Source organism: Brevibacillus panacihumi W25, assembly GCF_000503775.1.
GTDB classification, from domain to species: Bacteria; Bacillota; Bacilli; order Brevibacillales; family Brevibacillaceae; genus Brevibacillus; species Brevibacillus panacihumi_A.
This window is the reverse complement of the sequence record NZ_KI629782.1, coordinates 288,357-346,027: the sequence shown is the minus strand read 5'-3', so window position 1 is coordinate 346,027 and position 57,671 is coordinate 288,357. Positions and strand designations below refer to the sequence as shown.

Here is a 57,671-nt window from a genome sequence, read left to right as displayed (position 1 = left end):
GATTTTCCTCTGCCGGGAAAAGAGAGTGAGCAGGCGTATCTGGACGCGATCGTACAAGGCTGTCTGGACGTCGTTTTGGCAGCGCAGGGGAGGACGATGCTGCTCTTTACCTCCCATTCGATGCTTCGCTACGTGTACCAGGCAATGAAAGAGCGCTTGGCCCACGAGGAAGCCCCGTATTTGCTGCATGGACAGGGGATTGACAGCAATAATCGCAGCAAGCTGATCCACCTTTTTCAGACGATGGAGCGCAGCGTGCTCTTCGGAACCAGCAGCTTCTGGGAAGGTGTGGATATACCAGGAGAAGCTTTGAGCTGCCTGGTGATTGTCCGCTTGCCGTTTACGCCTCCGCATCATCCGGTATACCAGGGCAGGGCTGAATTGTTGAAAGCCGCGGGAAAAAATGCGTTCATGTCGATTGCGCTTCCCCAGGCGGTCATTCAGTTCAAGCAAGGTGTAGGGAGATTGATTCGGCACCATCTCGATCGGGGAGTTGTGGTGGTATTCGATACACGCATTGTCGAGTCTCGTTACGGCCGCACTTTTTTGCAATCCTTGCCGCCTTTTCAAATTGAAAGCGGACCTTGGCCAGCGCTTCGCCAGCAAATTCCCGCCTTTTTGGGTATGCTACCCTTGTCAGACTCATAAAATGAATCGATAGTCTCGCAAGGATTTAGGTGATAAAATACATGGTAGGGAAAACGGGATGGACGTGCTTGTGCCTCGTTTTAAGCGCGATGTTGATGTTCGGTTGTTCATCCATTGACAGCCATCTGCAAGAAGCGATCAAAGTCGATGATCCGTTCGCAAGTGAAGACGAACGGGATTTTACCGGCATGGTGGTTACTTATTTCGCTCTTCCGCATGGGGAGAGCACATTGGTTCGCTTACCGCACCCGGAAGCCAAGACCGTTCTGATCGATACGGGCAGCGAAGAAGACTGGCCGGTATTGCAGGAAAAATTGCTCGAACGCAAAGTGACCCGATTGGATTACGTGGTTCTCACCAATGACCAACCGGAGCAATCAGGGGGTTATCCGCTTCTAGCCAATGACTTGCAGGTGGATACCTTGGTCATGCCGAAGCTGATCGAGAACGTGATTCGTCACGCCATTTCCCTCAGACCGGACCAGAAGCGGCTGGTATTGGCAGAAAATGAAGTTCTTTCGCTCGATGAGACTGTTTCCATGAAGGCATTATCGCCCAATGAGCCGTTGTTTTTGTCGCCCCAAAACAATTCGCTTGTTTTTTCACTGCAGCAGGACCAACTGCGTTTTTTGTTTACGAGCGGAATCAATGAACAGGCAGAAGAACGGCTTCTGGAGCGCCATCCAGAAGATTTGCAGGCTGCTGTACTGAAAGTGGGAGATCAAGGGAGCAATCAGGGTTCTTCCCACCCTTTTTTGACAAAGGTGGATCCCCAGATTGCGATCATCCAGACAGGAAAATCGCGTGACCAGATGAAGGACTCTCAAACTGAAGTGCTGGAGAGGTTGGGCGAATCATGGGCAGAGACCTATGTGACCGGCCAGGACGGCACGATTACCATCTTGTCAAATGGCAAGAATTATCGTGTCTTGAAGCAGCAGTAAAGAAGGGGGATAGACCGTACGTGGCAAAACATGAAAAGATTTCGGAAGCGGTCGTTCGTCGCTTGCCGATCTATCTTCGGTACCTCTCCTATTTGCAGCAAGTGAATGTTACGACCGTATCTTCCCAGCAAATGGGGATGAATTTGGACGTAAATCCGGCGCAAATACGAAAAGACTTGGCCGCGTTCGGAGATTTCGGCAAAAAAGGGATCGGCTATGATGTCAATTATCTGGTGGAGAATATTCGCCAAATTTTGAAGCTCACGGAAGAGGTCCGAGTGGTTCTTGTCGGAGCGGGCCACCTGGGACATGCTATCAGCAATTACAATGCGTATATGAAAGACAATATGCGGATCGCCGCCATCTTTGACAGCGATCCACAGAAATGGGGCAAGGAGGTAGCGGGACTCCAGATCCAACCGATGGAAGAGATGGCTGAAACGATCCAGGCCAAGAACATCAAGCTGGCCATCATGACCATCCCGGCGACGGCTGCCCAGACGGTATGCGATCAATTGATCCAGGCGGGGATCAAGGGAATCCTGAATTTTGCCCCGACTACCATTCGCGTCCCCAAGGATGTGCGGGTCCATTATGCGGATGTGACGTCCAACCTGCAAAGCTTGGCCTATTACCTGACATAGAGAACGGAGTGTACGTATGAAGAAAACAATTTTAGTTCATGCAACGGTTATCACAGTGAATGAGCAAAATGAAGTCATTCTGGATGGCGCGGTTGCGTTTGAAGATGGAAAAATCACATATGTCGGCCCCACGCCAGAGGATTTGTCAGGCTATGATGAGGTATTGGACCAAAAGGGAGACTACGTGCTGCCAGGTCTGATCAATACCCATGGACACGCTGGCATGTCTTTGCTCCGCGGATATGCGGATGATTTGCCTTTGCAGCAATGGCTGGAAGAAAAAATGTGGCCGCTGGAAGCCCAGTTTACGGCAGACCACGTCAAATGGGGTACTCATCTGTCCCTGATTGAGATGATCCGCACGGGGACAACCACTTTTGTCGATATGTACGATCACATGGATGAAGTGGCAAAAGCTGTTGATGCTTCCGGCATGAGAGCCAGACTTTGCCGCGGCATGATCGGGTTGTGCTCGGAAGAAGAGCGCCAAGCTAAGCTTGAGGATGCCACAAGATTTGCAAAAGAGTGGAACAACCAGGCAAATGGGCGGATTACCACCATGATGGCACCTCATGCTCCGTATACCTGCTCGCCGGAGTTTATTACACAAATTATAGAAAAAGCAGACGAACTGTCGGTGCCGCTTCATATCCATATGTCAGAGACCGCCTTTGAAGTCGCACAAAATGAACGGGATTACGGCCTGCGCCCTGTAGCGCATCTGGAAAAGCTGGGCATGTTTTCGCGCCCGACGCTGTTGGCCCACGCCGTACATTTGACGGATGAAGAGATCGATGTATTGGCAAAATACCAAGTAAAAGTTTCGCACAATGTGATCAGCAACCTGAAGCTGGCAAGCGGTGTCGCACCCGTTCCGAAAATGCTTGCAAAAGGGGTCAGCGTCTCCTTGGGGACTGACAGCTCGGCGAGCAACAACAACCTGAACTTGTTTGAGGAGTTGAGGCTTGCGGCGATTCTTCATAAGGGAGTAAACAACGACCCTGTCGCAGTGCCAGCTGATACGGCTTTGCGCATGGCAACCATTCTTGGTGCAGACGGTGTTTTCCAAGCGGATACACTTGGCTCCATCGAAGTTGGAAAGCAGGCGGATCTAATTGTGCTTGACAGTCATCAAGCGCATTTTCATCCTGCACACGAACCAGTCTCCCACGTTGTGTACGCCGCAAATGGCCGCGATGTGAAGGACACCATCGTTGCGGGTACTTTCCTGATGCGCAACGGCGAGCTGTTGACCATCGACGAGGAAAAAGCGATCTTTGAAGCAAACCGCTTGTTCCAGCAATTGAAACGATAAAGAGAAAGAATACTCCTGCCAGGTGTGGGGCAGGAGTGCCAAGAAGTAGGTGTAGGTAGGGGAATTTGTTGAAGCTGTTGTGCCGTGCTCATTTTCGCCACAGTTCTGTCAGGGATCGGTGGCGAAAATGCAGTGTGGGTGTGTGAGTCAGGTTGCGCAGCGGCGAGGATAATGCTGCCCAGGAGACGCGGTATTCCTGTAACAGAAACCCTAATACATCAGGAGATGTGGTTCGTTGCGACCATTTCACGCGCTCACCTCCTTCGGGTGTAAACCTAGTATGACCGCAGCCCCTCATGCTATGAGTAGCAAGATTTCCGTCCCGTTCTAAAACCTTCCCGTATAGCATAGGCTTACACAAAAAACGGGACAGGGGGGAAGGGGATATGTACATCCGACCCAAACTGTTGTGGTGGGGGTTACCCGCCTTTTTGATTCTTTTCTTGGTCGGCATGGCGTTTGGGGCTGCAGGAAACCGGCATGATATTGAACTAGCGCCCGACATCCTAACACCGGCAGAAAAAGGCTACACCGAGCAGATGGCCTTGAAGGCTCTGCTGGATCAATTGACAGATGCGAAAGAACGTTCGTTTATTGTGTACATGAAGGAGAGCGCTTTGAATGGCCGCTACGAGCAGGAACGCTTTCAATTGACAGGTGAAATCGGGGGTCATAAGCTGGAGATATCACGTGATCTGAACCAGCCTGTCACGGTCCAGATCGATGGTGAAAAGCAAGACGATGCTGCACTGCCATATGCACTTTTCACCCCGCATGAGCATGCAGAGCTTCTGAAGAGCGTCTTGTCGTCCGTCAAGGCTGCGCCAGTTTCTGACCCCAGTGGAGAAGGCTGGAAGGGGTATCGAATCACTGTGCCGTCACAGGAAGTCACCAGCCTTCTGGATATGTGGCTGGGACCATCTTTTCCCGTCAAAGACCTTTCTCCTGAGCTGGCAAAACAAATCGGGGTGGAATATCAGCTCTGGTACGATGAGCAGTCCGGGCTTGTACGTCAGTTGGAGATCGATCTGCAGCTTCAAACCCCGGCAGGAGAAAAGCGAGACCAGCTTCGTTTTCGATTGTAGCGGTATTTCACTAAAGGAGTTTATGGCTTGTGGTAGTTCGATGGATAACAGGAATCATCGCTGCTCTTCTTCTCTTCGTAGCGGGGTGGGCATATCACTTGGCTTCCTCAGTGGTTCAGGGCAGGCATGACTTTGAATCTCAGGTTCGCCAGTGGGTTTCAGAACGGACCACCATACAGGAAATTGAGGAGATCGATGAGTACCGAGGCAAACAAAGCTATGCTGTCGTGACAGGAAAAAACCAGGCAGGAACACCCGTCATTGCCTGGTTGACCGAAGAACACGCTATCATGGACCGGCTTGACCTGGCTGTTCCCAAGAAGAACGTAGAGGAAGCGGTGAAAAGAAGCTATCCTCAGTCCCACATTACCCGCATCGTTCCGGGAATGGATGGAGAACAGCGTTTTTGGGAGGTTACCATGGAGGATCAGGATGGCCGCTTCCATTACTTGCATTTTAACCTGTATACGGGTGAATTGTTGACGAGTTATGTCCTATCACCGACCTAAATGAAGAAAAACCAGAACTAGGAGCAGTCGAGCAGGGTTGAAACCTGAACGGCTGCTCTTTTTTCCTTGGCATGCTATCCAACATCTACATGGAAAAATGGATATATTCGTATGATATACTTAAAAGCGTCATAAGAGAGATGAATCGTAGGGGGGAGTAAGCATTGCAATGGCGGAAATCGACAATTGGTTTATCTTTGCTGGCGACGCTGACTCTTCTTTTTGGAGTATGGTTTCTGTATCAAAAACTCGAAGTGGAGTCGCCACTCCGTGGGGAAATCGGGCAGTTGCAGTCCGCAACGCTGAACAACCTGGAGATTGGCAGAGATAAGATCCAAATTGATCTCAGCGTTACAAAACCGGAGATATTCCCGCAAGAATATCGGGAATTGATGGATACAGCCAGCAAATTGGCAGGAGACAAGCAAGTGGTCATTCGCGTCGGCAACAAATCAGAGTCGATGAAAGACATCTGGCAAAGCGGCCAGTTTGTTTTCACGGAAGCGATGGATCTGCATCAGTACAGCCGCATTCCGGAACTGGTGAATGAGTGGAAGGACACTCATCAGCTTGATCAGGTGTCAGCCTTGATGGATGATGCGAACATTTATATTTACCTGAAAAAAGGGACGGAGGATTTCTATGCGATCGTCCCCCGCTCCGAGGAAAAAGAGGTGACGGCACATGCTTAAGGAATGGGTGATCGGTGTCATTGCAGGGGGCCTGATCTTCCTGCTGTTCCTCGGTATCAATATCACCCCGTTCTTGCTCTTGGCCATCGTGTTGGGGGTTATCTACTTTATGCTGCAGCGCCATCAAGGCGGTAAGGGCGGCAACGTGGCTCTTGGCGGCAAAGGCAAGCAGAAAAAGCATGTGATTCCCCGGTCAAACGTGCAGTTCGCCGACATTGGCGGACAGGAGCGGGCTAAAAAAGAATTGAAGGAAGCGCTCGACTTTCTGGTCTACAAGGACAAGATTGAGCAGTATGGCATTCGTCCGATTAAGGGTGTACTTTTGACCGGTCCACCGGGAACCGGGAAAACGCTGATGGCAAAAGCGGCGGCCAATTACACGAATTCCGCTTTTGTTGCTGCTTCAGGTTCCCAATTCGTGGAGATGTACGTCGGTGTCGGTGCTCAGCGTGTGCGTGAGTTGTTTCGTGACGTCAAAGCGATGGCGGAGAAGAACGGCCAGGATAGCGCCATTATTTTCATCGATGAAATTGACGTCATCGGGGGAAAACGCGATGGTCAGCAGCAGCGCGAATACGATCAGACTCTCAACCAGCTGTTGACAGAGATGGACGGAGTAGCGACCAGCGACAAGCCGCGTGTACTCGTTATGGCTGCGACGAACCGGAAGGACATGCTGGATGCAGCCTTGCTCAGACCTGGCCGTTTCGACCGGCACATCAGTGTGGACTTGCCGGACAAGCCTGCGCGTGAGCAGATTTTGACGATTCATACGGCGAACAAGCCGCTTGGTTCGGACGTGGTGCTGGAGAAAATTGCCCAAGAAACCTTTGGCTTTTCTGGCGCTCAATTGGAGAGCGTCGCCAACGAAGCTGCCATCTACGCCATGCGTGAAGGCAATGAGATGATCGAGGCCCGCCACTTTGGCTATGCGGTGGACAAGGTGATGATGGGGGAAAAAGTGGACCGGGAAGCATCGCTTGAAGAGAAGAAAAGGGTCGCCCTGCATGAGCTGGGTCATGCTATCGTCAGTGAAATCGTACGCCCAGGTTCGGTCTCCCAAGTCACACTGAGTCCGCGCGGAAAGGCATTGGGGTACGTACGGCAAAATCCGATGGAAGATCGATATCTGTACACCAAGGATGCGATGGAAAAACAGATCATGGTAAGCTTGGGTGGCGCCGTAGCCGAGGAAATCTACTATGGCGGCCGCAGCACAGGCTCCAGGAATGACTTTGAACAAGCCCTGAACATGGCCCAGGAGATCGTACAGAGCGGGATGTCCCGTCTGGGTATTGTACATCTCCAATACGTCGATAAAAATCGGGTACATGAAGAAGTCGAGCATCTTTTGGAAAACCTGCTGGTCAAAACCCGCCAGCTATTGGGTCAGTATGATCCCGTCTTCATCAACAGCTTGCAGACCTTGATGGACGCAGAAGTGTTGCAGGGTGACGAATTCCGCGCCTTGCTCACTCGGTATACGCCTGAAAACAAGCATGTCGCGGTCTGACGAAACACCGCTAAAGGAAACTGCTTTCCAGTGTGGATGCTGGAAAAGCAGTTTTTTTGCATGAAAATTTTCGTACACAAGTACCCACCACCCAGATAGGTGAATACGCTACACAATAGCTATGTTGTCACTGGACGGGAGGAGAGCCGCATGGCAAATGTAAATCGCCGAAAGCTAAATAAAAATCTAGGCAAAACCTATCGAAACAACGTTCATGACATACCCCTGATCAAGACGGGTGGGGATCTTGCAGAAGTGTACGAACTCGAGGCAGAACTGTTAGGTACCCATACAGAGCCGTTCCTGAAGCCCCCATTTCAAAAGAAGTCAAAGAATGGAGTATCTTCTAATCAGACAACCTTTTCCAAATTGATAAAAGAACGCACGGGAGACCGGCCGCAATCCTTCGTCTATACGGATGATTTGACCGATCAGGCGGTAACGACGGAAAAAATTGCCAATCGCGCCGTCGATGCAGCCAAAATTAAACCCGGAACTGTGGACACTCTTCTTTTGAAAGATTATGCCGTTGATGCCACGAAATTGGCAGACCAAAGTGTAACCTCCAGCAAAATTGCACCGCATGCGATCGCACGCGAGCATCTAAGTGCAGGAATCATCAGCAATGAGATGATTCAAAACAGGGCGATCTCCGGAGAAAAGCTGATGAACAACAGCATCACCTCGGAGAAGCTTGCAGACAATACGATTGACTCCATCAAGTTTAGAGATGGTTCTATCCAGACCAGACACATCGCGGAGCAGGCGATCACACGAGAATGTATTCAGGACCAGGCGATTACTGCAGACAAAATTAAAATGGGCGGGATTCAAAAAGGGAATTTGGCAAATGAGATCATCAATTCCGCCAAGCTGGAAGACGGTGCCGTAACCAGCAGCAAGCTTCGCGACGGAGTAGTCACTGCTTCGAAAATCGATGAAGAGGCCATAGAATCACGCCACCTTAGAGAAGGCAGCATCCAGCACCATCATCTTGCAGAAATGGCGGTGGACAGTGTCAATCTGACTGCGGGGTGTGTGCTTCACCAACATCTGGCGTTTGACGCCGTATATCCTCAGAACCTCGTAAATAACGCAATTACAAGCGAGAAAATCAGTCCTTACGCCATCCTGACCGAGCATTTGGATCATGCCAGTGTCACGACAGAAAAAATAGCCAGAGAATCGATTACCAGCAATCATCTTCAGTCATCCAGTGTACAGACGGTTCACCTGCAGGATCAAGCGATCACCACTGGTAAAATTGGAGAGTCGCAGGTCACGACCAGCAAGCTCGCTGACAAGGCCGTCACGGTTGACAAACTGGCTCCCCGTAGTGTCGGGAGTGAACAGCTGAAAAAGGAAAGCATCCAGCGAATCCACCTGGCAGATGGTGTGGTCGACAGTGACAAGATCGCAGCGAGATCCATTGAAGAACAACACTTGACCAATCGCCTGATCAACTCTTCGCATCTGAATGAAGCAGTCGTACAAACACATCATTTGGCTGATCGGGCTATCACGACCTCGAAGCTCGCCTCGGAATCCGTCTCTACCGATAAAATTACGGAACAAAGCGTCACTACCGCCAAATTGGCAGAACATGCCGTTACTACATCCAAGCTGGCGACGGATGCCGTCAAAAGCCGTCATGTGGCAAGGGCTTCGATTACCAGCGAAAAGATAGCCGACCAGGCGATTTTGGCTCAACATCTTACTCCACAGGTGATCCAGCAAAAGCATATCGCCGCATCAGCCATCGGGCATCATCAACTCCAAGACGAAAGCATAACGACAGATAAATTGGCTGACGGCGTCGTTACTCCTGAAAAGCTCTCGTTCCGTCCGGTAGAAACACATGCTGTACAAGGGGAAACCCTGCAGCAGTTTGGCTTTGTACCTTTCCGTTTCACAGCCAATAAAAAGATGGTGGATGTAACCATCCGTTTACCGCAGCCCTATGCAAACCAGCATTATTGCGTGGTTGCGATGACGAATCAGCCGGGGTGCCACGCTTCGCTGAAATACAGTACCAAAACCAATTCGGTGATTACGGTATTCCGTCCGCGGATCGGACAGGAAATCAATGGATTGGTGCACTGGATTGCGCTGGGAGAAAAGGGATTGCCAGTTGAAGAATACGACCCTGAAGCCTATTCGACTTGGCAGGAGGAGGAAGAAGAGCCCGCAGACGAATTGATAGATGAAGAAGATGACTTGCTGTTGGATCTGGACCAGGAAGTTTCATCAGAGGACAACGACCCGGATGTAAGAGAAGAATCATAAGCATGCAGAGCCTTTCTGGTAGTTAGCAGATCAGAAGGGCTCTTTAGGTACATAGAAAAACCATGCACAAAAGCTACATAATAATATTATGGTCAACTAAGTGCTGCCCATTCGTTGTTCTCGTTGTATTTACCACATGCCGATAGTATAATTGTTAGGTATACCAAGCATCTCATGTTAGGTAATGGCAAATGGAGGGAAAGTGAACCGATGTTGACGACCATTGCTCAAGTTGGGCAGCATGTGGGACAAGAAGTTAGAATAGGTTGCTGGCTGTATAACAAGCGCAGCAGCGGTAAAATACAGTTTCTTCAGCTTCGTGACGGTTCCGGATTTATTCAAGGTGTTGTCGTGAAGGCTGAAGTAGGGGAAGACGTCTGGGAGAAGGCTTCCCAATTGACACAAGAAAGCTCTTTGTACATAACAGGTACCGTACGCGCGGATGACCGTGCTCCAAGCGGTTATGAACTGACTGTGACAGGTGTGGAAATCATTCAAATTGCACAAGACTATCCGATCTCTTTGAAAGAACATGGAGTCGACTTTTTGATGGACCACCGCCATCTCTGGCTCCGTTCTCCACGCCAGCGAGCAGTCATGGCTGTCCGTTCTGAAGTCATTCGCGCTATGTACGAATTTTTCCAGGAAAACGGCTTTTACAAGGTAGATCCGCCGATCCTGACGCCTACTTCTGCAGAAGGTACGACCAATCTGTTCCATACCAAATACTTTGACGAAGATGCCTATCTGTCCCAATCCGGTCAGTTGTATATGGAAGCTGCCGCGATGGCTCTGGGACGGGTTTATTCGTTTGGTCCTACCTTCCGTGCAGAAAAATCCAAGACCCGTCGCCATCTGATTGAATTCTGGATGATCGAACCGGAGATGGCGTTCGTGGATCATGAAGAAAATCTCCGCATCCAGGAAGCATTCGTATCCCATGTCGTGCAGTCTGTGCTGAAGAACTGCCAACGCGAGTTGAAAACACTTGAACGCGACACCAGCAAATTGGAAAATGTGGTCGGTACATTCCCACGCATCACGTATGATGACGCCATCAAGCTGCTCCAGGAGAAAGGCAGTGACATCAAGTGGGGCGATGACTTCGGAGCGCCTGATGAGACGCTGATTGCCGAGCATTATGACAAACCGGTTTTCATCACGCACTATCCGACTGAGATCAAGGCTTTCTATATGAAGCCGCACCCGGATCGACCTGAGGTGGTCCTCTGCGCGGATTTGATCGCTCCTGAAGGATACGGCGAGATCATTGGCGGAAGTCAACGGATTGATGATCCAGAGCTTTTGGAAAAGCGATTCGCAGAACATGAGTTATCGGAAGAAGCGTATCGCTGGTATCTGGATCTGCGCAAATACGGAACGGTTCCTCACTCCGGCTTCGGCTTGGGTCTGGAGCGAACCATTGCCTGGATTTGCGGATTGGATCATGTGCGCGAGACGATTCCATTCCCGCGCATGTTGTACCGCCTCTATCCGTAAACGGGTACACGTCCTTTTATCGATACACCCTGTTGCTGGATGGCAGCAGGGTGTTTCTGTCAGAGAAAAGGTGGTGCCAGAGCGTGGTATCCGAGTCAATCCAACCCAGAGGAGACGTTGCTTCATGGATTCCCATATTTTACAATTATTGCAAGAGGGTGCAACTTCTGTATCCAATTTGCTGCTCAAAATGTATAAACGCATGTCTCTGGCAGATGAAGAGATGATGCTGCTCATTCACTTGTTGTCCTTTCAACAGGAAGGAAATCGTTTTCCCACATTGGCTGAGCTGGAGGAGCGGATGTCGATCGGAAATGCCCGGTTGATACAAGCTCTGCAGAAACTGCTGAAGGAAGAATGGATCGCCATCGACGAGTATCGGGATGAACAGACTGGCATGCGACATGAGCAGTACAATCTGACCCCTTTATACCGCAAACTGTACAATGCTTGGCGAGAGCAGCAAGGCACCGTACTCAGCGGTGGGTATAGCGAGGTTGCTGTCTCCCAAGAGATGGAGTCAGTAGGACTCTACACCCGGTTTGAACAGGCTTTTGGCCGTCCCCTGTCTCCGATCGAGGTCGAGAATATTCACATGTGGACGCAGCAGGATGGCTATCAGGAGGACTTGATTTTAACTGCCCTGCGGGAAGCCGCGACCGTAGGGAAATTGCATATTCGTTACATTGACCGCATTCTACTGGAGTGGCAAAAACAGCAGATTACGAGTGTAGAGCAAGCCCGTCACTACAGCCTGCAGTTCCGCCGCCAACAGACAACCAAAGATCATCGGCAACCGCTTTGATTGGAAACAGTCAAAGCGGTTTTCTTGTTTTCTGTACACGTACCCATTCTAAGCCTGTGTCATAGCATATTACGTAGATGCTCGTTGCCGCGCCCGCTTTCATCGCGACAAGGGCCGGAAGAAAGACCTGAAGCGGGAGGCAGAATCTTGGAGGTATGGAAGATGGAGAAACGAAAAAAATGGGATTTGCCGCATTGGGTAACTCCGGGTGTATTTTCGGGAAATTATGTCGTGGACGAAGCTGTAGAGCGGATTACCAGCTTCAAACCGATGGAATTCACCTTGCAAAAGCCGTCGGGCATGGAGAAGCAATCGGACGAAAACCTCAAGGATGCGGTCAAACAAGTAGAGGAAAGATTGACGGAACGAATTCGGGAGCTGGAACAAAAGCTAATCGAAGTGAATGAGCAAGCAGCAGCGATGGAAAAGCACTGGAAGGCAGCTGAAGAAGCACAGGCCAAGGAAAGACAACATCTTTATCAAGTGGTCCTGTCCTTAAAAAAGGAGTGGGAGAACGAGCGAAATGCACATCGCGATCATTAGTCCCGGCCCGTTCTCGGTCCCACCAGTCAAGGGAAGCTCCGTCGAGCATGATATTGATGAAGTGACGAAAATGATGGATCCTGAGCATCAAGTGACCATTTATACGCGAAAATGCGCAACCTATCCGAAATCAAGCGTAGAGGAGAATCGGCGCTTCGTCCGCTATCGCTACAACGGACCAAAGCCGTACTTGCAAAAGATCATGAATCATTTGCGCAGGCACAAGCCAGACGTCATTATGGTGGAAAATCGGCCGCAGTATGTATTGGCTTTGAAGCGCCGGTTTCCCAAAATCCCTGTGTTCGTCAACATGCACTCGCATGTCTACGCGTCTCCTGCGATGATCAGCCCCCAAAAAATGCGGCGAGTGGTACGGATTGCAGACGGTTTTATTACCAACAGCGAGTATTTGCGCCGCTATTTCATGACCAAGTGCAAGATCCCGGCTGCGAAGATTCAGGCCGTCCATCTCGGGGTAGATGTCTCGCCTTATCAGCAGGCCAAACTTCACTACACCGTGAAGAAGCTGCGCAAACAACTTGATTTGCTGCCTGAGCATCGGGTGCTATTCTACGCCGGGCGTTTGATCCGGGCAAAAGGCGTTCACGTATTGCTGCGGGCATTTCGGAAGGTAAGCGAACAAGACCCCTTGGCCCGATTAGTCATAGTAGGCGGGACAGGATATGGCAGCAATCGCCTGAATCCGTATGTTCGGGAGTTGAAGAAGCTGGCGAAACCACTTGGGGACAAGGTAAAGTTCGTCAAATTTGTCCCGAGCGCGCAAATGCCGCTTTATTACCAGATTGGAGATGTAGTAGCAACACCTTCCGTATGGCAGGAAGCCTTTTGCCGCGTCAATCTCGAAGCGATGGCATCTGGAAAGCCAGTCATTACGACCCCCCGCGGGGGAATCGGGGAAGTTGTGACCCATCAGGGCAGCGGCTTTCTGATTCCGCCCAAGGCGTGGAAAAAAGAGCTTCCCTCCATTTGGGAGGGGCTTTGGAAGCATCCGCAGATCAAGAACGAGATGGGAAAACACGCATTGAGCAGAGCCAAGCAGTTTTCCTGGTATGCGACGGCTCAAGGCTATCTCCGCGTATTTGAGCAATCTGTACAAAAACGCAATGCCGGCCGTACACAACCAAACGAACTCCTGCGTGCAGGATAGGTCAGAGCCTTTTCTTTCACACAGTTGGACATTTGCCCTGTCCAGATGTGTAACTGTGCATACGTTAAAAGTATCACAGAGCACATCTGGGGAGTGATATTTGTGAAAGGATTAATCTTATGTGCTGGGCGTGGCACACGACTGCACCCTTTTTCCTATTCGCAACCCAAAACCCTCCTCCCAGTGGCCAACCATCCAGTTTTACACTCTTGCATCCGCAAGTTGCGTGAAGTGGGTGTTCATGACATCGGGATCGTCATTCACCCTTCCCAGGTACAAATTCCTCCGTTGGTTGGTGATGGTAGTCAATTCGGGGCTACCATCACCTTTATTGAACAAAAAATTCCCTTGGGCATCGCACATGCCGTCAAACTGGCTCAGCCATTCCTGCTTGACGAACCGTTTATCCTGCTGCTAGGTGATAATTTATTAATGGATTCGCTGCATGGACTGACAAGTACGTTTGCACATGCGCAATCCGATGGCGCCGTGATGGTAAGTGAAGTAGAGAGACCTCAGGATTATGGGATTGCTGAAGTGAAGAACGGTCGACTTATCGGCGTGGAAGAAAAGCCGAAGCAGCCGAAAAGCAATCTGGCCGTCATTGGTGCGTATCTGTTCACCAAACCAATCTTTGAGTCGATCGCTTCCCTGCAGCCATCAGCACGCGGCGAATATGAGATTACGGATGCGATTCAATCCATGATCGATCGCGGTTATCATATTGCCCATGTCACCACGAATGGCAAATACTCTGACGTGGGCACGATCGATCGCTGGCTGGAGGCAAATCGCTGGATGTTGGAAAGAGAGCTAGGGGAGACGTATCATGTCGGTGCGACCAGTACCCTGGAAAACTGTAACATTGTTGGTCCGGTATTGATTGGCGAGGGGTGTCACATCAAGAATTGCAGAATCGGGCCTTATGTCTCCATACAGGATGGCGTCCGCCTGGAGAATTGCGCCCACATCGAAAACAGTATCTTGCTGGAACACAGCACCATTCAAGACATGGCTTGGAAAGTGACCGACAGCGTGTTTGGTCGGTCCTCTCATCTGACAGGTCAATCTGCTGACAGCATTGGCGTTTTCATTTTAAGCGACAAATCTTCAATGAGACTACCTGCTGTCAAGAGGGAGGAGCTATGAGTCCGACCTTCACTGTTGTCATACCGACGTATAATCGGGCGAAATTCATTCGCAAAGCCATTTCCAGTGTCATGAAGCAGAAGTCTAAAGACTGGAAACTTTTGATTATGGACGATGCGTCTACGGATAAAACCAGAAAAAAAGTAGAGAAATATCTGTACCACCCCAATGTGATTTATTACCGTATGGAAAAAAACTCAGGGATTTCCAAGGTGATGAATAAAGCTCTTTCCATGACCGATACCCCGTATCTGCTGCAACTAGATTCCGATGATTGGCTTCCCAAGCGAACCTTGTCCACGATCAAGAAATACATCTATAAAAGCAAACCCAAAACAGCTCTTTTTTATGGAAACGTAAAAATCTGGCGGGTCAAACGAGGGAAATATTACAACCCATTCCTCGTGAAACACAAGCACTTTCGCAATAAATACCAGTTCTTGAAATACAACCGCTGGATGGTGGCACCTCGCTGCTATCGGGTCGCTGCCCTGAACGAGGTAGGAGGCTGGGATACCTCTGACAAGTACGAAGGACGTATTATGGAGGATCGCCGCATGATCCTGAGACTGATGGAGAAATATCCCGTCCGATATATCAATCAAAAGTTGTATAACCGCACCAAACACAAGGGACAGCTCACAGATCGGAAAATGAAAAGAAGACGGAATTATCTGCGCAGAAAAACCTTTTCCCACTATCTGAAACGTTGGGGGAACCACTATCGGGCTGTGTACGGTTATCGAGACGGATATCTGGTCATTAAACGGTTGAAGAAAGTGAGGAGGCGGCGTCGATGACGAAAGCACTTGTCACAGGATGTGCCGGGTTTATCGGTTCTCATTTGACGCAGCGTCTGCTCAAGGACGGCGTTTCCGTGATCGGGATAGACGGTTTTCTTGACAACTACGACGTAGCTGCCAAACTGCGCAACCTCGCGGAAATTGGTACGCATCCCGCCTTTACCTTTCATTCCGTCATGCTCCAGACTCAGAGATGGGAGCAGTGGTTGGATGGGGTTGATGTCGTCTATCATTTGGCTGCCCTTCCCGGGGTACGCAGCAGTTGGGGGGCAGCCTTCTCCGATTATGTCAGTCACAATATTTTGGTGACGCAATCACTGCTGGAGGCTTGTCTGAAACTCCCCAAGCCGCCTGTTATCGTAGCTTCTTCCTCATCCTCGGTCTACGGTACGATGGAAGGGAGCCGGACCGATGAACAAACCCCACTTAGGCCGATCTCTCCCTATGGTGTCACCAAGGCGTCGATGGAGCAGATCTGCCAGGTGTACGTAAAAGCCTTTGGTCTGCCGGTCACTATGCTTCGGTACTTTACGGTGTATGGGCCAAGACAGCGTACAGATATGGCTTTCCACCGTTTTTTCAGCCAGATGCTGAAAGGCGAGTCAGTCTCTATTTACGGCGATGGACAGCAAAGCAGAGATTTCACCTTTGTGTCGGATGCCGTTGAAGCCAACTTGTTAGCTGCGCGACATGCATCACCCGGTGATATTTTCAATATTGGCGGGGACCGGGAAATCAAGCTGATTGATGTACTCAACATCATGGGCCAATTGCTGCAAATCACGCCCAAGATTCAATTTGCGACAGGCTCCGCAGGAGATTCTCTAAGAACCTGCGCGGACATCAGCTTCGCTCAAACCAAGCTGGGCTACCGGCCTCGTGTTGGACTGGAGGACGGACTCCGGATGCAGTTGGCCAATCTGCGCGCCCAAAACAAAGGATAAGAACGAATGACAGGAGGCCGGGTCATGCAACGTGTCCTCGTATACCGCAGAAAGTTTCTACCTAAGAGCGAAACCTTTATTTACGAGCAATTACTTGGTCACCGCCAGGTCAAACCGATCGTGCTGACACGTGAACGCCAACGGAATAAAAAGCTGTTTCCCTACTCGCCGGTCTACGTTCGCAAGCGTATGACCGGCCTCTCTTCATGGCTGCGCAAAAAGAAAGTCAAGTGTCTGCACGCCCGATTCGGCCCGGCAGGCTTGGAACTTCTCCCCTATGCGCGACGTACCAAGCTTCCTTTGATTACGTCGTTTCACGGCTTTGATGCGACGAAGAGAGTACGGGAGAACCCCGGATATCGTCGTTCGCTGAAACGTCTATTTCGGCAAGGAAAAGCTTTTACCGTGGTAAGCAAGCACATGAAGAAGCGTCTTGTCCGTTTAGGGTGCCCGGAGAAAAAAATAACGCTGATCCGTTCTGGCATCGATTTGCGCAAATTCCCGATGCAGCCGCCTCAAGAGGTTACTAACGGCGAGTATCGGTTATTAAGCGTAGGCCGATTGACAGAAAAAAAAGGGATGGATACGTTAATCAAGGCTTTCAAGCGAGTGAGGGAGCGTTTCCCGCGCGCCAAGCTCGTCATCGTGGGAGATGGAGAAGAACGGAAAAAGCTTCGCAAGCTGGTAAAGAAATACCAAATCGAAAAACAGGTTGTATTTAAAGGGGCTCTGCCTCATATACGGGTCCAAAAGGAGCTCGCACGCTGCCATCTCTTTGTCATAGCTTGCAAAACGGCACGCAACGGCAATCAGGAGGGGATACCCAACGTGCTTATGGAAGCCATGGCTACCGGAAGGCCCGTGATATCTACCTACCATGCAGGAATTCCCGAGTTGATCGAACACAAGGAAAGCGGCTATCTGGTGCCGGAGCGTTCCCCGACCAAGCTGGCGCGCATGATGGAGTATGTCATGGCGTCCAGGGGCGAATGGCCGCAGATTGTCACACGAGCGAGGGAAAAAGTGGAGAAAAACCACGATATAGAAAAGCAGCGAGCCAAGCTGGAAGAGCTCTACCTGCGCGTGATGAAAAAATGACGGGGTGAAGGAATGAAGGTTGCCGTAATCGGTACCGGGTATGTAGGATTGACTACAGCAGTATCCCTTGCAGTAAAGGGGCATGAGGTACTGGGAATCGATGTCGATGCAGCGAAGATCGAACAATTGTCCAACGGGCGATCCCCGATTTATGAACCAGGCTTGGATCAGGTTTTACTGGAGACGCTTGGTCAAGGCAAAATTCGCTTTTCCACCAATCTAGTCGAAGCAAAGGAAGCACAAGTAGTTTTTGTTTGCGTGGGAACACCCGAAACAGAAGATGGCGAAGCGGATCTGCGTTATTTGCACGCAGCCTTGCAGGATATTGCCACGTTGCATAACCATTCTCCCAAAGAGCGGACCTTGGTGATTAAAAGCACTGTACCAGTCGGGACGGGGGACCAGGCGGCCGTTTCATTACGTCACTGCAAGGAACTGCAGGTCGTGTCGAATCCGGAATTTTTACGCGAAGGATGTGCGCTGGAGGATGCCCTGAACCCGTCCCGCATCATTGTGGGGGCAGACAGTGAGGAAGCGATTGCGGTCATGCAAACGCTCTACAGCGGATTGTCGGCTCCATGGGTCATTACGACGCGAGCCAATGCGGAATTGATCAAATACGCCTCGAATGCGTTCCTTGCTGCGCGCATTTCCTTCATGAACGAACTTGCGCGCCTGAGTGCGGTACTCGGAACAGATGTAACCGTCGTCTCCCACGGCATGGGCCTGGACAGCAGGATCGGTTCGCAATTTCTGCGTGCGGGGGTCGGTTTTGGCGGCTCCTGTTTTCCAAAGGATACCATCGCTTTGCTTAAACTGGCGAATCAGCACGGCGTTACACTTTCTCTTCTCGAGAAGGTAAGGGAGGTAAACGCCTCTCAGCCTGTTTGGTTTTTTAATCAGTTGGTAAGTAAAATACCGGATCTGGCAGGGAAACGCATCGCGGTCTTGGGACTCGCATTCAAACCGGACACTGACGATATTCGCGAAGCGCCCGCGCTTCGAATTCTTGCAGAGCTGCAAGCTGCTGGGGCTGTGGTCACGGCATACGATCCCATCGCTGCGAAGGCTGTAGAAGCGTTGTTTCCAGATGTAGAATACGTTACGACGCCTGAGGCAGCATTTGCCGGTGCGCATGCGGCTGTTTTGGTGACCGAGTGGCAAGCGTGTGTCAAGTTGGATTGGAAGCTCATCAAGGAACAGATGGAGCAACCCTTGCTCTTTGATGGCAGAAATGCCTGGCCTCATGATGAGTTGAAGAAAGCGGGCTTCGAATATCTAGGCGTGGGCAAAAGCTGACTCCTCCATTGTGGAAGAGTTGGCTTTTTCGATTTTTCGGTAGGCGATTTTTCATGTCAATTTGAACCAAGAGGGAGAATAGGATACGATACAAGTAGTGAACATCAGTTGAAGCGAAGAGGAGTGATCGACTTGAATAAAAGCAAAACACTGCCGAAACGAAGTGAAGTTCCAGCCGAGCATAAATGGCGATTGGAGGATATTTATCCGACCGACGCAGCTTGGGAAGAGGATCTGCAGAAAGCCAAGAAGCTCGCGGAGGAAATTGCTACCAAGAAAGGTACGCTGGGTCAATCCTCCAAGCATTTGCACGAGGCTCTTACCCTGCAGGACGAATTGCTTCAGACGCTTGATCAGGTATACGTCTATGCCCGCATGAGACGTGATGAAGACAACGCCAACAGCAAGTATCAGGGACTGACAGACCGTGCCACCGCACTCAGTACGCAGGCTTATGGCGCTATTTCTTACATACAGCCAGAGATCCTGGCGATTCCGACGGACACTTTGAAGCAATGGATCCAGCAGGATGAGGGCTTGGCTCATTACCGCATTATGCTGGACGAAATTACGCGCTTCAAGCCTCACACGCTATCCGCAGAGGAAGAAGCTCTGCTGGCCAATATGAGTGAAGTGGCATCTGCTCCCTCCAAGATTTTCGGAATGCTGAACAATGCCGACCTCAAGTTCCCGATGATTACCGATGAGAACGGGGAAGAAGTGGAGCTGACCAAGGGACGTTATACCCATTTTATGGAAAGCAAAGATCGCCGCGTGCGCAAGGAAGCGTTCGAAGCGTTGTACAGCACGTACGGCAAGTTCCGCAACACGATTGCTGCCTCCCTGACTTCCTCGGTCAAAGCGGATGTCTTCTACGCTCGTACGCGCAAGTATCCGTCTGCGCTCTATTCCGCCTTGTTCGCCGACAATGTGGACATCTCGGTATACGACAATCTGATCGCAACCATCCGCGAGCATTTGCCCTTGATGCACCGGTATATCTCGCTGCGCAAAAAGGCTCTTGGCGTTGACGAATTGCATATGTACGATCTCTATGTCCCGATTGTTCCGGAAGTGGACATGAAGATCCCGTATGACCAAGCTGTGCAAACCATCAAAGAAGCCCTGCATCCTCTCGGGGAAGACTATGGAAAAGTGCTGGAAGAAGGCTTTACGGGGGGCTGGATTGACGTCCACGAGAATGAAGGCAAAACAAGCGGGGCTTATTCCTGGGGAGCTTATACGACTCATCCGTTCGTCCTGATGAACTACCAGGACAACGTGAACAATATGTTTACGCTGGCCCATGAGATGGGGCATGCGCTGCACAGCTATTACTCGAACAAAAATCAGCCCTACACTTATGCAGACTATAAAATATTTGTTGCGGAAGTAGCCTCTACCGTGAATGAGGCCCTCCTGATGAATCATTTGCTGGAGACGACAAATGATAAGCACCAGCGGATGTACCTGATCAACTACTATCTGGAGCAATTCCGGGGGACCGTATTCCGTCAGACGATGTTTGCGGAGTTTGAGAAAATCGTCCACGCCAAGGAAGAGGCGGGAGAACCGCTCACGGCAGACAGCCTCAACGAAATCTATCGCGAGCTGAACGTCGCGTATCATGGACCTGAGATGGTCATTGATAAAGAAATCGAACTGGAATGGGAACGAATCCCGCATTTTTACCGCCATTTCTACGTGTACAAATACGCCACCGGGTTCTCGGCGGCCACATCGCTCTCCAAACAGATTCTGGAGGAAGGACAGCCAGCAGTGGAACGCTATCTTCAGTTTTTAAAAGGCGGAAGTTCAGATTTCCCGCTCAATCTGCTGAAAAACGCGGGTGTGGATATGACATCGCCAGAACCGATCCGCGAAGCCTTGGCTGTCTTCAAAGCGTTGATAGAAGAGTTGGAACAACTAATGGGACAATAAAATAGTCATGGAACGAACAGTCGGAGCTTGTGCTCCGGCTGTTTTTTATTAGCAAGATATGATTGACCTCCGTCTTGAGGAGGAGAGAAAGTTCCAACCCTTGACTGTTTGGGAGGGAGGGAAAAACTGGCACAATAACGCAAGGGAAAGATTGTAAGTCAATTGGAGGAATAATCGTGAAAAAACAAGCGGCATTCATTCTTGCGTCACTCATGCTTGTGACCGCAGGTTGCAGTCAAGATCAGCCCGAAGCGGCCAGCCAGGAGATTGTAAAAGCAAAAGTAGTGGAAGTAGTGACTGTAAAACCTCAGACTGATTCGGTTCTCTTGCAATTGACGGGGATCATGGAAGCGAAGAGGGATGCAGTTCTGCCATTTGGTACAGGAGGGACGATCGCTTCCATCGGTGCGGTCAAAGGAGCGCATATCGCACAGGGGCAGCTATTGGCTACTTTGGATACGCGCTATTACCAAAAGGAAGTGGAGGCAGCCGCAAGTCAAGTAACGGAAGCGGCGGCTCGGAAAAGCAAGACGTTGAAGGGTGCAAACGAAGAGGCAATCGAGCAGCAGCAATTGCAGGTGACAAACGCGCAAAACCAATTGGCAAAAGCAAGAGAAGATGTAGAAGTAGGGGCAAGACTATTGGCGGGAGGGGCAATCTCGCAAAGTGAAATGGATGAACGCAAACGCGCCTTGACGAGCGCAGAAATCGGAGCGAGAAATGCGCAATTGGCGCTGGATTCCTTGCGTCGGGCAGCCGAACCAGAGGACGTAGCGATCGCGAATGCTTCGATCACACAAGCGGCTAGTCAGGTAGAGCGGGCGAAAAAAAGCATCGATGACGCTAGGATTGAGGCTCCTTTTGCCGGGACTGTTGTGGACATCTACAAGCAGATCGGTGAGCAGGTATCGCCAGGTGAACAGATGATCCATCTGGTTGACCTGTCCGAGATCAAAGTAACCCTGGATGTGACGAATGACGAGATCGGGCTCTTCGGCAAAGATTCGAAGGTTCAGGTGGCATCGCAGGACGGGAAGACGGGTGAGGGGAATGTGACCTTCGTCGCACCGGTCATGGATAAGCAGACAGGAAAATACCGTGTCGAAGTGACTGTCGCCAACCCGGATGAATCCTGGCGCGGGGGTATGATGGCAACAGTGAAGGTGCCACGCAAGATCGCTGGATTCCTCGTGCCGCTGGAAAGTGTGGGAGTCAGTCAAGCGAATCACTATGTGATGGCGGTTGTCGATGGCAGCACGGTAAAAAAGGAAGTGAAGACAGGCCAATTGGTCGATGATCAAATCGAGATTCTGTCCGGCGTCTCAGCCGGGGACCAGCTCCTGAAGAGCGGCATTACCTTTTATGTAGAGGGACAAAAAGTGGAGGCGAAAGGGGAATAAGCATGATTCGGATGATTCTCTTTTTGCTGAAACGTCGTCTCATCGTCTACCTGATCACGTTCTTGATCGTGCTAGCCGGTATGGGCTCGTTGTTCAGCTTCAATATTGAATTGGTGCCAAAATCCAATTTTCCTTGGGTAAATGTCTCTGTGAATGGCGGGGCTTTGCCACCGGAAGAAATGGAAGAAAAAGTAACGAGAAAAATTGAGCAGGAACTCAAATCGATCAACGGAATCAAGGAATTTTCCTCCAAAACGAGTACAGGCAATTCTTCTATCCAAATCATCGCGGAGGAAGGTCAGGGGGAGCAGGTCAAACAGGAAGTGCAAAATGCCGTGAATCGGCTGCGAAATGACTTTCCCAAAGATGTGGACCGAGTCAATGTCAGCCAGGACAATCTTGGCGACGATGCTCTGGTTGATTATGCCCTTGTCGGTGCTGATCCGCAAGCGCTGCTCAGTCTGTCCAAGACGGCGATCAAGGATCGCATCGAAGCTGTGCCAGGTGTAAAGGAAGTAGTGGTATCGGACCGCAGCTTTGAGAATAAGATCGCAGTCACTCTCTTGCCCGAGCGTCTGAACGCCTATCAAACGACACCGGCTCAAGTCATCGGTCAACTGCAGCAAACCAACTGGAAACAAGCAGTGGGGACTTTGGAAAACAGCGGTTTTGATACCGTCGTGATGATCGACCATTCTTACAGTACCGTGCAGGAGATGAAACAGCTCGTTATCGACACACCCAAAGGAGCCGTTTCTTTGGACCAATTGGCAACCCTTGAGGATCTGCGCGGTCAAGTGAAAGATTCGGTCGCTCTTACCAATGGCGGGGTGTTCATCTATTTGTCTGTCAAACGTTCAGAGGGCAGCGACTTGATCAGCACACAAGCAAAGGTAGAGGAAGTCGTCAAGGAAATCAATGCGGAAGCAAGCGGTCAGTATGAGATAAAAGTTATGGTGGAGGCCGTCTCCTATATTCAGCATGCGGTCAGCAATTTGAGCCGTGAATTGATGGTTGGAGGCTCACTGGCGATCATCATCTTGTTCCTCTTCCTGCGTAACTGGCGTGTGACACTCGTGATCGCTACCACATTGCCGCTGTCAGCACTAATGACGTTCATTGCGATGAAAATTGGCGGCTATAACATCGATATGGTTACGTTGATCTCGCTCAGCCTGTCAGTGGGATTGATCGTGGATGCGGCAATTGTAGTACTGGAGAGCATTTATCATTTCCGGGAAAAAGGAGAGCCGCTGTCTGAGGCGATCGTAAAAGGGACTCGTGAGGTGCTGACGCCCGTCTTTACTTCCCAATTGACGATCATCGTCGTCTTTTTGCCACTGATGTTTGCGGATTTTGAGGACTGGTTGAAGCCGATTCTGGCGACTATTGCCTTTACGGTGACTTCTGCGATTATCGCATCTACCGTGGCTGCCTTTTTCTTCGTCCCTGTATTCTCGGAGCGCTTTTTGCAAAAAGACAAAAAAGTCTCCCTGGAGGGAAGCGGCAAGGATCATCTCATCGTCAGATCCTTCCAGCGTCTGTTGAAATTTGCCCTTCGCCATCGGGTTAAGACGGTGATCGCAGCCGTTGCGCTTCTGCTTGCATCAGGCTTTTTGATGCCGTTCATGAAGTTGGGCCAGGGTATGGATGTCAATGAAAACATCGTGTTTGCGCAAATTACCATGCCGAAGGGCTCTTCTTTGGAATCGACGCAGCGGGCATCCATGGATGCAGAGCAGCAGCTGCGCCAATTGGCAGAAGTGAAGGATGTCTTCTTCTTCGCGAATAAAAGCTCATCTGAGATTTTTATTCTGCTGAAAGGAAAGAAAGAGCGAGAGCGGGGCAAGGAGGAATTGACGCAAGAAATCAACGAGCGGCTCAAGTCTGTCCCGGGAATCGAGAATATTACAACCGCTTTCGGCGGGCAAGGGACGCAAGCGCCGATCCAGTTGGACATAAAAGGGGACGACATGGATCAGATGGCCGGGATCGCCAAAGAAGTCGAGGCCATGCTGGCAAGCATCGAAGGTGTGAACAACATCCGCAACGATTTAGAGGAAGGAAAAGAAAAGGTCACGTTGGTTCCCCGACAGGAGGCCTTGGCTCGTTTTGACGTGGATCATCGCTCTTTGCTGCAGCAGATCAGCATGATGCTGGGAACGCAAGCGATTACCGTCATTTCAAAAGACGGCTTGGATGTAGACGTCGTCGCGAGAATGCCGGAGAATTGGTTGAAGCATCCGGAGCAATTGCGCCAGGTCATGGTATCCTCTAATCAGGGAGCACAGGTTCCTTTGATCGAGCTGGTGGATATCAAGTACAGCAAATCGCCTGTCGTCATCGTCCGGGATCAGGGAGAGCGCAAAGTGACGGTCTTCGCAGAAATGCTCGGGACAGATCTTGGGACAGTAGGACGCGAGGTTGCCGCAAAAATGCCGGGGTTGGCGATTCCAGCGGGGTATCAGGTCGAAATTGCAGGGAAACTGAAGGAACAGAGCGCCAATATGACCCAAGCTCTCTTGGTTTTTGTAGGTGTACTCGCTTTGATCTACGTCATTATGGTCGCGCAGTTTAGCCGAATTTCCCAGCCCTTGATCATCCTTCTGACCATCCCGATGGCCTTGGTAGGTGTAGTCATCGGATTCGTCCTCACGCAGCGTATTTTTGGAGAGATGGCGATGATCGGGATGATCATGCTGATCGGGATTGTCGTCTCCAACGCCATTTTGCTGATCGACCGAATCAATCTCTTGCGGGAGCGGGGCATGCCATTGTCAGAAGCCATTATCCAGGGAACGAAAGACAGGGTCCGACCAGTCATCATGACCAAGCTGACAGCGATCCTCGGCATGTTTCCAATGGCAATGGCTGTGGCAGAAGGATCCGATCTCGAGGCACCCTTGGCGACAGCAGTCATTTCCGGCTTGATTTTCCATACGATGGTGACCCTGATCCTGGTGCCGGTCTTGTACTCCTTGTTCGAGGGGGCAAAAGAAAAAAGACTCGCGCGCAGAGAGGCCCGAAAAGCTGCAAAACAAGCTGCTGCAGAGGCGGCCATCGGAATCAAGTTATAAAACCCAATAAAGGGGGAGGGGAAGTGCGTTTTCCCCTCTCTTTATCTTTTCGTTCTTCAGAAAGTTCTGTAGAATGGAGGGAAACATGGCTTATGATGAAAAGGGGTATGTTACATGGATTTGCAATTAAAAGGAAGAACGGCGATCGTACTGGCTTCCAGCAAGGGATTGGGCAAGGCCACAGCTCGTAGTCTGGCACAGGAGGGCGCGAATGTAACCGTCTGCGGCCGCGATGAAGCAGCTCTCGCTTTGGTCAAAGCCGAATTGCAGCAACTGACTGGCGAAGAGCCTCTGTCGGTCGTAGCGGATGTTACTCAGGCAAATGACATTGCGCGCATTGTGGACGAGACAGTCGCACGCTTTGGCGGAGTAGACATCTTGGTCAATAATTCTGGCGGTCCGACTCCTGGAAACTTTGACCACCTCACGGACGAACACTGGATCAAAGCATTTGAGCTGAATCTGCTAAGTTATGTTCGGGCGATCCGCGCCGTCCTGCCGCATATGCGGGCCAAGCAGTTCGGACGTATTATCAACTTTACTTCTTCCTCGATCAAGCAACCGTTGGAAAATCTGATCCTCTCCAATACCTTCCGTACAGGAGTTGTCGGTTTGGCAAAATCCCTGTCAACAGAGCTTGGTCCAGATGGAATCCTCATCAATACGATCGGTCCGGGCCGGATAGCGACGGACCGGGTAGCCCAATTAGACCAAAATCAAGCGGAACGGACCCAAATGACTGTGGAAGAAGTTCGGACCAAGGAGGAGGCCTTGATACCGGTGGGACGTTATGGTCAGCCAGATGAATTCGCGCGCATGGTCACCTTCCTTGCCTCTCCTGCCAACAGTTATGTGACAGGGCAGGCTATACTGGTCGACGGCGGGCTGGTCAAAGCTTTGTAATTTGTCAAAACCACTGGTATGAGCGGAAAGGAGCCAATCGTATGAGCAAGGAAAATTCATTCGATATCGTTTCCAAGGTAGATTTGTCGGAAGTAACCAATGCGATTCATACGGCACTCAAAGAGATCGAGAACCGCTTTGATTTCAAAGGGAGCAAAAGCAGCATCTCCTTGGAGAAGGAAGAGATTGTGCTGGTTTCAGACGATGAGTTCAAACTGGGGCAGGTAAAGGACATCCTGATCGGCAAACTAGTGAAGCGCGATGTCCCGATCAAAAATCTTGACTACGGGAAAATCGAGCCTGCGGCGGGGGGAACGGTCCGTCAACGTGTCAAACTGGTGCAGGGCATTGACAAGGAAAATGCAAAACGAATCACCACGATCATCAAGGATGCTGGTCTGAAAGTGAAAACCCAGATCCAGGATGACCAGCTTCGCGTCACAGGCAAAAGCAGGGATGAGCTGCAGATGATCATTGCGGCGATCCGTAAAGCTGACCTGCCGCTGGACGTGCAGTTCATCAATTACCGCTAAAACCAGAAAAACTTTTACTTCTAACCTCTCTTCTTTTCGCGTATGCATGTACAAAGTAATGACAAGCACTGTGAAAGGGAGAGTAGAGACATGAAGGTCTTTATAATCAGTATGCGCAACCTCATTCTGGGTGGCATCGTTTTCCTGATTGTCCTGGTAGCAGGGATCATGCTGCTGGTGAAGGATCCGTTGAACGTGTCCGACTCCTACCGTCCTGGGGGAGAAAGCGTCCCTGCCTCTGCCGCGCCGGTGAACAAACCCGTCGGTTCGGAAAAGCCATCCTTGAATCTGGACATTCAGGTGGATGGAACGACAGCAGAAGTATCGCTGCTTACACAGAACTTTGAATTTGTCGAAGAAGACGGCGAAATGAGCATGGATCCGGTATATGGAGAAGGCCACGCGCATCTCTACCTGAATGGAGAAGCGAAGGGCATGATCTACCAACCAGAATTTCTCTTGAAAAAATTGCCCAAGGGTGAGCATGAATTGCGTGTCGAGCTAAATTACAGCAATCATCTCCCTTACAAGGTAGAAGCAGTCAAAAAATTCGTCGTGAAGTAAGAGGCAAGCGTTCCGATCGGGGGACGCTTTTCTTTTTTTGCTGTAGAAGGAATATATTGGAGGAAGGAAGAAATTCTACTCGAAAAATGAGTGGGGGTGTCTGCATGCTTCGTAGCATTACAATTGGCGATTTGCTAGATGAGACAGCAGGAAATTACCCGCAAAAAGAAGCTTTGGTCTACCAGGAACGAGGTCTGCGTTATTCCTTTGAGAAATTTCGGGAGCTGTGCAATCAGGTGGCGAGGGGGCTGATGTCGCTTGGCATCCAGAAAGGGGAGCACGTCGCAATTTGGGCCACCAATGTGCCGGAATGGGTGATCAGTCAATTTGCGACTGCCAAGATGGGCGCGGTGCTGGTGACAGTCAATACCAGCTATCGGGCGCATGAGCTGGAGTACCTTCTTCAACAGTCCGAGTCGACGACGCTTTTGCTTATCGATGGCTACCGAGACGCCAGCTATTTACAGATGATTCAGGATATTTGTCCCGAGCTTGCCACGAGTCAGCCGGGGGAACTCGTATCCAAACGTCTGCCTCATTTGAAAAATGTGATTTATTTGGGAGACGAGCGTCAGCCAGGGATGTTCCTCTGGAAGGATCTGGTGGAGCTGGCAGCCTCGATAGATGAGGAGGCTCTCTTACAAAGACAGCAATCGCTGGGGCCGGATGACGTAATCAATATGCAGTACACGTCCGGCACCACGGGCTTCCCCAAAGGGGTTATGCTTTCCCATTACAACATCGTCAACAATGCGATCAAGGTCGCCGAATGCCAGGGGTTGGGTCTGGAGGATCGGGTGTGCATCCCGGTGCCTTTCTTCCACTGCTTCGGCTGTGTGATGGGTACGCTGGCATGCGTCGCTACAGGTGCGACGATGGTTCCGGTCATCTCTTTTGATCCCGGACTGGTTCTTTCCGTGGTGGAAAACGAGCGCTGCACGGCCTTGTACGGTGTTCCCACCATGTTTATCGCGGAATTGAATCACCCGTCATTCGCGACGCGAGACCTAAGCTCCCTGAGAACGGGCATCATGGCTGGTTCCCCATGTCCGATGGAAGTGATGAAGAATGTCATCGAGAAAATGGGTATCCGAGATATTACGATCGCCTATGGGCAGACAGAATCCTCTCCCGTTTTTACCCAAACCCGGCCTGAAGATACAATCGAGCGCAGGGTGTCTACTGTGGGACGCGCGCATGAAGGAGTAGAGGTAAAAATCATAGATCCGGCTACGGGAGAGACGGTTCCACCTCATGTGCAGGGGGAACTATGCACGCGGGGCTACCTGGTGATGAAGGGCTATTACAATATGCCAGAGCAGACCAGGATGGTCATCGACGAAGAGGGGTGGCTGCATACCGGGGATCTTGCCACAGTAGATGAGGAAGGCTACTACCGGATAACAGGACGTCTCAAAGACATGATCATTCGCGGTGGAGAAAACATTTATCCGCGTGAGATCGAGGAGTTCCTCTACTCGCACCCCAAGATCCTCGACGTACAGGTCGTCGGGGTGCCGGACAGCACCTATGGAGAGCAAGTCTTGGCCTGCATCCGGGTCAAACCGGAGGAGACGTTGACAGCGGAAGAGGTCAAGGCGTATTGTGACGGGAAGATCGCACGCTTTAAAATTCCGTATTACATCCAATTCGTCGAGGAATATCCGATGACGGCTTCTGGCAAAATCCAAAAGTTCAAGCTGCGTGAACAAGCGATCCAGAGCTTTGGGTTGGAATCCCGTAGTGAAACCGAAACTGCTTGATCGACGAGCGCACTTTACAATCTAGCGTTCCTCTACTATGATGGTGGGAAAAGCAGGAAGAGGGTCAACTAGAGATGCAGATTCGCTTGTTGAATCCGGATGATGCGAAAGCCTTGGCTGCGATTCGTCTGGAAGCCTTGGAGCAGGAACCCTATGCATTTGGAGCCAGTCTGGAAGAAGAGAAAAACCGCAGCTTGGAAGAATGGCAGGCGAGACTCGCAGAATCCAATCGTGAGGAGAGCGGGTATATCGGGGCCTTTGATGCCGGTGAGATGATCGGCTTGATCGGTTACTTTCGACACAAGGGTGCGAAGGTAAGGCATAAAGCATCCATTGTTTCTATGTATGTGAAAAATGCACATCGCGGGACGGGCGTGGCGGGGCAATTGATGCAAGCCGCTCTATCACATCTGCAAGCATTCGGCGACATCGATCAGGTCCAGTTGGCAGTGGTTACCGCGAACGAATCAGCGAAGCGATTCTACGAGAAAATGGGCTTTGCACCGTATGGCTTAGAGAAAAGGGCGCTGAAGATCGGGGATATCTACGTCGACGAGGCACATATGTACATGATGTTCGAGTAGCAATAAGCGAAAAAAAGCGAAGGCATGCAAGCAGCAATGCCTTCGCCTTTTCACGTAACTCGCAATGATTAGCGGCGAGCCTCGTAAGCAGCAATTTTGTCTTCGTATTGCAGGGTGATGCCAATGTCATCAAGACCATTGAGCAAGCAGTAACGGCGGTAAGCATCCACCTCAAACGGATAGGAGAGGCCATCGTTGTCTTTGACCACTTGCTCTTGCAAGTCAATGGTCAATTGATAGTTTTCCTTTCCTTGGGCGCGCTTGAACAGTTCATCGACTTGTTCTTCGCTCAGCTTGATCGGCAGGATGCCGTTTTTAAAGCAGTTGTTGTAAAAAATGTCGGCAAACGACGGTGCGATGATCGCACGGAAGCCGTAGTCGAGCAGGGCCCATGGAGCGTGCTCTCGGGAGGAGCCGCAGCCGAAGTTATTGCGGGCAAGCAGTACGGTAGCATCCTTGTACGCAGGCGTGTTCAAAATGAAGGAGTCGATTGGGCTGCCGTCAACCTCAAAGCGCCATTCGTAAAAGAGGAATTGGCCGAAGCCGCTGCGTTCAATCCGTTTCAAAAACTGTTTGGGGATGATGGCGTCCGTATCTACGTTTACACGGTCGAGCGGGGCTGCCACTCCGGTGTGGATGACAAATGGATTCATTGGAATACCTCCTTGCTAGCGTTCTCGCGTTTCCATTCACGTACATCGACGAAATGTCCAGCAATTGCTGCCGCTGCTGCCATTTCCGGGCTGACCAGGTGAGTACGTCCTCCACGTCCTTGACGGCCTTCAAAGTTGCGGTTGGAAGTGGAAGCGCAACGCTCGCCTTCGGACAGGATATCTGGGTTCATCGCAAGACACATGGAGCATCCCGATTCGCGCCAGTCAAAGCCAGCTTCCTGGAAGATGAGATGCAAGCCTTCCTGCTCCGCTATCTGTTTTACCAATTGTGAGCCGGGAACGACCATCGCATGTACAGAAGGGGCGACTTTGCGTCCTTTGGCAACTTCCGCCGCTTTTCTCAGGTCTTCGATCCGGCCGTTGGTACAGGAGCCGATGAAGACGCGGTCGATTTTGATTTCGCTCATTGGCGTGCCTGGAGTCAGCCCCATGTAGGCGAGAGCGTCTTGGGCAGCCTTGCGTTGGTTTGCTGTTTCAAAGGATTCAGGTGCTGGGACGGTTTTGGTAATATCCGTACCCATCCCTGGGCTGGTTCCCCAGGTTACTTGTGGAGCGATCTCAGAAGCTTCGATTTCGACGACTGTATCGTACGTAGCTCCTTCATCTGTAACAAGCTGCTTCCAAGCCTCAACAGCTGCGAGGAAGTCTTCGCCTTGAGGAGCATAGCGCTTGCCTTTCAAATAGTCGAAGGTGGTTTGGTCCGGCGCAATCAGACCTGCGCGGGCACCGCCCTCAATGGTCATGTTGCAGACTGTCATCCGCTCTTCCATAGTGAGCTTGCGGATGGCTTCACCGGTATACTCGATGACATAGCCAGTAGCGAAGTCTGTTCCGTATTTTGCGATGATCGCTAAAATTAAGTCTTTTGCACTGACGCCAAAAGGCAAATCGCCATTCACGCGAACTTCCATCGTTTTCGGTTTGGATTGCTGCAGGCACTGGGTAGCCAGCACATGCTCCACTTCACTCGTACCGATACCAAAGGCGAGGGCTCCAAATGCGCCATGCGTAGAGGTGTGGCTGTCGCCGCATACAATCGTCTTGCCAGGCGTGGTCAATCCCAATTCAGGTCCGATGACGTGAACGATCCCTTGATCCGGGCTGTTCAAATCCGCGAGGGTGATGCCGAATTCTTCGCAGTTTTGCGTAAGTGTCTCCATTTGTTGACGGGAGATCGGGTCTTTCACATTGAAGCGGTCTGCGGTTGGAACGTTGTGGTCCATTGTGGCGAAGGTCAGGTCAGGGCGGCGCACTTTGCGGCCGGCGAGACGAAGGCCTTCAAAAGCTTGTGGCGAGGTTACTTCATGAACCAGGTGCAGGTCAATGTACAAAAGGCTTGGTTTGCCTGCCTCTTCGTGGATGACATGATTTTGCCAAATTTTTTCAAACATCGTGCGGGGTTTCATCATTCTTTTTCCTCCTTCGTGCGAAAAACTCTTATCAAGGTTGTATCATGGCAATGAAAATAGATCAAAGATATAATAATTATGAGATGGATAGCTTTTGCCTATCAGGAGGTTTTTATGGAGTTACGACAAGTCCGTTATGTACTGGCAGTTGCGGAAGAACGCAGTTTTTCTCGCGCAGCGAATCGTTTGCACCTTGCCCAGCCATCCTTGAGCCAACAGATCGCCAAACTGGAAAAGCTGCTGGGGGTGACATTGTTTCATCGTTTGCCGCAGCATGTTGAGCTGACGGATGCGGGTCAACGCTTTGTACAAGTTGCGCAAACCCTCGTGGACATGTCGGAAGGCTTGGAGCGTGAAATGCGTTCCTATGCGGTGGGAGAAAGCGGAAAGCTCATGGTCGGCAGCTTGCCGATCACCGGGGCGTATGTGCTGCCGCATGTCATCTCGGCCTTTACCAAGCGTTTTCCGGGGGTAGAGCTGCAATTGGTAGAGGATACCTCAAGCCACCTGGAGCAATTGCTGGTCAGAGGCAAAATTGATGTCAGTCTTCTGACGATGCCGATCGGCGATCCGTCGATTGAGACCATTCCCGCGATCAATGAGGAGATCTTCCTTGCCTTGCCGCCGCAGCATCCGCTGGCAAAGCGAAAAGAGATCGATCTCGCAGAAGTAGCAGATCAACCGTTTATATTATTGAAAGAAGGGCAAGGCTTTCGCACCATTTCTTTGCGCTTGTGCGAATTAGCCGGGTTTCGCCCGCGCATCGTCTTTGAAAGCAGCAACATCCAGACGGTGCAATCTCTAGTGTCGGCAGGAATGGGGCTGTCTTTTGCTCCGAAAATGATCGCTCTTGCGCCCGGATCTGCGGAGCCGCCTGTCTATGTGCCGCTTACGTCGAAACCAAGCCGTACGCTCGTGGTCGCATATCGCAAAGACAGACCTTTGTCCAAACCTGCCGAGGCCTTTGTCCGGATATTGGTCGAAAAAGGAGAAACGATATAAATTCCTTTGCGGCAACAAGAACAGAGTTGTGCTACACTATTGCCAAATCTTTCACTGGAGGGAAACAGCATGAGAGAAATCAAAACGGAAGCGGAATTTGACCAAGTGATTACAGGGGAGAAGCCTGTGATAGTGAAATTTTTTACCGATTGGTGCCCGGATTGTCACCGGATCGATCCGTTCATGCCCGAAGTAGAGAAGGCCTATGCGGACAAATTGGATATGGTCGAGATCAATCGCGATACTTTGCCGGAATTGTCCCAGCGGTTGGATGTATTCGGCATCCCCAGCTTCATCGCATTCTACAAGGGTCAAGAAGTGGTGCGCTTTGTCAGCAAATTAGGCAAAAGCCGCGAAGAAATCGAGCGTTTCCTCGATCGCGCTGTACAGGTGAGCGAGGGATTGGCGCAATCGTAAAAACCGCAAGCGAGAGGGTTGTAGAAAGATGCGGGAAATGCAAAAAGACGGTGAGTGGCTCGTAACGAGATTGCTTGAGAGCGACACACACCATCCTCTGGGGAACCTGCTGCGCGAGGATTGGAAACTGCCGCGCAAGCAGGTCCATCTTTTGTTTCAGCATAAAGACATTTTGGTAAACGGTTTGCCGGTTGCCCAACATGCAAAAGGAGAAGCCGGGCAAGAGCTTCGGCTCCGGGTCTGTCTGCCGGAGCCATTTGGCGTAGAACCCGTTACCGAACCACTAGATGTACGGTACGAGGACGATCATCTACTAGTAGTGAACAAGTCTGCTGGTGTGCTCCTTCACCCGACGGAAAAGCACCATCGGCATACCCTGGATCATCTGGTGGCTGGCCATTTCGCGCGAACGGGCGTACAAAGCAAAGTGCGTCATGTGCACCGGCTTGATCAGGATACATCTGGCGTTGTCCTTTACGCCAAGCATGCTTGGGCCGCTGCCTTGCTGGATGAATTGCTGCGTGAGCGACAGATCAGGCGGACGTATTTGGCTTTTGTCCAGGGGAGTATGAAAACAGCCCGCGGAACAATCAACGAGCCGATTGGACGAGACCGCAATCACCCTACGCGAAGAAGGGTAACGCCATCTGGAGAAGCGGCGATCACCCATTATCAGGTGCTCGATCGCTATGATGGCGTCACACTGATCGAATGCTCCCTGGAGACAGGAAGAACCCATCAGATTCGTGTTCATCTCCGTCATATCGGTCATCCGTTGCTGGGAGACGCACTATACGGCGGGAAGAAGATGCTCATTGCTCGACAAGCACTGCATGCTGCACGTCTGCAATTCACGCATCCTTTTGGCGGGCAGCTCGTCACCGTAGATGTACCGCTGCCAACAGACTTGCAAGCTTTGCAAAATAAGCTGGAGGAAGTGCCAAACTAGTCTTTGGTGAATAAACTGCTGCCAGGAAGGTCACGAGGGAGGGTGGTCGGATGAAACGACCCACAATCGGCGTTCTCACCTGGCGGGAGGGAAAAAGATTCGCGGAACCCGCCTATTTTCGCAAATTGCTTCGGGCAGGCCGGGAACTGGGCTGCCATGTCTTTTTGTTTTCACCCAAGGATGTATTGGCTTCCGGAAAGCGGGTAAGAGGCTATATTTTAAATGAACAGGGCAAATGGCAAGGCCAAATGTTTGGGCGCCCGGATGCCGTCTTTGACCGTTATCGTTACACGCCGACGCAAGCATTCAAAGACTATGTTTCTTTTCGTCGTACGAGCACGTTTCTATATGTCAACAACCGGCTTGCCAATAAATGGCGCGTTCACGAAGTGCTGTACAAAGATCCGCGCATGCATCAATGGCTGCCCGAGACATGGCTTTACAATCGAGGAAAGCTGGCGCAAATGCTTGGGAGACATCCGCTTCTGTACGTAAAACCGCTTAACGGAACGGGCGGGCGCAATATTCTTCGCATCGAACGGGCAGCAGGGGGCTACCGCTTGCTGGGCCGCGACCGGAATCGGGCAAAAGTATCTGCGGTGCTAGCCCGAGTATCGTCTGTCCAAAAATGGGTTGATCGCTGGACCAAAGGCCAAAAATATATCGTGCAGCAAGGCCTGCGTCTCGATCTGGTCCCCAAAAGAGCGGTCGATATGCGCCTGCTGATCCAGAAGGACGGTACTGGCGAATGGAGCATCACTGGCCACGGCATTCGAATCGGCCAGGAAAAAAGCGCTACCTCCAACCTTCATGGGGGAGGAAAGGCAGTCCCAGCCGAGCAATTGCTGCGTCCCCGTTTTGGGGAGGGACAGACGAAACAGATTGTGGCGGATTGTGAAAGGTTGGCTTTTGAAACCGTCCAAACACTGGAAAACCATTTCGGCAGAATGGTAGAGTTCGGTCTCGATATTGGCATTGATGTAGATGGGCGTGCCTGGCTGATCGAAGTTAACCCCAAGCCAGCGCGTGAAATTTTTCGGGAGATGGGCCTTCGTCAGCAGTATCAAAAGGCGATTCGCAGACCGTTGGAGTATGCGGTGTTTCTTGCGAATACATTGGGTCATGAAGTCCGAGTTCACACAAAAATGGCCCAAGGAAATTAATCTTGCTCTACTTTTATCGCCGCCTTGAAGTGCGGCGTTTTTTTTTGTACGATCAAAGAGTTGGGTTTGACCAAATCCTGTCAACCCTGCGAAAGCATGAGACCACTTCGGATTTCAGGCTGAAAGAATATGTTCTTGCCATTTTTTGGCGAGAATAGTACAAAGGAGTGGTGAACAGTGGAGCAATTGCTTCAATTTGTCAAAGATTACTGGCCGATCGCGCTGTGCATCATCGTCGTCATCGTCGCTGTTCAATGGTTGGTGAAGGGCTTGATCCGCATTCTTTCCATCGTTGCTCTGATCGGGGTTGTTTTGGTCTTGTTTTTCCAATTTACGCCCGAGGAAGTGATCCAGATGGGGCGGACAGCCGCTCAGGCTACGCAGGAAGTGGTCGAAAAAACGATCACTCCGATCCTGGATGCTGAATTGAAGGATGCGGATATTACCTTCCAGCCGGACGGCAGTTATGAAGTGAAGACGGCAAGCATTCGCATCGTAGGAATCAAAGGGGAGTCCAAAGCAACCGTCTACTACAAGGACGAAAAGTGGGAAGTGGATATTGGACAACTAGGGGCTGTGTTCCAGGAGCGTCTAGGCAAGGCTGAGAACGAAAAGACGATGTAGGAATGAGAAAAGCAGTGCATATGCTCGTAAAAGTGAGCATGCACTGCTTTTTGCCGTCTTCACCGCCCTGTATGTTGCTCATCCAGCAAAGGAGGCGCCACTCGTCTCAGACTATTCTGTTCGTAAGCGTAAGCCAAGCGGATCAGGGCTGGTTCCTGGAAAGCCAAACCAGTGAACATGATGCCAAAGGGCTTTCCAGCCGTTGTATAGCCAGCAGGAACACAAACGGATGGATAGCCGGCACGCGCCGCGATGCTGTCCCCTTCACTCATCGGAAAGACCAAACAATCTAGCTGGTGTTCCTTCATAGCAGCATCGATGCCGCGGGTTTGCGACATCTCCAAATCGTAGAGACGAGCTTCGATATAGGCCGCATCCGCCAATGAGCCGCTCGTCTGCTCCGCCTTTTCGAACAGCGACTGCCCATAGCGCAGAGCTTCCGCTTCATGCTTTTTGTTCCAGGCGATGAGATCCTTCAACGTGCGGAGTGGGAAGTCAGCTGGAAGTGTTTTCAGATAGGCGTTGATGCCTGATTTGAACTCATGGATCAGAACGGCATTCTGCCAGTTGGCTTCCTCTGTTGGAATCGTGACGGATTCGATCACCGTTGCACCAGCTTTCTGCAGGACAGCGATCGACTCGTCATACAAAGCCTGCTCTTCCCGACTGAATGCGGCCAGATAACCAGAGCGGACAATACCTACACGAGCCCCCTGCAAGCCGTTCTTGTCGAGACAGGACTGGTAGTCGCAAGGAGCGAGCCCGATACTTCTGCCAGTCGCAGGGTCATGTTCATCGTATCCAGCCATGGCGGAAAGCAGGATCGCAGCATCTTCTACCGTGCGGGCCATCGGACCTGCTGTATCCTGACTTGTCGCGATGGGGATGATGCCGGAGCGGCTGATTAGACCTACAGTGGGCTTGATCCCGACCAAGGAATTGCAGGCGGAAGGGTAGAGGATGGAGCCGGAGGTTTCTGTCCCGACCGCAGCGACAGCAAAACCGGCAGCGATCGCCGCTCCCGATCCGGCACTGGAGCCGCCAACGTCAAACACATCAGGGCCGTAGGGATTGCGCACCTGTCCGCCTCTCGAGCTGTATCCGTTGGGCATGTGGTCCGAGATGAAATTGGCCCATTCGGTTAAGTTGGTCTTGCCAAGCAAAACAGCGCCGGCTGCCCGGAGACGAGAGACGAGGAAAGCATCAGCAGAGGCATAGGAATCTGCCAGTGCCAGGGAACCGGCTGTGGTGTGCATGCTGTCTGCTGTCGCGATATTATCCTTGATCAGAATCGGAATCCCATGCAGGGGGCCGCGGCTTCCAGCCACCTCACGCTCCCGGTCCATTGATTCAGCAATATGTAACGCATCCGGATTGACTTCACTGATCGCGTTGATGGCTACACCTTGTTTGTCGTGCGCCGCAATTCTTTTCAAGAATGAGAGCGTCAACTCCCGTGAGGTTGTTTTACCCTCCTCCATCGCTCTTTGCAAGGTCATAATGGATGATTCATGCATACACATCATCGATCACCTTTTTCATTCAATTTGGACTTCTTTCTATCTTACCTGATCTCATGGGAAAGGGAAGGGGATACCCGATCGTGAGGAGGAAAACTCCGACTCGAGACCGGGTTCTCGATCCATCTCCTGCCGGGTTATCCGTATGGTCGATTCTGGTAGAGTGGTGATGGGGAGGTTATCATGCGAAAGTTTCTGATACTGGTCATTATGCTTGTCTTACTCATCCCATGCCTGCCTGCTAAGACAATTGCTGTCGAAAAACAAAAAGGACCTGCGTTGACGAAAGAGCGGCTGCAATCCGTAGATCGTTATCTGGACGAAGCAATCGCGGCACTGGGTGCACCCGGGGGCTCTGTTGCTTTGGTCTACCAAGGGGAACAGGTCTATGCACGCTCGTGGGGAGTAACGGGCGGGGAGAAGGAAACCGTCACGTCAGAGACTCCGTTTTTAATCGGGTCTATAAGCAAGTCGGTGACTGCTTACGGGATCATGCGCTTGATTGACGAGGGCATTCTACAGGCAGACGAGCCTGTCCAAAAATACTTGCCCTGGTTTACCTTAGAGGATCCGGAAGAAGCATCACGGATCACGATACGCCAGCTATTGTCACAGACGAGCGGATTTGGCAATCAGGCTGGTATGAATATTGCGGATCGTGGCGCCAGAGATCAATTGGCGATCCAGCGCAACGCAAGAGAGCTAGCCGGTGAAAAAAGCGAGGCTGATCCTGGTGCGAAACATATCTACAGCAATGCCAATTACGCCTTGCTCGGTGCCGTGATCGAGGAAGTGAGCGGCATGACCTATGCGAATTATATGGAGTCCCATATTTTTACACCTTTAGGGATGGAGCATACGGCAGCCACGGTGCAAAAAGCGGAAGCGCTGGGATGGCAACCAGGTTATCGCTCCTGGCTCGGCCTCTCGATTCCAAGCGAAAATCCGTATGACAACGGCGGTGCGCCTTATGGTTATCTTGCTGCCAGTTCGTCCGACATGGCGAGGTTTTTGATCGCGCTGCAGCAACCGGGAACGGTCGTATCCGCTCAACGGACAAAGGAAATGATGCAGCCTGAGATCCAGGTGCGTCCAGGAAGCTTCTATGGGTTTGGGTGGCGAATCACGCAAACAAATGCAGGTGAAACGCGGGTCTGGCACGCAGGTTCAACGCCGGATTTTCGTGCGGAACTTGTACTTCTTCCTGAATCCGGATGGGGTATCGTCATGTTGACCAATCAAAATAACCGATTGGAAGAGGATCGCTTGTCGATAGTCGTGAGAGGCTTGGAGGAATTATTGCTAACGGGTGACACAATACCCATCACCTTTCCCGTTATATGGGAACGGTGGCTGGCTATCGGGTTCATTCTGGTCTTGATGGGGTACACCTCGTGGATTATCGCTGCACTATGGCGCGGACAGATGACGAAGTGCGGGAAGTGGACCTGGGGCATGACCGGATGCTTGTTTTTTCTGTTGGCGGGGCTGCTGATCCCGGGGTTGCTTTACGCTGTGAAGGTAAGCTGGCATACGTTTTCTTTGTTCGCCCCTGATCTGAAAGAGCTGACAATGCTTGCGGTTATTCTGCTTACGATAAACGGCCTGTTCTCCTTGATCAGGGCAAGTACCGTGCCTGTCAGAATAACGATGAAAAAAAGCTGATCCCGAGATGGAATCAGCTTTTTTTTTGTTATAGGCTACGCTTTTTGGCCTGCAGCTTGCAGCTTGGCCTTTTCCTCTTCTTCGACGAAACGGTTGCGCGGGTGTTCACGGCATTCGTCGGAGCAGGAGCGTTTATAGGTTTGTTCACATTCTGGACAGCAGAAGTGCTGCTTGTTGCAGAACGGGTTGGCACAGTTGACGTAACGGTCTTCTGCTTTTCCGCAGTAGTAGCACCGGCCGATGACGACGTCCTCTTCGGTCTGGTTGATCGGCACCGAGATGCGTTCATCGAACACGTAGCATTTACCGTCCCAGAGACGACCTTTTACTTCCGGATCTTTTCCGTACGTGACGATACCGCCGTGAAGCTGATAGACGTTTTCAAAGCCTTGGTTCAACAGAACGCCAGTCAGTTTTTCACATCGGATTCCGCCTGTGCAGTAGGTGAGAATCTTTTTATCTTTAAACTGGCTCATATTTTCGCGAATCCACTCTGGAAACTCGCGGGAAGAATCGACTTCAGGCCGGATGGCTCCACGGAAATGCCCCAGATCGTACTCATAGTAGTTGCGACCGTCGAGAACCACGACATCGTCTTGCTGGAGCATCTCATAAAATTCTTTGGGGCTCAGGTATTTGCCTGTCTTCACGTTGGGGTCGACATCCTCTTCCAAACGCCAGGTAACCAACTCTTTTTTTGCACGGACAAACATCTTTTTAAAGGCATGTGAGTCCGACTCGTCGATTTTGAACCACATGTCGGCAAAACGGGAATCGCTTCGCACGTAGTTCATGTAAGCTTCCGTCTGTTCGATGGTACCGGAAACTGTACCGTTGATTCCTTCAGGAGCGACTATTACGCGTCCCAAAAGGCCGTTCTCTTTGCAGAACTGAAGATGCTCTGCTGCATACTCCTCATAGTTATCCAACGGAGTATACTTGTAGAAAAGCAGAATTCGAAATGGTTTTTGTACTTGCAATGTACAATCCCACCCTTTCTTTTATCGTATGAAATTTTTTGATGCAACGGTGATTATATCACAGGAGAGCAGGAAATGCGCAGAAAATGAAAGGGAAATGTGAGCTTTCTATGAAAAAATGAGAATGGAAGCCACGATTGAAAGACAGGTGTGTGTCTTGAAGGGGGGGACCTCTTCTTGTACACTAGGAAGGATGAAAGGCATAGCAGAGGAGAGACCTGAAATGAATGCAAACAGTCAGCGCGTGCGTGCGCTTGTCAAGATTAAGAAATTGCATGGGGATGCCGTGATTCCTCAATACGCAAGAGAGATGGATGCCGGATTTGATCTGGTAGCCGTGGAAGATACGCTGATCGCGCCGGGAGCATCGGCCAAAATCCCGACAGGCTTGGCATTTGCTTTGCCAGAAGGATATGAATTGCAAGTGCGTCCCCGCTCGGGCATCGGAGCCAAGACGAAGCTGCGCCTCTCTAATGCGCCTGGCACCGTGGATGCCGGTTATCGCGGTGAGGTATGCGTGTTGATCGACAACATCCGCACAGCATCCGGAGAACGAGGATATACGTGTCTGGATGCAGGGGAAAAATCTGTGGAAGTGGCGGTCGAGGTCGACAAGCATAGCTATCTGATACGAAAAGGAGACCGGATCGCGCAGGGGGTTGTCGCTCAGGTTCCCCTGGCAGTATTTGAGGTCGTGGACGAGCTGGATGAGACCGAGCGTGGTAGCGGTGGATTTGGCAGCAGCGGGATTCAAGGATCATAGCAGCTTAATGTAAATCCATAACCACCTGGAATGATGAATTGAATACACAGAAACATTTTAAAACAGCCATTTCCTCAGTCGGATACGGCTGTTTTTATTTTGTGTAGATCCAAATCAGGACAACCTGCCTGAAGGAAAATGGTCGTGAGCCTTTCGTTGTGGAATATACATGTAACACGATACGAAAAGGAGGTGGAAACTTGGCAGCGCGCTTGTTGAAAATTGCCGCATTTTATTTTGTCATTGCCATTATCTTGGGTATTGTGATGGGAATTACCAAGGCTTTTTCCTATTCCTCTGTGCATGCGCACTTGAATCTGGTCGGCTGGGTATCGCTCGCGATCATCGGTCTCATTTACATCGCTTTTCCAGCAGCGGCCCAGACCAAACTGGCGACGTGGCACTTCTGGTTGCACAATATCGGCCTGCCCGTCATGCAGGGATCTTTGTTTTTGATGCTGTTGACCCAAGTCGAGGGCTTTGTAGTCGGTACCATCATCGGTTCCCTGATTTTGGGTGTGGGGATCTTGTTGTTCGCCATCAATCTCTGGCAGCAGGTGAAGCCATAAGACGTCCCAAGCATGAAAAGAAGCTTTCTTCGTTACGAAGAGGGCTTCTTTTTGATTGTCATAAGCAAAGTTAGAAGCGCCTATTTTTTCTCCAGGGCGAACTGCCCCCGAACTTTGCCTACCTATTGGGCATAGGGTAGATGAGGATATATGGGGCAGATGAGTTTATGAGGAGTGAAGAGAAGCAAGATGAAGACATTTGAAAAGTTCTTTGCGCGCATCTTTCGGAGACTAGGGATCGTGGTGCTGGCCTTGAGTATCGGTGGATGCGCTCAAACAACAGGGGGAGAGGGGACTGCGGCGGGTGAGACAGCAACTCTTGATTTATTAAACGTGTCCTACGATCCGACCCGAGAGTTTTATCAGGATATTAACAAAGCGTTTATCTCCGATTGGAAAGAGAAGACAGGTCAGACGCTGACGATAAAACAATCGCATGGCGGCTCAGGAAAACAATCTCGTTCCGTCATCGACGGTTTGGAGGCTGACGTCGTGACATTGGCTCTCGCCTATGACATCGACGCGATTGCCGAACGGGGATTGATCGCAACTGACTGGCAGAAGAAGCTGCCAGACAATAGCTCCCCCTACACGTCTACGATCGTGTTTCTCACCAGAAAAGGAAATCCCAAACAAATTAAGGATTGGGATGATCTGATCAAGCCCGGGATCGGGGTTATCACACCTAATCCCAAGACGTCTGGCGGCGCTAGATGGAATTATTTGGCCGCCTGGGGGTATGCGTTGAAGCACAACAACGGTGATGAGGCGAAGGCCAGGGAATTCGTCACGCAATTGTTCAAAAATGTTCCGGTCCTCGATTCGGGAGCACGCGGTGCAACGACAACATTCGTAGAACGCGGCATCGGCGATGTGTTAATTGCCTGGGAGAATGAAGCCTATCTTGCCGTCCATGAGCTGGGCAAAGACAAGTTTGAAATAGTCAATCCTTCGACCAGCATTTTGGCGGAGCCGCCTGTCACGGTCGTTGATCGCTACGCTGACAAACACGGTACCAGAGAAGTAGCGGAAGCCTATTTGCAGTTTCTTTACAGCAAGCAGGGACAGGAGCTCGCCGCCAAGCATTACTATCGTCCCCGCTCGGAGGAAGTGTTGAGGGCACATGCGTCAGCTTTCCCCGAGATCGAGCTGTTTACCATTGATGAGATCTTTGGCGGATGGAGCAAGGCGCAAAAAGAGCATTTCGCCGACCAAGGCATTTTCGACCAAATCTATAAGCCCTAAAACACATATCCATGCCAGAGGAGTAACATCATGAAAAGAAAAACGTCGCGGATCAGCGGGTTTTTGCCAGGCTTTGGACTGACCATGGGCTATACGATCATTTATCTCAGTCTGCTCGTGCTCATCCCTCTGTCCGTTTTATTTTTAAAAGCGTCTACGATGAGCTGGGAGGCGTTCATCGGAACGATTCTGGATGAAAGAGTCCTTTCCTCGATTCGGGTTAGCGTCGTTACTTCGTTCTTTGCTGCTTGCATGAATGCCGTTTTCGGCGTATTGGTGGCCTGGGTGCTGGCGAGGTATCAATTTGTAGGAAAGAGGTTCATCGATGGCATAGTAGATCTTCCATTTGCCTTGCCGACGGCGGTCGGGGGTATTGCGTTGACCTCCATTTACGCTGAAAACGGGTGGATCGGACAGTTTGCAGCGGAGTGGGGGATCAAGATCGCTTACACGCCGCTGGGAATCTGGGTTGCGTTGACCTTCATCGGACTGCCCTTCGTCGTGCGCACCGTACAGCCTGTGCTGCAGGATTGGGATTTGCAGATGGAGGAAGCAGCCGCAACCCTGGGTGCCACTCGTTGGAACACGTTTTTTCGGGTGATCCTGCCGCATCTGATGCCAGCGGTACTTACGGGATTTGCCCTCGCTTTTGCGCGTGCCCTAGGCGAGTACGGATCTGTCGTTTTCATCTCAGGAAATATGCCGCACAAGACGGAAATCGTCCCCTTGTTGATCATGACCAAGCTCGAGCAGTTTGACTATACGGGGGCTACGGCGATTGCGACCGTGATGCTGGTTGCTTCCTTTGTCATGCTGCTGATCATCAACTATCTTCAATGGCGAATCAACAAGTTTGACGCGGCGCGGTAGGAGGTGCTGCCATGAAGCATATGACCGAATCAGCCTGGATCCGTTGGCTTTTGATCTGTCTGGCTTTGTTTTTCCTCGGATTGTTTTTGATCCTGCCTTTGGTCGCTGTGTTTATGGAGGCGTTCAAGCAGGGTTCAGAGATGTTTGTAGCTGCCATCTTGGACGAAGAGACCTTCGCGGCAGTCAAACTCACATTGCTTGTCGCTCTCGTAAGCGTACCGCTCAATGTCACTTTTGGGGTAGCTGCTGCTTGGGCGATCGCCAAGTTTACGTTTCGCGGAAAAAATATTTTGCTCACGTTGATTGACCTGCCCTTCGCAGTCTCACCCGTGATCGCTGGTTTGATCTTTGTTTTGCTGTTTGGCAGTCAAGGTGTTGCGTACCCTTGGCTGGAAGCCCATGATATCAAAATCATTTTTGCCGTACCCGGAATCATTTTGGCGACTACCTTCGTTACCTTTCCGTTCGTGGCACGCGAATTGATTCCCATCATGGAGGCACAAGGCAAGGATGAGGAGGAGGCGGCCGTATCCCTTGGAGCAAGCGGCTGGAAGACTTTCTTCCGCGTGACCCTACCAAATGTAAAATGGGGGTTGTTGTACGGGGGCATCCTGTGCAATGCGAGGGCGATGGGGGAGTTTGGCGCCGTCTCCGTCGTCTCCGGCCATATTCGCGGAATGACCAATACTTTGCCGCTTCACGTGGAGATTTTGTACAACGAATATCAGTTTGCGGCAGCCTTTTCGGTAGCTACCTTACTCGCGGCGCTGGCACTGGTAACGTTGATTCTCAAAAGCATCATCGAATGGAAAACGCAACGCAAAGAAGAGCTACCTTAACTTCTACGCTAGAGGAGAGAGCACGGATGAGTATAGAGGTCGTGAATATCACCAAATCATACAAAAATTTTACGGCTTTGCATAACGTCAGCCTGCAGATTCCAGAAGGCGAACTGGTAGCGCTCCTGGGACCATCGGGGTCTGGGAAGACGACTTTACTGCGCTTGATCGCAGGGCTGGAGCAGCCGGAGGAAGGGGCGATCCTGTTTCATGGCGAGGACAACACAAACCGGGATGTGCGTGAGCGGCAGGGTGGGGTTGTTTTCCAACATTACGCCCTCTTTCGCCATATGACCATCTTTGACAATATTGCCTTCGGACTGGCGGTTCGCAACCGCAAGACCAGACCAACGAAGCAGGAGATCAAGGAAAGGGTCCACTCGCTGTTGCGTCTGGTGCAATTGGATGGATTGGCGCACCGCTATCCTTCACAGCTTTCTGGTGGGCAAAGACAGCGTGTTGCCTTGGCGCGCGCTCTCGCGGTGGAACCCAAATTTCTCTTGCTGGATGAACCGTTTGGCGCTTTGGATACCAAAGTGAGGCAGGAGCTGAGACGCTGGCTCCGTCATTTGCATGAGAAGCTTGGCTTGACCATTCTCTTCGTTACACACGATCAGGAAGAAGCGATGGAGTTGGCTGATCAGGTCGTAGTCATGAATGAAGGAAGGGTGGAGCAGGTAGGTTCACCTGAGGAAATCTATAATCATCCCGCCAATCCCTTCGTCTACAGTTTCCTTGGCAGAGTCAATCTGTTTCGAGGCCGTGTACGAGATGGCAAAGTCAGACTGGGCGAGGCAGAGTTTGATACAGAGTGGGAAAATCTTCGCGGCGGAGAATGGCCAGCAGTCGGCTACATGCGTCCGCATGATGTGGAGATCGCATTGGCAGCACAGGACAGTAAGTTCGTACAGGCACAGATTCAGCACATTTCCCTGCTTGGTCCGATCATCCGCCTGGACTTGAAGCGGCTGGATACTGGCGAATTGTTTGAAGCAGAACTGACCCGGCAACGTTTTTGCGAGTTGGATTTGCAAGAGAAGAGCACCGTTTTCGTAAAACTGAACAATCTAGCCTTTTACGTGGAGGATGCGGAAGAAAAAGTGCCCCTGCCTACCTTTATCCCGATCCAGGCCAGCTTTTGAAGAATAAGAAGACCGACCATCCTGACGAAGGGTGGCCGGTTTTTTATCTGACTATTCACCTCGCTGCTTGGAGCGGGTTTCCTCTTTTCCGACTGTGGTGGAGGACCTGGTTTGTGATGGATTTTCCTTATTGCCCATCTCGTTCTTTACTCCGTTTTGCTTGGACATCCGAATCCCTCCTCTCTTGCCTGGCGATTTTCCCAGGTAGGATTCCCCGATCTCTTCGTTTTTATCGCTACCCGGTCATCATTTTTGCCAAAATCGCCGTTTTCTGATAAGATTAGTGTTTGAACGATTCGAAAAGGCAGGTATAGAGATGATAAGCACTCAGAACGTGACGCTCCGCTACGGCAAACGCGCCTTGTTTGAAGATGTATCCATCAAGTTTACTCCCGGCAACTGCTACGGTCTGATCGGGGCCAATGGCGCCGGAAAATCTACATTCGTCAAGATCCTCTCCGGAGAGATCGAACCTACCAGCGGGCACGTATCTGTAACCCCTGGGGAACGGATTGCTGTACTTAAACAGAACCATTACGAGTTCGATGAATTTGAAGTATTGAAAACGGTCATCATGGGTCACAAACGGCTGTACGAGATCATGGAACAAAAGAATGCGCTATACATGAAGGAAGATTTCTCGGAAGCGGACGGCATTCTCGCCTCGCAGCTCGAAGGTGAATTCGAAGAGCTGAACGGCTGGATGGCTGAGGCGGATGCTGCCGAATTGTTGATCGGTCTTGGGATTCCGACCGAGATGCACGACAAGAAGATGGTGGATTTGGCCGGTACGGAAAAAGTCCGTGTCCTGTTGGCACAGGCTTTGTTTGGCAATCCGCACATCTTGCTGCTGGATGAGCCGACCAACCACCTGGATATCGAGTCGATCCGCTGGCTGGAGAACTTCCTGATGGATTATGAGAATACCGTCATCGTGGTATCCCATGACCGTCACTTCCTGAACAAAGTATGTACCCACATCGCAGACATCGATTTCGGCAAAATCCAGATGTACGTGGGGAACTACGATTTCTGGTACGAATCCAGCCAATTGGCGCTGAAGCTGGTTCGTGAACAGAACAAGAAAAAAGAAGAAAAGATGAAGGAACTGCAGGAGTTCATCGCCCGCTTCTCGGCGAATGCCTCCAAATCCAAGCAAGCGACTTCTCGTAAAAAGCTCTTGGAGAAAATCACCCTGGAAGACATTCGTCCGTCCAGCCGCAAATATCCTTTCATCAACTTCAAGCCAGAGCGCGAGGCGGGCAAAAACCTGCTGGCTGTCGAGGGCTTGAGCAAGACCGTCGAGGGAGAAAAGCTGTTTGAAAATCTCCACCTGGCGATCAACAAAGGGGATAAAATTGCTTTTGTCGGTCCAAACGAATTGGCAAAAACGACTTTCTTCCGCATTCTGATGGGAGAAGTAGAAGCGGACAGCGGTACGTACGAGTGGGGAGTGACCACCTCTCAGGCGTACTTCCCGAAAGACAACTCGGCGTACTTCGATTCGGATCTCAGCCTCGTGGATTGGCTGCGCCAGTATTCCAAAGACCAGGATGAGACCTTTATCCGCGGCTTCCTGGGCCGCATGCTCTTCTCTGGAGACGAAGCATTGAAGAAGGCCAATGTTCTGTCTGGGGGAGAAAAGGTGCGCTGCATGCTTTCGAAGATGATGCTGGCTGGCGCCAATGTCCTGATCATGGATGAACCGACGAACCATCTGGACTTGGAATCGATCACAGCGCTCAACAACGGTTTGATCGACTTCGATGGCACGCTGCTGTTCGTGTCCCATGACCACCAGTTCGTGCAAACCATCGCGAATCGGATCATCGAATTTACGCCGAAGGGTGTCATTGACAAAATGATGACCTATGACGAGTATCTCGAAAGCGACGAAATCAAACGACTGCGTGAAGAACACTACGCGTAAACCCCATATAGCTATGCAAAAGCCCTTGATCATCGCAAATAAGCGGTGCCAAGGGCTTTTCGTATGTCAGGCTTCATCGATGAACGCAATTTTATGCAAAAAGGCTTCCTTGCTCGGGAAGATCACCCGTTCCTTGCGGGGAAAGGTGAAATAGACCACAATGTATTGATCATCTATATACTCCACAATGCCTCGTTTTTTGGGACCTTCTTTCATTTTCACACGTTTATTCAACCATTCTTCCATGTCATTCATCCCCCTGTATATCTCCCGTTCATTATAACAAAAAGGGGACTGGATCAGCATCTTTTCCACCCTTGCTGGAGTAAAGCCGGAAAAGGCGACTAGGAACCGGACGAGCGGAATACGATGTCATTAAGGTAGAGACGAGGAGGGAGCAAAGATGATGGAGCGAAGCGAAAGGACTTTGACGATCCGGCAGGCACGCTTGCAGGAACGACTGGAGCAACTGGCGGAAATCGGGAAAATAGGGGAGACGGGCGTTTGTCGACTGGCCCTGTCGCCGGAGGATTTGGCTGGTGTCCAGTTGGTGCGCGGGTGGATGGAGGAGGCAGGTTTGCAAACGCGCATCGACCACTTCGGCAATCTGATCGGCCGTTTGGAAGGGCGCAATCCCGATGCGCCAGTACTGATGATTGGCTCGCACATCGACTCACAGCCGTACGGCGGTCGCTATGATGGAACCATTGGCGTTCTTGGCGGGTTGGAGGTCGTCCAGACGATGATGGAGCAAGGCATCGTGCCGGAACAACCAATCGAAGTGGTAGCCTTTTGTGATGAGGAAGGATGCAGGTTTCAGAAAGGGCTGTTTGGCTCTCGGGGAATTCTAGGCAGATTGGAGCCAGGGGAGCTGGAGCGGACTGACAAGCAAGGAATTACGCGCAGAAAGGCGCTGTTGGATTTCGGCTGCGATCCGGATCGGTTCGAGGAATCGCTCTACACTCCTGGCAGTATCGCCGCTTTTTTGGAGCTTCATATCGAGCAGGGACCGATTCTCGATAAAAGCGATGAGCCAGTCGGCATTGTCACCGGAATATCCGGGCCGCTTTGGTGGACGGTGGAGATGACAGGATTTGCTGGACACGCGGGTTCTGTCCCGATGAGCATGCGTCAGGATGCTTTGTTGGGTGCGGCGAAAGTCATTGTCGCCCTGAATGAGCTGGCGAGATTGGACCCATCCGCCCCGACAGTAGGAACAGTCGGTCATCTGGAGGTGTTCCCGGATTCCCGCAATATCATTCCGGAAAAGGTTCGTTTTACTGTCGATCTGCGGGATATCGACCTGGAGAGACGGAATTTGCGTGAGCGGGAGCTGCGGGAGGAGATCGAACAGATCGCGATGCAGCATGGCCTGCAATATACGATCAGCGAAGATACCAACAGCGAGCCGCGCTATTGTGCGGAGTGGATCAAAGACGTGATCCGAGAAGAGAGTGCCAAAATGAATCTAGCACCACCCGAATTGATGAGTGGACCGTTCCACGACGCACTGGCCCTGTCTGATGTATGTGACTACGCGATGATTTTTGTGCGCTGTCGGGACGGCATCAGCCATAATCCCCAGGAATACGCCAGTTATTCGGATATTGCCCTGGGGACGGAGCTGCTCTATCAGACCGTTCGTAACATTTCTCAGAAAGGAAAACTTCTGATTCATTGAAAAACTGTGGTATAATGTTCACAACTGAATACCAACCTTCAGGGTAGGGTGAAATTCCCGACCGGCGGTAATGACGAACGCACGTCTGAGCCCGCGACTCGCTGTCCGTAGATGTTGGATGGCGACTGACTTGGTGGAATTCCAAGGCCGACGGTAAAGTCCGGATGGGAGAAGGTATTTGGCTGGCTTCGTGGACCGTTTTGCAAAAAACGGTGGTACAGAGGCTTGTTTCCCAATGCCCTGAGTCGAACTCACGGGCATTTATTTTTTTCAGGAAGGAGGAAGTGGCAAGGAACAGGCAGGAACTGCATACGAAACATCTTCAGGGCAAGGTGAAATTCCTGACCGGCGGTGATGGCGCATTTGCGTCCAAGCCCGCGACTCGCAAATCATGTAGCATTTGCGACTGATCTGGTGCAATTCCAGAGCCGACGGTAAAGTCCGGATGGGAGAAGATGAGACTCGCTTTCTTTCCTCTCGTTTTGCAAAAAACGAGGAAAGCAAGGCTTCTTTCCCTATGCCCTGACACCTCGCGAGGTGTTCAGGGTTTTCTTTTGCGAAAAAACAAGTGGGAGAAGGGAGGAGCAAGATGCAACAGGACGCCAGATATATGAATATGGCGATCGAGTTGGCGAGAGCGGGATCTGGACAGACGAGTCCCAATCCGCTCGTAGGGGCCGTCATCGTCAAGAATGGCACCGTAGCAGGGATGGGAGCGCATTTGAGGGCAGGGGAGCCGCATGCAGAAGTCCATGCCCTGCGAATGGCAGGCAATCTGGCAAAGGATGCGACTCTCTATGTCACGTTGGAGCCATGCTGCCATGTTGGAAAAACGCCCCCTTGCTCAGAGGCGGTCATACAGGCTGGCATCAGCCGGGTCGTGGTGGCAGCGTTAGACCCAAATCCGCAGGTAGCGGGAGGCGGTGTAGAAAAGCTTCGTTCGGCAGGTCTGGAGGTTATTATCGGTGTCGAGGAAGAGAAAGCGAAACAGCTGAATGAAGTCTTTTTTCATTACATCCAGACCAAACGCCCCTTTGTTACATTGAAGACAGCCAGCACGCTGGATGGGAAAATCGCCACGCACACGGGTCACAGCAAGTGGATCACGGGCGAAGCTGCCCGAAGAGAGGTTCACGAGCTGCGTCGTATACATGATGCAATCCTGATCGGTAGTGGTACCGTTCTGGCGGACGACCCGGCTTTGACAGCTCGCGTAGACGGAAAGGCCTGGGGAAAGCAGCCTGTTCGGGTGATATTGGATCGGCGTCTGCGCACGCCGCTGACAGCCCAGGTTGTGAACGATCGTTGCGCGGAAACATGGATTGTGACTTCCACGGCATCCAGCGAACAACAGCGCCAGGCCTTGGTTCAGAAAGGGGTTTCGGTCATCGCCGTAGATGGTGAGTTGACTGTAGAGAAAGTATTGGAGGTATTGGGAGATCGGGGAATCACCTCCCTTCTCGTGGAGGGAGGAGCAGAAATAAACGGGGCATTCTTGCAAGCCAAGGCCATCCAAAAAATGATCAGTTATGTTTCCTTGAAGCTGATCGGCGGAAGGAACGCGCCAACCATTTTTGGGGGCGAAGGCATTGCAAGCATGGAGGAGGCGCTCCATTTGATCCAAACCCAGATTGAGCACATCGGTACCGAAGACATTCGCATCACCGGGTATCCGCAATGGAAGTGATGCAACCGTAACAAGAGAGGAGTGAGGGCATGTTTACTGGCTTGGTAGAGGAAGTTGGCGTTTTGGAATCCATCTCAGGAGATCATCAGGCCAGCCAGCTGGTGATACGAGCCCAGACGGTTCTGGAAGGTGTCAAAATCGGCGACAGTATAGCGGTCAATGGCGTCTGCCTCACTGTCACAACGCATACCGCTCACCATTTTCAGGTGGATGTTATGCCACAGACGCTCCAGCATACGAATCTTCGTCATCTGGTGCCGGGACAACGCGTCAATCTGGAGCGGGCGCTGCGCTTGGGAGATCGTCTGGGTGGACATCTCGTATCGGGACATGTGGACGGCACCGGAACCGTTTTATCGCGTCAAGAGCATGCCAATGCGGTCTTGTTTCGCATTCAGACAGGACCTGAATTGTTGAAATACATCATGCCGCGCGGCTCCATTTGCCTGGATGGCATCAGCTTGACCGTCGTTGATGTGGAGGATTCGTCTTTTCGTGTATCGATTATTCCGCACACATTGGCCATGACGAGCCTGCAGGATCGACAGCCGGGACAGCAGGTCAATCTCGAAGCAGATATGATCGGAAAATACGTGGAAAGACTGTTGTACCACGGATCGCCGAAGGAGCAAGCGGACAAGCCAAACGGTTCAAGCCTTAGCCTGGCATTCTTGCAGGAAAACGGCTTTGCCTAAAGGAGGGAGAGGCACAACATGTTTCATCAAATAGAAGCAGCACTGGAAGATTTGCGTCAAGGAAAAGCTGTGATCGTCGTCGATGATGAAGATCGGGAAAACGAAGGAGATTTTGTTTGCCTGGCAGACGCAGCGACACCGGAAATGATCAATTTCATGGTTACCCATGGAAGGGGCTTGGTGTGCGTGCCCGTAACAGAAGAGCATGCCGCCAGACTCCAGCTAAAGCCGATGGTTGAGACCAATACAGATAAACAGGGCACCGCGTTCACCGTCTCGGTGGATGAGCGAAGCACGCACACGGGAATATCTGCGCAGGAACGTTCCCACACGGTTCTTTCCATGCTGGACCCGAACAAGCAGGCGAGCGATTTTCGCAAGCCCGGTCATATCTTCCCCTTGGTCGCCAAACCAGGCGGTGTCTTGCGAAGAGCAGGGCATACGGAAGCGGCTGTCGATCTTGCGCAAATAGCCGGTCGCTTTCCTGCAGGCGTCATTTGCGAAATCATGAATGAGGATGGTACGATGGCGCGCCTGCCTGAGCTGCAAGAGATTGCGGGCCGCTTTGATCTGAAGCTGATCAGCATCGCGGATTTGATCCGCTACCGCATGAAGACTGAGTCACTGGTCAAAAGAGAAGTCGTCGCGCAGCTGCCGAGCGAATTCGGTGATTTTCGGATCGCTGCCTATACCAATCTCTTGGATGGCAAGGAGCATGTAGCGCTGATCAAAGGGGAAATTTCTTCAGATGAGCCGATTCTGGTCCGCGTTCACTCTGAATGCTTGACCGGTGATGTATTTGGTTCCCTGCGCTGCGATTGCGGCCCGCAATTGCATGCCGCACTGGAACAGATCGAACAAGCAGGGAGCGGCGTGTTGCTGTACCTGCGGCAAGAAGGACGTGGAATCGGACTGATCAACAAGCTGCGTGCCTACAATTTGCAGGAGCAAGGCTTTGACACTGTAGAAGCCAACGAAAAGCTCGGTTTTGCCGCGGATTTGCGCGAGTATGGTATCGGTGCGCAAATGTTGCGGGATCTAGGGGTTCGAGGAATGAGACTCATGACCAATAATCCACGCAAAATTCGCGGACTGGAAGGGTATGGTCTGAAGGTGATCGAACGCGTCCCCATTGAAATGGCGGAGCAGCCGCACAACAAACGATACTTGACGACAAAGCAAGAAAAACTGGGTCATTTCCTACACATGTAAAATACGAGGAGAGTGGAAGCATTGAAAACAATGGAAGGACATTTAGTAGGTACGGGCTTGCGAATTGGTATTGTGGCAGGAAGATTTAATGAGTTGATTGTAAACAAGCTGGTGGGAGGAGCTTTGGATGCGCTCAAGCGGCACGGCGTAGAAGAAGAACAGATTGATGTGGCGTGGGTGCCAGGAGCATTCGAAATTGCTCTGATCGCTCAGAAAATGGCAGAATCCGGCCGCTACGATGCGGTTGTGACTTTAGGGGCTGTCATTCGCGGCTCAACTCCGCATTTCGATTATGTATGCTCAGAGTGCGCCAAAGGAGTTGCCGCCGCTTCATTGCGCACGGGACTTCCCGTCATTTTCGGCGTATTGACCACCAATACGATCGAACAAGCTATCGAACGTGCAGGCACCAAAGCAGGCAATAAAGGCTGGGATGCAGCGGTCTCTGCAATCGAGATGGCGAATTTGTCGAAGCAGTTTGCCTGATCATAAACGTATGGAAGCGTCCATTAGGGGGCGCTTCCTTTTTTTGTGAAAAGAGACTGGCGATGGAGCAAAATAGGAGTAGGCTGTAAAGCGAGACGATATGTTACATACTATCCAAAAAAAACTAGGAAGTTTTTTCAGGAGTTATGATAAATCAGAAACTATGATGTGTTAGAATAAAATGGTTAAAAAATGGATTACCGAAAACGAAAGAATGAAACGGGGACATCAGATGAATACAATCATGAAGCGCAAGCCCCAAAAACTACAAAAGGCTCTACGAGTGTTGATGGTTATCATTGGGGCATTTATTGCAGCATATGGACTCGAAGCAGTATTAATCCCAAACAGGGTATCGGATGGCGGTGTGACAGGGTTAAGCATCGTTGGCTCCAAATTATTTGGGTTGCCGCTAGGACTTCTCATTGCCGTCTTGAACATTCCTTTTCTCTGGCTCGGATATAAGCAAATCGGAAAAAGTTTTGCGATTTATTCGGTTATCGGGATCGCCTCTCTCGCAGTCGGAACGGTCGTTCTACACCATGTCCCAACGATCATTCATGGTGATACACTGTTGATTACGGTTGTAGGTGGTATTATCCTTGGTTTTGGTATGGGATTAGCCTTGCGCAATGGAGGCGCATTAGATGGAATCGACATGTTAGCCGTACTGCTTTCCCGAAAACTGCCTTTTGGGACAAGTGATCTTATTTTATTCTTGAACATGTTTGTCTTTATTATTGTCTCGACGGTGTTCGGCTTACAAGGAGCGATTCTTTCAGCGCTTGCTTATTACATTGCTGCCAAAGTCATTCACGTCGTTGAAGAAGGTTTGAGTGGTTCAAAAACCTTTAAAATTATCACGACTCAACCCGAAACAATGATTGAGACAATCCGTGATCGATTAGGTCGAAGTGCCACATATAATGAAGTTTATGGTGGATATTCGAATGAGCAATTCAAGGAAATCACCTGTGTGATTAATCGTATGGAAGAGAACAAAATAAAAGATATCATTCGCGAAACTGACAAGAATGCCTTTGTTACGGTTTATGACGTAGCTGAAGTGAAGGGTGGCAATTTCAAAAAACGAGATATTCATTAAATAGAACGTTTCAAGCACCATTGCGGCGAGTCTAGACTTTCTTTTAGGTCTTAGGTCGCCGCTGCTTTATTTCTTGGGAGCAAGATTTGCGCAGAACTGTTCCTGGACGAGACAGAATACCATGTTTTTGTTATATTGGAGATTATCTATACCTACAGCAAGTGCAAGGAGGAATGAAGGGTGAAAATGCGCGTATCTGCCGTGCAGTATCATTTGCATACGATACATTCGTTTGAAGAATTTGCGCAGCAAGTCGAGCACTACGTTAAAAATGCAGAAGAGTACGACACGGAGTTTTTGCTTTTTCCGGAGTTGTTTACCACTCAGCTAATGTCGATCGGGGATGGGCAGGGTAATGCTTTGCCGATCACAGCGTTGCCTTCGTTTACCGAGAGATACATCGAGCTGTTCCGCTCGCTGGCGGGCAAATACCAAATGCATTTGATCGGCGGCACGCACATTATCGAGGAAAACGGCAAGCTGTACAACACCGCTTTTCTCTTCTATCCAGACGGACGTGTCGGTCAGCAGAAAAAGATCCATATTACGCCTTGGGAAGTGAAGGGGTGGAATATGGGCGCAGGCGACTCACTGCAAATTTTTGAGACCGACAAGGGAAAAGTCGCTATGATTATATGCTACGATATCGAATTCCCGGAATGGGTGCGAATCGCCAAAGCGCGCGGCGCAGACGTGATTTTCTGTCCTTCCTGCACGGATGATCGCCATGCCTTCCACCGGGTTCGCTATACTTCCCATGCACGCACGATTGAAAACCAGGTCTACGTGGTTCTCACAGGAACCGTAGGCTCTTTGCCAACGGTAGATTTTATGCGTGCCAATTTTGGACAGGCTGCCATTTTGACCCCTAATGATATTCCATTCCCGCCAAGGGGTGTGCTGGCAGAAGGAGAAATCAATGGCGACATGCTAGTCACCGCCGACCTGGACCTGCAGCTTCTCTACGATGTGCGTGAGAAAGGCTCCGTAACAACCTGGCGTGATCGGCGCACGGATCTGTATCCGGATTGGAAATAACCTTCAAGCGCAAAGGAGGATGGAGATGTACCGCAAAGAACTGTATGTATTTGACGGCGACAAACCGCGTTCTGCAGTGATTCGCAATTACACGCAAGCCGATTTTGCGGAGCTGATTCAGATTCAGGCAGAGAGCTTCCCGCCTCCATTCCCCTCCGAGTTGTGGTGGAACGAAGAGCAGTTGACCAATCACATCACATTGTTTCCAGAAGGAGCGATTTGCGTCGAAGTGGAAGGAGAGCTGGCTGGCTCCATGACGGGCCTTTTGGTAGCCTTCGACCCGCAGCATCCTGACCACAAGTGGGAAGAAATTACCGACAACGGCTATATCCGCAATCATGATCCGGCTGGAGACACCTTGTATATCGTTGATATTTGCATCCGTCCCGGTTATCGCAAGCTGAGGCTTGGCCATTGCATGATGCAGGCGATGTACGAGCTTGTAGTCCAAAAAGGCTTGAAGCGGCTGCTTGGCGGTGGTCGCATGCCTGGTTACAGCCGCTATGCGCAGCAGTGGACGCCTGAAGAGTACCTGGCACGCGTAATCGAGGGGGAAGTAAAAGACCCGGTCCTGACGTTTCTGATGCGTTGCGGTCGTACACCTGTCAAAGTCGTAGCGGATTATCTGGAGGACGAGGAATCCCTGAACTACGCAACTCTCATGGAGTGGAAGAATCCGTTTCACTCAAACGAAACACAAGCATAAGGAGGCATGAAAACCATGCAATACATTCGCATTCAACATATCGATGATCCCTTGTTCGCCAAAATGCACCGACTGATGCAGGAGGTCTTTCCACCGGAAGAGGTACTGGAATACAGCCTTTGGAAGGAACCGCTGGAAGACCCAGGGATCCGTGTATTCGTAGCCGTTCACGACGAAGAGGTAGTTGGGGCGACGGAGTATCGCTACTACACGGATCTGAATGTCGCGATGACGGATTTCACCATCATTGGACGGGAAGGATTGGGCGTTGGTCGCTTCCTTGCCAAACAGCGGGAGAAGGATCTGCACGCGCTCGCTGCCGAAAACGGCAAGGAGCTTTATGGAATGTTTGCTGAAATCTACGATCCGTATCGCGTGGAAGAGCATGCTTTTGGTGGAATTAAGCCCATGGACCCATTCGTTCGCCGCGAGGTTCTGTCTCATCTGGGCTACAAGCGCACGAACTTTTCCTATGTTCACCCATCCTGGCAAAATGACGGGGAGGCCGTCTCCGGGCTGGATCTCGGCTTCATGCCGACTGATGAGAACCAGACAGAGCTGTCAGCCGATCTGATCGTGACCTTCCTCAAACGCTACTATGCGGTGCTGCCCGAGAAGCCTGAAGCGTGGCTGAAGATGGTAGATGGACTGTCTGCAAAAGAGACAGTAGAGCTATTGCCTCTGTAACGCTGAGCGCCAAGACAACCATCATGATTCGAAGGAGGACTCCCGCCAAGCGAAATCGGAGCAGCGGGAGTCTTCTTCACGGATGGCGAAGGGAAGGGGTTCTTACATGAAAGCGCAAAATCTTGCCTCGATACTGATTTACATGGCGGTTCTCTTTCATCTGATTGTCATGAGCGGATGGTTCCATCCCGAGATGCTTCAACCACTCCAGCTCGCATCTCTCGGCCTGATGCTGGTAGCATTGTTTGTTCTGCGAAAAAAGAAGCGGAAAACAAAGCGGCGTCCGCGCAAGCCTCCTGCTGAAGTAGGGCAATTGCTTGAGCGATCAGAGGAAAGCAAAGAAGGAAGCATGTAGGAGGGAGAATAAATTTTTTCCGAAGACAGAAGGACTTTTCGGGAGCGGCAAGAAGTGAAAGGAATAGCAGGATTGAAAGCTGTCCACTTGCCCCATTTCCCGAAAAGGTTCGGACGAACTAGGAGAGGGAGTGATATCCAGACAGTCTCCATGAATATAATTTACTGAAAATTGAAAACATATACTATGCGCAACGTGAAATCTGTGAAGGAGGGGGAGCCAATGACTGCCGATCACCCCATCATTCGAGTTGAGAACGTCTCTTTTTCCTACAAGGTAAACCAGGATCAACAGATTCCCGTCTTGCAAAATGTATCGCTAGATGTCTATCCCGGCGAGTACCTGGCGATCATCGGTCATAATGGTTCGGGCAAATCGACGCTGTCCAAACATTTGAACGGCATCCTGACTCCAAAAACGGGTGATGTCTACGTAAACCAAATCAACACGCGTGACCGTGAGCGCATCTATGAGGTCAGAAGCCAGGTAGGAATGGTCTTTCAACACCCGGACAATCAGATCGTTGCAACGATAGTTGAGGATGATGT

At 51.0% G+C, this 57,671-nt stretch carries 56 protein-coding genes and 2 riboswitches (2 of these 58 cut by a window edge); of the genes, 50 read left to right on the top strand and 6 right to left on the bottom strand.

What is annotated here, in order from left to right; all coding sequences use genetic code 11:
* The 4 genes in view from dinG to T458_RS31065 are tightly spaced (at most 41 nt apart) and all read left to right on the top strand, a layout consistent with a single transcriptional unit that may run on beyond the window.
* Positions 1–648, top strand: the 3' end of a protein-coding gene (dinG, locus tag T458_RS31080) for an ATP-dependent DNA helicase DinG (protein ID WP_023554386.1). The gene continues 2,253 nt to the left of window position 1, outside the view; the window shows 648 of its 2,901 coding nt (coding positions 2,254–2,901); its start codon lies off the left edge, out of view; the stop codon is at positions 646–648.
* Positions 649–689: 41 nt separating this feature from the next.
* Positions 690–1,592, top strand: coding sequence for a ComEC/Rec2 family competence protein (locus T458_RS31075; RefSeq protein ID WP_023554385.1), 903 nt, complete (start codon positions 690–692; stop codon positions 1,590–1,592).
* A 20-nt stretch (positions 1,593–1,612) separates the two neighbouring features.
* Complete coding sequence (locus T458_RS31070; protein ID WP_023554384.1) at positions 1,613–2,236, top strand: redox-sensing transcriptional repressor Rex; 624 nt, start codon at positions 1,613–1,615, stop codon at positions 2,234–2,236.
* Between the two features lie 16 nt (positions 2,237–2,252).
* Positions 2,253–3,551, top strand: coding sequence for an amidohydrolase (locus tag T458_RS31065; RefSeq protein ID WP_023554383.1), 1,299 nt, complete (start codon positions 2,253–2,255; stop codon positions 3,549–3,551).
* 88 nt (positions 3,552–3,639) lie between these two features.
* Here the strand turns inward: T458_RS31065 and T458_RS57075 are convergent, their stop codons facing one another.
* Positions 3,640–3,801 carry a hypothetical protein gene (locus tag T458_RS57075; protein ID WP_171819346.1) on the bottom strand — a complete coding sequence of 54 codons (162 nt, stop codon included), beginning with the start codon at positions 3,799–3,801 and terminating at the stop codon, positions 3,640–3,642.
* A gap of 136 nt (positions 3,802–3,937) precedes the next feature.
* Here T458_RS57075 and T458_RS31060 point away from each other — a divergent pair, with 136 nt between their 5' ends.
* The 22 genes from T458_RS31060 (at position 3,938) to T458_RS30955 (ending at position 29,710) form a co-directional block, all read left to right on the top strand.
* Positions 3,938–4,636 carry a hypothetical protein gene (locus T458_RS31060; RefSeq protein ID WP_023554382.1) on the top strand — a complete coding sequence of 233 codons (699 nt, stop codon included), beginning with the start codon at positions 3,938–3,940 and terminating at the stop codon, positions 4,634–4,636.
* 29 nt (positions 4,637–4,665) lie between these two features.
* Positions 4,666–5,145, top strand: a complete 480-nt coding sequence (locus T458_RS31055) for a cell wall elongation regulator TseB-like domain-containing protein (protein ID WP_023554381.1) — start codon at positions 4,666–4,668, stop codon at positions 5,143–5,145.
* Between the two features lie 164 nt (positions 5,146–5,309).
* Positions 5,310–5,837 carry a hypothetical protein gene (locus tag T458_RS31050; protein ID WP_023554380.1) on the top strand — a complete coding sequence of 176 codons (528 nt, stop codon included), beginning with the start codon at positions 5,310–5,312 and terminating at the stop codon, positions 5,835–5,837.
* The gene (locus T458_RS31045) at positions 5,830–7,350 is read left to right on the top strand and encodes an AAA family ATPase (protein WP_023554379.1); all 1,521 of its coding nucleotides are present in this window, start codon (positions 5,830–5,832) and stop codon (positions 7,348–7,350) included. The genes T458_RS31050 and T458_RS31045 overlap by 8 nt, the downstream gene beginning before the upstream one ends.
* A 150-nt stretch (positions 7,351–7,500) precedes the next feature.
* Positions 7,501–9,636: a WIAG-tail domain gene (locus T458_RS31040; protein WP_023554378.1), complete on the top strand. Its 2,136-nt coding sequence runs from the start codon at positions 7,501–7,503 to the stop codon at positions 9,634–9,636.
* 210 nt (positions 9,637–9,846) lie between these two features.
* Positions 9,847–11,136 (top strand): asparagine--tRNA ligase, encoded by a 1,290-nt coding sequence (gene asnS, locus T458_RS31035; RefSeq protein ID WP_023554377.1) that lies wholly within the window; start codon positions 9,847–9,849, stop codon positions 11,134–11,136.
* Positions 11,137–11,260: 124 nt separating this feature from the next.
* Positions 11,261–11,941 (top strand): DnaD domain-containing protein, encoded by a 681-nt coding sequence (locus T458_RS31030; RefSeq protein WP_023554376.1) that lies wholly within the window; start codon positions 11,261–11,263, stop codon positions 11,939–11,941.
* Positions 11,942–12,103: 162 nt separating this feature from the next.
* Positions 12,104–12,484, top strand: a complete 381-nt coding sequence (locus tag T458_RS31025) for a hypothetical protein (protein WP_031305326.1) — start codon at positions 12,104–12,106, stop codon at positions 12,482–12,484.
* A complete protein-coding gene (locus T458_RS31020) occupies positions 12,465–13,652 on the top strand; it encodes a glycosyltransferase family 4 protein (protein ID WP_023554374.1) in 1,188 nt (395 codons plus the stop codon). Before T458_RS31025 ends, T458_RS31020 begins: the two co-directional genes overlap by 20 nt.
* A gap of 102 nt (positions 13,653–13,754) precedes the next feature.
* Positions 13,755–14,801, top strand: a complete 1,047-nt coding sequence (locus tag T458_RS31015) for a glucose-1-phosphate thymidylyltransferase (RefSeq protein WP_023554373.1) — start codon at positions 13,755–13,757, stop codon at positions 14,799–14,801.
* Positions 14,798–15,601 (top strand): glycosyltransferase family 2 protein, encoded by an 804-nt coding sequence (locus T458_RS31010; RefSeq protein ID WP_023554372.1) that lies wholly within the window; start codon positions 14,798–14,800, stop codon positions 15,599–15,601. Before T458_RS31015 ends, T458_RS31010 begins: the two co-directional genes overlap by 4 nt.
* A complete protein-coding gene (locus T458_RS31005) occupies positions 15,598–16,548 on the top strand; it encodes an NAD-dependent epimerase/dehydratase family protein (RefSeq protein ID WP_023554371.1) in 951 nt (316 codons plus the stop codon). Before T458_RS31010 ends, T458_RS31005 begins: the two co-directional genes overlap by 4 nt.
* Before the next feature lie 24 nt (positions 16,549–16,572).
* The gene (locus tag T458_RS31000; RefSeq protein WP_023554370.1) at positions 16,573–17,646 is read left to right on the top strand and encodes a glycosyltransferase; all 1,074 of its coding nucleotides are present in this window, start codon (positions 16,573–16,575) and stop codon (positions 17,644–17,646) included.
* A 12-nt stretch (positions 17,647–17,658) separates the two neighbouring features.
* The gene (locus T458_RS30995; RefSeq protein ID WP_023554369.1) at positions 17,659–18,945 is read left to right on the top strand and encodes a UDP-glucose dehydrogenase family protein; all 1,287 of its coding nucleotides are present in this window, start codon (positions 17,659–17,661) and stop codon (positions 18,943–18,945) included.
* Positions 18,946–19,077: 132 nt separating this feature from the next.
* Positions 19,078–20,886, top strand: coding sequence for an oligoendopeptidase F (gene pepF, locus T458_RS30990; RefSeq protein WP_023554368.1), 1,809 nt, complete (start codon positions 19,078–19,080; stop codon positions 20,884–20,886).
* A 176-nt stretch (positions 20,887–21,062) separates the two neighbouring features.
* Positions 21,063–22,286: an efflux RND transporter periplasmic adaptor subunit gene (locus T458_RS30985; RefSeq protein WP_023554367.1), complete on the top strand. Its 1,224-nt coding sequence runs from the start codon at positions 21,063–21,065 to the stop codon at positions 22,284–22,286.
* A 2-nt stretch (positions 22,287–22,288) separates the two neighbouring features.
* Entirely contained in the window at positions 22,289–25,363 is a 3,075-nt protein-coding gene (locus T458_RS30980; protein ID WP_023554366.1) for an efflux RND transporter permease subunit, read from the top strand.
* Positions 25,364–25,477: 114 nt separating this feature from the next.
* Positions 25,478–26,266: an SDR family oxidoreductase gene (locus T458_RS30975; RefSeq protein ID WP_023554365.1), complete on the top strand. Its 789-nt coding sequence runs from the start codon at positions 25,478–25,480 to the stop codon at positions 26,264–26,266.
* Positions 26,267–26,307: 41 nt separating this feature from the next.
* Positions 26,308–26,799: a YajQ family cyclic di-GMP-binding protein gene (locus T458_RS30970; RefSeq protein WP_023554364.1), complete on the top strand. Its 492-nt coding sequence runs from the start codon at positions 26,308–26,310 to the stop codon at positions 26,797–26,799.
* Positions 26,800–26,889: 90 nt separating this feature from the next.
* Complete coding sequence (locus T458_RS30965; protein ID WP_023554363.1) at positions 26,890–27,363, top strand: hypothetical protein; 474 nt, start codon at positions 26,890–26,892, stop codon at positions 27,361–27,363.
* Positions 27,364–27,467: 104 nt separating this feature from the next.
* Complete coding sequence (locus tag T458_RS30960; protein ID WP_023554362.1) at positions 27,468–29,126, top strand: AMP-binding protein; 1,659 nt, start codon at positions 27,468–27,470, stop codon at positions 29,124–29,126.
* A gap of 74 nt (positions 29,127–29,200) precedes the next feature.
* Positions 29,201–29,710: a GNAT family N-acetyltransferase gene (locus T458_RS30955; RefSeq protein WP_023554361.1), complete on the top strand. Its 510-nt coding sequence runs from the start codon at positions 29,201–29,203 to the stop codon at positions 29,708–29,710.
* A 68-nt stretch (positions 29,711–29,778) separates the two neighbouring features.
* On the opposite strand, the gene leuD is transcribed toward T458_RS30955, so the two are convergent.
* Complete coding sequence (leuD, locus tag T458_RS30950) at positions 29,779–30,363, bottom strand: 3-isopropylmalate dehydratase small subunit (protein ID WP_023554360.1); 585 nt, start codon at positions 30,361–30,363, stop codon at positions 29,779–29,781.
* Complete coding sequence (leuC, locus tag T458_RS30945; protein WP_031305325.1) at positions 30,360–31,790, bottom strand: 3-isopropylmalate dehydratase large subunit; 1,431 nt, start codon at positions 31,788–31,790, stop codon at positions 30,360–30,362. The genes leuD and leuC overlap by 4 nt, the downstream gene beginning before the upstream one ends.
* Positions 31,791–31,907: 117 nt before the next feature.
* Between leuC and T458_RS30940 the strand changes: the two genes are divergently transcribed.
* From T458_RS30940 to T458_RS30920, 5 genes are all read left to right on the top strand, one after another.
* Entirely contained in the window at positions 31,908–32,795 is an 888-nt protein-coding gene (locus T458_RS30940; RefSeq protein ID WP_023554358.1) for a LysR family transcriptional regulator, read from the top strand.
* A gap of 69 nt (positions 32,796–32,864) precedes the next feature.
* On the top strand, positions 32,865–33,212 hold the full coding sequence (locus tag T458_RS30935) for a thioredoxin family protein (protein WP_023554357.1): 348 nt from the start codon (positions 32,865–32,867) through the stop codon (positions 33,210–33,212).
* Between the two features lie 28 nt (positions 33,213–33,240).
* Complete coding sequence (locus tag T458_RS30930) at positions 33,241–34,161, top strand: RluA family pseudouridine synthase (RefSeq protein WP_023554356.1); 921 nt, start codon at positions 33,241–33,243, stop codon at positions 34,159–34,161.
* A gap of 50 nt (positions 34,162–34,211) precedes the next feature.
* Positions 34,212–35,324 carry a YheC/YheD family endospore coat-associated protein gene (locus T458_RS30925; RefSeq protein ID WP_023554355.1) on the top strand — a complete coding sequence of 371 codons (1,113 nt, stop codon included), beginning with the start codon at positions 34,212–34,214 and terminating at the stop codon, positions 35,322–35,324.
* A gap of 177 nt (positions 35,325–35,501) precedes the next feature.
* Positions 35,502–35,948: a hypothetical protein gene (locus T458_RS30920; RefSeq protein ID WP_023554353.1), complete on the top strand. Its 447-nt coding sequence runs from the start codon at positions 35,502–35,504 to the stop codon at positions 35,946–35,948.
* A 59-nt stretch (positions 35,949–36,007) separates the two neighbouring features.
* On the opposite strand, the gene T458_RS30915 is transcribed toward T458_RS30920, so the two are convergent.
* Positions 36,008–37,474 (bottom strand): amidase family protein, encoded by a 1,467-nt coding sequence (locus tag T458_RS30915; RefSeq protein WP_031305324.1) that lies wholly within the window; start codon positions 37,472–37,474, stop codon positions 36,008–36,010.
* Between the two features lie 177 nt (positions 37,475–37,651).
* On the opposite strand from T458_RS30915, the gene T458_RS30910 reads away from it, so the two are divergent.
* Positions 37,652–39,133 carry a serine hydrolase domain-containing protein gene (locus T458_RS30910; RefSeq protein WP_023554351.1) on the top strand — a complete coding sequence of 494 codons (1,482 nt, stop codon included), beginning with the start codon at positions 37,652–37,654 and terminating at the stop codon, positions 39,131–39,133.
* Between the two features lie 35 nt (positions 39,134–39,168).
* Here the strand turns inward: T458_RS30910 and trhO are convergent, their stop codons facing one another.
* Entirely contained in the window at positions 39,169–40,113 is a 945-nt protein-coding gene (gene trhO / locus T458_RS30905; RefSeq protein WP_023554350.1) for an oxygen-dependent tRNA uridine(34) hydroxylase TrhO, read from the bottom strand.
* A 223-nt stretch (positions 40,114–40,336) separates the two neighbouring features.
* Between trhO and T458_RS30900 the strand changes: the two genes are divergently transcribed.
* The 7 genes from T458_RS30900 (at position 40,337) to T458_RS30870 (ending at position 47,471) form a co-directional block, all read left to right on the top strand.
* Complete coding sequence (locus tag T458_RS30900) at positions 40,337–40,876, top strand: dUTP diphosphatase (RefSeq protein ID WP_023554349.1); 540 nt, start codon at positions 40,337–40,339, stop codon at positions 40,874–40,876.
* 200 nt (positions 40,877–41,076) lie between these two features.
* Positions 41,077–41,445: a hypothetical protein gene (locus T458_RS30895; RefSeq protein ID WP_023554348.1), complete on the top strand. Its 369-nt coding sequence runs from the start codon at positions 41,077–41,079 to the stop codon at positions 41,443–41,445.
* Positions 41,446–41,634: 189 nt separating this feature from the next.
* On the top strand, positions 41,635–42,690 hold the full coding sequence (locus tag T458_RS30890; protein WP_023554347.1) for a sulfate ABC transporter substrate-binding protein: 1,056 nt from the start codon (positions 41,635–41,637) through the stop codon (positions 42,688–42,690).
* 30 nt (positions 42,691–42,720) lie between these two features.
* Complete coding sequence (gene cysT / locus T458_RS30885; RefSeq protein WP_023554346.1) at positions 42,721–43,560, top strand: sulfate ABC transporter permease subunit CysT; 840 nt, start codon at positions 42,721–42,723, stop codon at positions 43,558–43,560.
* A gap of 11 nt (positions 43,561–43,571) precedes the next feature.
* A complete protein-coding gene (gene cysW, locus T458_RS30880) occupies positions 43,572–44,399 on the top strand; it encodes a sulfate ABC transporter permease subunit CysW (protein WP_023554345.1) in 828 nt (275 codons plus the stop codon).
* Positions 44,400–44,425: 26 nt separating this feature from the next.
* On the top strand, positions 44,426–45,541 hold the full coding sequence (locus tag T458_RS30875; RefSeq protein WP_023554344.1) for a sulfate/molybdate ABC transporter ATP-binding protein: 1,116 nt from the start codon (positions 44,426–44,428) through the stop codon (positions 45,539–45,541).
* A gap of 316 nt (positions 45,542–45,857) precedes the next feature.
* Complete coding sequence (locus T458_RS30870; RefSeq protein WP_023554342.1) at positions 45,858–47,471, top strand: ABC-F family ATP-binding cassette domain-containing protein; 1,614 nt, start codon at positions 45,858–45,860, stop codon at positions 47,469–47,471.
* Between the two features lie 66 nt (positions 47,472–47,537).
* Here T458_RS30870 and T458_RS30865 read toward each other — a convergent pair whose 3' ends face one another.
* Positions 47,538–47,717, bottom strand: a complete 180-nt coding sequence (locus tag T458_RS30865) for a hypothetical protein (protein ID WP_023554341.1) — start codon at positions 47,715–47,717, stop codon at positions 47,538–47,540.
* A 160-nt stretch (positions 47,718–47,877) separates the two neighbouring features.
* Between T458_RS30865 and T458_RS30860 the strand changes: the two genes are divergently transcribed.
* The 11 genes from T458_RS30860 to T458_RS30805 all read left to right on the top strand — a co-directional run.
* A complete protein-coding gene (locus T458_RS30860; RefSeq protein ID WP_031305323.1) occupies positions 47,878–49,152 on the top strand; it encodes a M20 family metallo-hydrolase in 1,275 nt (424 codons plus the stop codon).
* A gap of 30 nt (positions 49,153–49,182) precedes the next feature.
* A riboswitch (FMN riboswitch) is annotated at positions 49,183–49,332 on the top strand.
* Between the two features lie 134 nt (positions 49,333–49,466).
* Positions 49,467–49,613, top strand: a riboswitch (FMN riboswitch).
* Positions 49,614–49,741: 128 nt separating this feature from the next.
* A complete protein-coding gene (gene ribD, locus T458_RS30850) occupies positions 49,742–50,839 on the top strand; it encodes a bifunctional diaminohydroxyphosphoribosylaminopyrimidine deaminase/5-amino-6-(5-phosphoribosylamino)uracil reductase RibD (RefSeq protein WP_023554338.1) in 1,098 nt (365 codons plus the stop codon).
* Positions 50,840–50,868: 29 nt separating this feature from the next.
* Positions 50,869–51,534 carry a riboflavin synthase gene (locus T458_RS30845; RefSeq protein ID WP_023554337.1) on the top strand — a complete coding sequence of 222 codons (666 nt, stop codon included), beginning with the start codon at positions 50,869–50,871 and terminating at the stop codon, positions 51,532–51,534.
* 18 nt (positions 51,535–51,552) lie between these two features.
* Entirely contained in the window at positions 51,553–52,746 is a 1,194-nt protein-coding gene (locus tag T458_RS30840) for a bifunctional 3,4-dihydroxy-2-butanone-4-phosphate synthase/GTP cyclohydrolase II (RefSeq protein WP_023554336.1), read from the top strand.
* A 21-nt stretch (positions 52,747–52,767) separates the two neighbouring features.
* Positions 52,768–53,232 (top strand): 6,7-dimethyl-8-ribityllumazine synthase, encoded by a 465-nt coding sequence (gene ribH / locus T458_RS30835; protein ID WP_023554335.1) that lies wholly within the window; start codon positions 52,768–52,770, stop codon positions 53,230–53,232.
* Positions 53,233–53,464: 232 nt separating this feature from the next.
* Complete coding sequence (locus T458_RS30830) at positions 53,465–54,337, top strand: YitT family protein (protein WP_031305321.1); 873 nt, start codon at positions 53,465–53,467, stop codon at positions 54,335–54,337.
* 180 nt (positions 54,338–54,517) lie between these two features.
* A complete protein-coding gene (locus T458_RS30825) occupies positions 54,518–55,375 on the top strand; it encodes a carbon-nitrogen hydrolase family protein (RefSeq protein ID WP_023554333.1) in 858 nt (285 codons plus the stop codon).
* A 25-nt stretch (positions 55,376–55,400) separates the two neighbouring features.
* A complete protein-coding gene (locus T458_RS30820) occupies positions 55,401–56,081 on the top strand; it encodes a GNAT family N-acetyltransferase (RefSeq protein ID WP_023554332.1) in 681 nt (226 codons plus the stop codon).
* Between the two features lie 15 nt (positions 56,082–56,096).
* Positions 56,097–56,768, top strand: a complete 672-nt coding sequence (locus T458_RS30815) for a hypothetical protein (protein WP_023554331.1) — start codon at positions 56,097–56,099, stop codon at positions 56,766–56,768.
* Positions 56,769–56,874: 106 nt separating this feature from the next.
* Positions 56,875–57,123 carry a hypothetical protein gene (locus T458_RS30810; protein WP_023554330.1) on the top strand — a complete coding sequence of 83 codons (249 nt, stop codon included), beginning with the start codon at positions 56,875–56,877 and terminating at the stop codon, positions 57,121–57,123.
* 222 nt (positions 57,124–57,345) lie between these two features.
* On the top strand, positions 57,346–57,671 hold the start of the coding sequence (locus T458_RS30805) for an energy-coupling factor transporter ATPase (protein ID WP_023554329.1). 547 nt of this gene lie beyond the right edge of the window; only the first 326 of its 873 coding nucleotides appear in the window; its start codon is at positions 57,346–57,348; its stop codon lies off the right edge, out of view.

Coding starts and splice junctions, on each gene's coding strand:
- T458_RS31075 (WP_023554385.1), top strand. CDS start 690: ATGGTAGGGAAAACGGGATGGACGTGCTTGTGCCTCGTTTTAAGCGCG.
- T458_RS31065 (WP_023554383.1), top strand. CDS start 2,253: ATGAAGAAAACAATTTTAGTTCATGCAACGGTTATCACAGTGAATGAG.
- T458_RS31060 (WP_023554382.1), top strand. CDS start 3,938: ATGTACATCCGACCCAAACTGTTGTGGTGGGGGTTACCCGCCTTTTTG.
- T458_RS31045 (WP_023554379.1), top strand. CDS start 5,830: ATGCTTAAGGAATGGGTGATCGGTGTCATTGCAGGGGGCCTGATCTTC.
- T458_RS31040 (WP_023554378.1), top strand. CDS start 7,501: ATGGCAAATGTAAATCGCCGAAAGCTAAATAAAAATCTAGGCAAAACC.
- asnS (WP_023554377.1), top strand. CDS start 9,847: ATGTTGACGACCATTGCTCAAGTTGGGCAGCATGTGGGACAAGAAGTT.
- T458_RS31030 (WP_023554376.1), top strand. CDS start 11,261: ATGGATTCCCATATTTTACAATTATTGCAAGAGGGTGCAACTTCTGTA.
- T458_RS31025 (WP_031305326.1), top strand. CDS start 12,104: ATGGAGAAACGAAAAAAATGGGATTTGCCGCATTGGGTAACTCCGGGT.
- T458_RS31020 (WP_023554374.1), top strand. CDS start 12,465: ATGCACATCGCGATCATTAGTCCCGGCCCGTTCTCGGTCCCACCAGTC.
- T458_RS31010 (WP_023554372.1), top strand. CDS start 14,798: ATGAGTCCGACCTTCACTGTTGTCATACCGACGTATAATCGGGCGAAA.
- T458_RS31005 (WP_023554371.1), top strand. CDS start 15,598: ATGACGAAAGCACTTGTCACAGGATGTGCCGGGTTTATCGGTTCTCAT.
- T458_RS31000 (WP_023554370.1), top strand. CDS start 16,573: ATGCAACGTGTCCTCGTATACCGCAGAAAGTTTCTACCTAAGAGCGAA.
- T458_RS30995 (WP_023554369.1), top strand. CDS start 17,659: ATGAAGGTTGCCGTAATCGGTACCGGGTATGTAGGATTGACTACAGCA.
- T458_RS30980 (WP_023554366.1), top strand. CDS start 22,289: ATGATTCGGATGATTCTCTTTTTGCTGAAACGTCGTCTCATCGTCTAC.
- T458_RS30975 (WP_023554365.1), top strand. CDS start 25,478: ATGGATTTGCAATTAAAAGGAAGAACGGCGATCGTACTGGCTTCCAGC.
- T458_RS30970 (WP_023554364.1), top strand. CDS start 26,308: ATGAGCAAGGAAAATTCATTCGATATCGTTTCCAAGGTAGATTTGTCG.
- T458_RS30965 (WP_023554363.1), top strand. CDS start 26,890: ATGAAGGTCTTTATAATCAGTATGCGCAACCTCATTCTGGGTGGCATC.
- T458_RS30960 (WP_023554362.1), top strand. CDS start 27,468: ATGCTTCGTAGCATTACAATTGGCGATTTGCTAGATGAGACAGCAGGA.
- T458_RS30955 (WP_023554361.1), top strand. CDS start 29,201: ATGCAGATTCGCTTGTTGAATCCGGATGATGCGAAAGCCTTGGCTGCG.
- leuD (WP_023554360.1), bottom strand. CDS start 30,363: ATGAATCCATTTGTCATCCACACCGGAGTGGCAGCCCCGCTCGACCGT.
- leuC (WP_031305325.1), bottom strand. CDS start 31,790: ATGAAACCCCGCACGATGTTTGAAAAAATTTGGCAAAATCATGTCATC.
- T458_RS30940 (WP_023554358.1), top strand. CDS start 31,908: ATGGAGTTACGACAAGTCCGTTATGTACTGGCAGTTGCGGAAGAACGC.
- T458_RS30935 (WP_023554357.1), top strand. CDS start 32,865: ATGAGAGAAATCAAAACGGAAGCGGAATTTGACCAAGTGATTACAGGG.
- T458_RS30930 (WP_023554356.1), top strand. CDS start 33,241: ATGCGGGAAATGCAAAAAGACGGTGAGTGGCTCGTAACGAGATTGCTT.
- T458_RS30925 (WP_023554355.1), top strand. CDS start 34,212: ATGAAACGACCCACAATCGGCGTTCTCACCTGGCGGGAGGGAAAAAGA.
- T458_RS30915 (WP_031305324.1), bottom strand. CDS start 37,474: ATGATGTGTATGCATGAATCATCCATTATGACCTTGCAAAGAGCGATG.
- T458_RS30910 (WP_023554351.1), top strand. CDS start 37,652: ATGCGAAAGTTTCTGATACTGGTCATTATGCTTGTCTTACTCATCCCA.
- T458_RS30900 (WP_023554349.1), top strand. CDS start 40,337: ATGAATGCAAACAGTCAGCGCGTGCGTGCGCTTGTCAAGATTAAGAAA.
- T458_RS30890 (WP_023554347.1), top strand. CDS start 41,635: ATGAAGACATTTGAAAAGTTCTTTGCGCGCATCTTTCGGAGACTAGGG.
- cysT (WP_023554346.1), top strand. CDS start 42,721: ATGAAAAGAAAAACGTCGCGGATCAGCGGGTTTTTGCCAGGCTTTGGA.
- cysW (WP_023554345.1), top strand. CDS start 43,572: ATGAAGCATATGACCGAATCAGCCTGGATCCGTTGGCTTTTGATCTGT.
- T458_RS30875 (WP_023554344.1), top strand. CDS start 44,426: ATGAGTATAGAGGTCGTGAATATCACCAAATCATACAAAAATTTTACG.
- T458_RS30870 (WP_023554342.1), top strand. CDS start 45,858: ATGATAAGCACTCAGAACGTGACGCTCCGCTACGGCAAACGCGCCTTG.
- T458_RS30865 (WP_023554341.1), bottom strand. CDS start 47,717: ATGGAAGAATGGTTGAATAAACGTGTGAAAATGAAAGAAGGTCCCAAA.
- T458_RS30860 (WP_031305323.1), top strand. CDS start 47,878: ATGGAGCGAAGCGAAAGGACTTTGACGATCCGGCAGGCACGCTTGCAG.
- ribD (WP_023554338.1), top strand. CDS start 49,742: ATGCAACAGGACGCCAGATATATGAATATGGCGATCGAGTTGGCGAGA.
- T458_RS30845 (WP_023554337.1), top strand. CDS start 50,869: ATGTTTACTGGCTTGGTAGAGGAAGTTGGCGTTTTGGAATCCATCTCA.
- T458_RS30840 (WP_023554336.1), top strand. CDS start 51,553: ATGTTTCATCAAATAGAAGCAGCACTGGAAGATTTGCGTCAAGGAAAA.
- T458_RS30830 (WP_031305321.1), top strand. CDS start 53,465: ATGAATACAATCATGAAGCGCAAGCCCCAAAAACTACAAAAGGCTCTA.
- T458_RS30820 (WP_023554332.1), top strand. CDS start 55,401: ATGTACCGCAAAGAACTGTATGTATTTGACGGCGACAAACCGCGTTCT.
- T458_RS30815 (WP_023554331.1), top strand. CDS start 56,097: ATGCAATACATTCGCATTCAACATATCGATGATCCCTTGTTCGCCAAA.
- T458_RS30810 (WP_023554330.1), top strand. CDS start 56,875: ATGAAAGCGCAAAATCTTGCCTCGATACTGATTTACATGGCGGTTCTC.